At 71.8% G+C, this 55,591-nt stretch carries 55 protein-coding genes (2 of these 55 cut by a window edge); 32 read left to right on the top strand and 23 right to left on the bottom strand.

Features of this window, described 5'->3' with window-relative positions:
• Nucleotides 1-178, top strand: partial view of a TetR/AcrR family transcriptional regulator gene (locus QRX50_RS39510; RefSeq protein ID WP_285968178.1) — the 3' portion only. The gene continues 353 nt to the left of window position 1, outside the view; the window shows 178 of its 531 coding nt (coding positions 354-531); its start codon lies beyond the left edge, outside the window; its stop codon occupies nucleotides 176-178.
• 3 nt (nucleotides 179-181) lie between these two features.
• Here QRX50_RS39510 and QRX50_RS39505 read toward each other — a convergent pair whose 3' ends face one another.
• On the bottom strand, nucleotides 182-1,084 hold the full coding sequence (locus QRX50_RS39505) for a serine hydrolase (protein ID WP_285968177.1): 903 nt from the start codon (nucleotides 1,082-1,084) through the stop codon (nucleotides 182-184).
• The gene (locus QRX50_RS39500) at nucleotides 1,081-1,974 is read right to left on the bottom strand and encodes a LysR family transcriptional regulator (protein ID WP_285968176.1); all 894 of its coding nucleotides are present in this window, start codon (nucleotides 1,972-1,974) and stop codon (nucleotides 1,081-1,083) included. Before QRX50_RS39500 ends, QRX50_RS39505 begins: the two co-directional genes overlap by 4 nt.
• A 102-nt stretch (nucleotides 1,975-2,076) precedes the next feature.
• On the opposite strand from QRX50_RS39500, the gene bla (QRX50_RS39495) reads away from it, so the two are divergent.
• Genes bla (QRX50_RS39495) through bla (QRX50_RS39485) form a run of 3 tightly spaced genes read left to right on the top strand, consistent with a single transcriptional unit; the run spans nucleotide 2,077 to nucleotide 4,462 of the window.
• Complete coding sequence (gene bla / locus QRX50_RS39495) at nucleotides 2,077-2,973, top strand: class A beta-lactamase (RefSeq protein ID WP_285968175.1); 897 nt, start codon at nucleotides 2,077-2,079, stop codon at nucleotides 2,971-2,973.
• A 20-nt stretch (nucleotides 2,974-2,993) separates the two neighbouring features.
• Nucleotides 2,994-3,542: a D-alanyl-D-alanine carboxypeptidase family protein gene (locus QRX50_RS39490; protein WP_285968174.1), complete on the top strand. Its 549-nt coding sequence runs from the start codon at nucleotides 2,994-2,996 to the stop codon at nucleotides 3,540-3,542.
• Between the two features lie 56 nt (nucleotides 3,543-3,598).
• Nucleotides 3,599-4,462 carry a class A beta-lactamase gene (gene bla / locus QRX50_RS39485; protein WP_434533379.1) on the top strand — a complete coding sequence of 288 codons (864 nt, stop codon included), beginning with the start codon at nucleotides 3,599-3,601 and terminating at the stop codon, nucleotides 4,460-4,462.
• Between the two features lies 1 nt (nucleotide 4,463).
• Here the strand turns inward: bla (QRX50_RS39485) and QRX50_RS39480 are convergent, their stop codons facing one another.
• The 4 genes from QRX50_RS39480 to QRX50_RS39465 are packed head-to-tail and all read right to left on the bottom strand — an operon-like array spanning nucleotide 4,464 to nucleotide 7,121.
• Nucleotides 4,464-4,829, bottom strand: coding sequence for an RNA-binding S4 domain-containing protein (locus QRX50_RS39480; protein WP_285968172.1), 366 nt, complete (start codon nucleotides 4,827-4,829; stop codon nucleotides 4,464-4,466).
• 25 nt (nucleotides 4,830-4,854) lie between these two features.
• Nucleotides 4,855-5,484 (bottom strand): TetR/AcrR family transcriptional regulator, encoded by a 630-nt coding sequence (locus QRX50_RS39475; protein WP_285968171.1) that lies wholly within the window; start codon nucleotides 5,482-5,484, stop codon nucleotides 4,855-4,857.
• A 45-nt stretch (nucleotides 5,485-5,529) separates the two neighbouring features.
• Nucleotides 5,530-5,721 carry a ferredoxin gene (locus QRX50_RS39470; RefSeq protein WP_285968170.1) on the bottom strand — a complete coding sequence of 64 codons (192 nt, stop codon included), beginning with the start codon at nucleotides 5,719-5,721 and terminating at the stop codon, nucleotides 5,530-5,532.
• Nucleotides 5,721-7,121, bottom strand: a complete 1,401-nt coding sequence (locus QRX50_RS39465) for a fatty acid desaturase (protein ID WP_285968169.1) — start codon at nucleotides 7,119-7,121, stop codon at nucleotides 5,721-5,723. Before QRX50_RS39465 ends, QRX50_RS39470 begins: the two co-directional genes overlap by 1 nt.
• Nucleotides 7,122-7,533: 412 nt before the next feature.
• On the opposite strand from QRX50_RS39465, the gene QRX50_RS39460 reads away from it, so the two are divergent.
• The 15 genes from QRX50_RS39460 to QRX50_RS39390 all read left to right on the top strand — a co-directional run bounded on the left by QRX50_RS39460 (nucleotide 7,534) and on the right by QRX50_RS39390 (nucleotide 24,897).
• The gene (locus QRX50_RS39460; protein ID WP_285968168.1) at nucleotides 7,534-8,271 is read left to right on the top strand and encodes a GON domain-containing protein; all 738 of its coding nucleotides are present in this window, start codon (nucleotides 7,534-7,536) and stop codon (nucleotides 8,269-8,271) included.
• 77 nt (nucleotides 8,272-8,348) lie between these two features.
• The gene (locus tag QRX50_RS39455) at nucleotides 8,349-9,140 is read left to right on the top strand and encodes a class I SAM-dependent methyltransferase (RefSeq protein ID WP_285968167.1); all 792 of its coding nucleotides are present in this window, start codon (nucleotides 8,349-8,351) and stop codon (nucleotides 9,138-9,140) included.
• Between the two features lie 40 nt (nucleotides 9,141-9,180).
• Complete coding sequence (locus QRX50_RS39450; protein WP_285968166.1) at nucleotides 9,181-9,999, top strand: TetR family transcriptional regulator; 819 nt, start codon at nucleotides 9,181-9,183, stop codon at nucleotides 9,997-9,999.
• A 181-nt stretch (nucleotides 10,000-10,180) separates the two neighbouring features.
• Complete coding sequence (locus QRX50_RS39445) at nucleotides 10,181-10,636, top strand: Fur family transcriptional regulator (protein ID WP_285968165.1); 456 nt, start codon at nucleotides 10,181-10,183, stop codon at nucleotides 10,634-10,636.
• A complete protein-coding gene (katG, locus tag QRX50_RS39440) occupies nucleotides 10,629-12,863 on the top strand; it encodes a catalase/peroxidase HPI (RefSeq protein WP_285968164.1) in 2,235 nt (744 codons plus the stop codon). The genes QRX50_RS39445 and katG overlap by 8 nt, the downstream gene beginning before the upstream one ends.
• A gap of 234 nt (nucleotides 12,864-13,097) precedes the next feature.
• Nucleotides 13,098-14,138, top strand: coding sequence for a LacI family DNA-binding transcriptional regulator (locus tag QRX50_RS39435; protein WP_285968163.1), 1,041 nt, complete (start codon nucleotides 13,098-13,100; stop codon nucleotides 14,136-14,138).
• Between the two features lie 145 nt (nucleotides 14,139-14,283).
• On the top strand, nucleotides 14,284-15,255 hold the full coding sequence (locus tag QRX50_RS39430; protein WP_285968162.1) for a carbohydrate ABC transporter permease: 972 nt from the start codon (nucleotides 14,284-14,286) through the stop codon (nucleotides 15,253-15,255).
• Nucleotides 15,256-15,258: 3 nt separating this feature from the next.
• Entirely contained in the window at nucleotides 15,259-16,086 is an 828-nt protein-coding gene (locus QRX50_RS39425) for a carbohydrate ABC transporter permease (RefSeq protein ID WP_285968161.1), read from the top strand.
• A gap of 86 nt (nucleotides 16,087-16,172) precedes the next feature.
• Nucleotides 16,173-17,450, top strand: a complete 1,278-nt coding sequence (locus QRX50_RS39420; protein ID WP_285968160.1) for an ABC transporter substrate-binding protein — start codon at nucleotides 16,173-16,175, stop codon at nucleotides 17,448-17,450.
• Between the two features lie 39 nt (nucleotides 17,451-17,489).
• Complete coding sequence (locus tag QRX50_RS39415; protein ID WP_285968159.1) at nucleotides 17,490-18,671, top strand: ADP-ribosylglycohydrolase family protein; 1,182 nt, start codon at nucleotides 17,490-17,492, stop codon at nucleotides 18,669-18,671.
• Nucleotides 18,668-20,014, top strand: a complete 1,347-nt coding sequence (locus QRX50_RS39410; RefSeq protein WP_285968158.1) for an ADP-ribosylglycohydrolase family protein — start codon at nucleotides 18,668-18,670, stop codon at nucleotides 20,012-20,014. The genes QRX50_RS39415 and QRX50_RS39410 overlap by 4 nt, the downstream gene beginning before the upstream one ends.
• Nucleotides 20,011-20,895 (top strand): ribokinase, encoded by an 885-nt coding sequence (locus QRX50_RS39405; RefSeq protein WP_285968157.1) that lies wholly within the window; start codon nucleotides 20,011-20,013, stop codon nucleotides 20,893-20,895. Before QRX50_RS39410 ends, QRX50_RS39405 begins: the two co-directional genes overlap by 4 nt.
• Nucleotides 20,892-22,853: an SUMF1/EgtB/PvdO family nonheme iron enzyme gene (locus QRX50_RS39400; RefSeq protein ID WP_285968156.1), complete on the top strand. Its 1,962-nt coding sequence runs from the start codon at nucleotides 20,892-20,894 to the stop codon at nucleotides 22,851-22,853. Before QRX50_RS39405 ends, QRX50_RS39400 begins: the two co-directional genes overlap by 4 nt.
• On the top strand, nucleotides 22,850-24,058 hold the full coding sequence (locus QRX50_RS39395; RefSeq protein ID WP_285968155.1) for a CaiB/BaiF CoA transferase family protein: 1,209 nt from the start codon (nucleotides 22,850-22,852) through the stop codon (nucleotides 24,056-24,058). Before QRX50_RS39400 ends, QRX50_RS39395 begins: the two co-directional genes overlap by 4 nt.
• Nucleotides 24,055-24,897: an HpcH/HpaI aldolase/citrate lyase family protein gene (locus QRX50_RS39390; protein ID WP_285968154.1), complete on the top strand. Its 843-nt coding sequence runs from the start codon at nucleotides 24,055-24,057 to the stop codon at nucleotides 24,895-24,897. Before QRX50_RS39395 ends, QRX50_RS39390 begins: the two co-directional genes overlap by 4 nt.
• Here the strand turns inward: QRX50_RS39390 and QRX50_RS39385 are convergent.
• Nucleotides 24,894-26,264, bottom strand: a complete 1,371-nt coding sequence (locus QRX50_RS39385; protein ID WP_285968153.1) for an MFS transporter — start codon at nucleotides 26,262-26,264, stop codon at nucleotides 24,894-24,896. The two genes, QRX50_RS39390 and QRX50_RS39385, sit on opposite strands and share 4 nt — an antisense overlap.
• Nucleotides 26,265-26,514: 250 nt before the next feature.
• Between QRX50_RS39385 and QRX50_RS39380 the strand changes: the two genes are divergently transcribed.
• Nucleotides 26,515-26,745 (top strand): hypothetical protein, encoded by a 231-nt coding sequence (locus QRX50_RS39380; RefSeq protein ID WP_285968152.1) that lies wholly within the window; start codon nucleotides 26,515-26,517, stop codon nucleotides 26,743-26,745.
• On the opposite strand, the gene QRX50_RS39375 is transcribed toward QRX50_RS39380, so the two are convergent.
• The 3 genes from QRX50_RS39375 to QRX50_RS39365 all read right to left on the bottom strand — a co-directional run bounded on the left by QRX50_RS39375 (nucleotide 26,742) and on the right by QRX50_RS39365 (nucleotide 29,376).
• Nucleotides 26,742-27,152 carry a DUF6010 family protein gene (locus QRX50_RS39375; protein ID WP_285968151.1) on the bottom strand — a complete coding sequence of 137 codons (411 nt, stop codon included), beginning with the start codon at nucleotides 27,150-27,152 and terminating at the stop codon, nucleotides 26,742-26,744. The genes QRX50_RS39380 and QRX50_RS39375 overlap by 4 nt on opposite strands.
• 101 nt (nucleotides 27,153-27,253) lie before the next feature.
• Complete coding sequence (locus QRX50_RS39370) at nucleotides 27,254-27,418, bottom strand: hypothetical protein (protein WP_285968150.1); 165 nt, start codon at nucleotides 27,416-27,418, stop codon at nucleotides 27,254-27,256.
• Nucleotides 27,419-27,465: 47 nt separating this feature from the next.
• Nucleotides 27,466-29,376 carry a Na+/H+ antiporter NhaA gene (locus tag QRX50_RS39365; protein ID WP_285968149.1) on the bottom strand — a complete coding sequence of 637 codons (1,911 nt, stop codon included), beginning with the start codon at nucleotides 29,374-29,376 and terminating at the stop codon, nucleotides 27,466-27,468.
• A 185-nt stretch (nucleotides 29,377-29,561) separates the two neighbouring features.
• Between QRX50_RS39365 and QRX50_RS39360 the strand changes: the two genes are divergently transcribed.
• A complete protein-coding gene (locus tag QRX50_RS39360; RefSeq protein ID WP_285968148.1) occupies nucleotides 29,562-30,062 on the top strand; it encodes a CGNR zinc finger domain-containing protein in 501 nt (166 codons plus the stop codon).
• Between the two features lie 40 nt (nucleotides 30,063-30,102).
• Here QRX50_RS39360 and QRX50_RS39355 read toward each other — a convergent pair whose 3' ends face one another.
• Together QRX50_RS39355 and QRX50_RS39350 are read right to left on the bottom strand one after the other, a co-directional pair.
• Nucleotides 30,103-32,436 (bottom strand): ABC transporter permease, encoded by a 2,334-nt coding sequence (locus QRX50_RS39355; protein ID WP_285968147.1) that lies wholly within the window; start codon nucleotides 32,434-32,436, stop codon nucleotides 30,103-30,105.
• Entirely contained in the window at nucleotides 32,433-33,140 is a 708-nt protein-coding gene (locus QRX50_RS39350; protein WP_285968146.1) for an ABC transporter ATP-binding protein, read from the bottom strand. Before QRX50_RS39350 ends, QRX50_RS39355 begins: the two co-directional genes overlap by 4 nt.
• Nucleotides 33,141-33,269: 129 nt before the next feature.
• On the opposite strand from QRX50_RS39350, the gene QRX50_RS39345 reads away from it, so the two are divergent.
• Nucleotides 33,270-34,067: a sensor histidine kinase gene (locus tag QRX50_RS39345; protein ID WP_285968145.1), complete on the top strand. Its 798-nt coding sequence runs from the start codon at nucleotides 33,270-33,272 to the stop codon at nucleotides 34,065-34,067.
• Nucleotides 34,064-34,747 carry a response regulator transcription factor gene (locus QRX50_RS39340; RefSeq protein WP_285968144.1) on the top strand — a complete coding sequence of 228 codons (684 nt, stop codon included), beginning with the start codon at nucleotides 34,064-34,066 and terminating at the stop codon, nucleotides 34,745-34,747. Before QRX50_RS39345 ends, QRX50_RS39340 begins: the two co-directional genes overlap by 4 nt.
• Here QRX50_RS39340 and QRX50_RS39335 read toward each other — a convergent pair.
• The 3 genes from QRX50_RS39335 to QRX50_RS39325 form a co-directional block, all read right to left on the bottom strand.
• Entirely contained in the window at nucleotides 34,744-35,640 is an 897-nt protein-coding gene (locus QRX50_RS39335; RefSeq protein WP_285968143.1) for an LLM class flavin-dependent oxidoreductase, read from the bottom strand. The genes QRX50_RS39340 and QRX50_RS39335 overlap by 4 nt on opposite strands.
• A 91-nt stretch (nucleotides 35,641-35,731) precedes the next feature.
• Nucleotides 35,732-36,418 carry a GntR family transcriptional regulator gene (locus tag QRX50_RS39330; protein ID WP_285968142.1) on the bottom strand — a complete coding sequence of 229 codons (687 nt, stop codon included), beginning with the start codon at nucleotides 36,416-36,418 and terminating at the stop codon, nucleotides 35,732-35,734.
• 91 nt (nucleotides 36,419-36,509) lie between these two features.
• Nucleotides 36,510-37,010, bottom strand: a complete 501-nt coding sequence (locus QRX50_RS39325; RefSeq protein WP_285968141.1) for a VOC family protein — start codon at nucleotides 37,008-37,010, stop codon at nucleotides 36,510-36,512.
• Nucleotides 37,011-37,115: 105 nt separating this feature from the next.
• Here QRX50_RS39325 and QRX50_RS39320 point away from each other — a divergent pair, with 105 nt between their 5' ends.
• From QRX50_RS39320 to QRX50_RS39310, 3 genes are all read left to right on the top strand, one after another.
• Nucleotides 37,116-39,278, top strand: a complete 2,163-nt coding sequence (locus QRX50_RS39320) for an alpha-ketoacid dehydrogenase subunit alpha/beta (protein WP_285968140.1) — start codon at nucleotides 37,116-37,118, stop codon at nucleotides 39,276-39,278.
• Between the two features lie 34 nt (nucleotides 39,279-39,312).
• Complete coding sequence (locus QRX50_RS39315) at nucleotides 39,313-40,611, top strand: dihydrolipoamide acetyltransferase family protein (RefSeq protein WP_285968139.1); 1,299 nt, start codon at nucleotides 39,313-39,315, stop codon at nucleotides 40,609-40,611.
• Nucleotides 40,612-41,397: 786 nt separating this feature from the next.
• Complete coding sequence (locus tag QRX50_RS39310; RefSeq protein ID WP_285968138.1) at nucleotides 41,398-42,246, top strand: metallophosphoesterase family protein; 849 nt, start codon at nucleotides 41,398-41,400, stop codon at nucleotides 42,244-42,246.
• A gap of 60 nt (nucleotides 42,247-42,306) precedes the next feature.
• On the opposite strand, the gene QRX50_RS39305 is transcribed toward QRX50_RS39310, so the two are convergent.
• From QRX50_RS39305 to QRX50_RS39295, 3 genes are all read right to left on the bottom strand, one after another.
• The gene (locus QRX50_RS39305) at nucleotides 42,307-42,639 is read right to left on the bottom strand and encodes a hypothetical protein (protein WP_285968137.1); all 333 of its coding nucleotides are present in this window, start codon (nucleotides 42,637-42,639) and stop codon (nucleotides 42,307-42,309) included.
• A 116-nt stretch (nucleotides 42,640-42,755) separates the two neighbouring features.
• Nucleotides 42,756-43,838 (bottom strand): winged helix DNA-binding domain-containing protein, encoded by a 1,083-nt coding sequence (locus QRX50_RS39300; protein ID WP_285968136.1) that lies wholly within the window; start codon nucleotides 43,836-43,838, stop codon nucleotides 42,756-42,758.
• Nucleotides 43,835-44,371 (bottom strand): DinB family protein, encoded by a 537-nt coding sequence (locus QRX50_RS39295; protein ID WP_285968135.1) that lies wholly within the window; start codon nucleotides 44,369-44,371, stop codon nucleotides 43,835-43,837. Before QRX50_RS39295 ends, QRX50_RS39300 begins: the two co-directional genes overlap by 4 nt.
• 61 nt (nucleotides 44,372-44,432) lie before the next feature.
• Between QRX50_RS39295 and QRX50_RS39290 the strand changes: the two genes are divergently transcribed.
• Entirely contained in the window at nucleotides 44,433-45,395 is a 963-nt protein-coding gene (locus tag QRX50_RS39290; protein ID WP_285968134.1) for a helix-turn-helix transcriptional regulator, read from the top strand.
• On the opposite strand, the gene QRX50_RS39285 is transcribed toward QRX50_RS39290, so the two are convergent.
• Nucleotides 45,349-46,203 carry a lysozyme gene (locus QRX50_RS39285; protein WP_434533185.1) on the bottom strand — a complete coding sequence of 285 codons (855 nt, stop codon included), beginning with the start codon at nucleotides 46,201-46,203 and terminating at the stop codon, nucleotides 45,349-45,351. The genes QRX50_RS39290 and QRX50_RS39285 overlap by 47 nt on opposite strands.
• 234 nt (nucleotides 46,204-46,437) lie before the next feature.
• Between QRX50_RS39285 and QRX50_RS39280 the strand changes: the two genes are divergently transcribed.
• Nucleotides 46,438-47,325 carry an RNA polymerase sigma-70 factor gene (locus QRX50_RS39280; protein ID WP_285968133.1) on the top strand — a complete coding sequence of 296 codons (888 nt, stop codon included), beginning with the start codon at nucleotides 46,438-46,440 and terminating at the stop codon, nucleotides 47,323-47,325.
• Nucleotides 47,326-47,447: 122 nt separating this feature from the next.
• Here QRX50_RS39280 and QRX50_RS39275 read toward each other — a convergent pair whose 3' ends face one another.
• Entirely contained in the window at nucleotides 47,448-49,838 is a 2,391-nt protein-coding gene (locus QRX50_RS39275; RefSeq protein ID WP_285968132.1) for an excinuclease ABC subunit UvrA, read from the bottom strand.
• A 137-nt stretch (nucleotides 49,839-49,975) separates the two neighbouring features.
• Nucleotides 49,976-50,326 carry a VOC family protein gene (locus tag QRX50_RS39270; protein WP_285968131.1) on the bottom strand — a complete coding sequence of 117 codons (351 nt, stop codon included), beginning with the start codon at nucleotides 50,324-50,326 and terminating at the stop codon, nucleotides 49,976-49,978.
• Between the two features lie 284 nt (nucleotides 50,327-50,610).
• On the opposite strand from QRX50_RS39270, the gene QRX50_RS39265 reads away from it, so the two are divergent.
• Nucleotides 50,611-51,381: an SDR family NAD(P)-dependent oxidoreductase gene (locus QRX50_RS39265; RefSeq protein WP_285968130.1), complete on the top strand. Its 771-nt coding sequence runs from the start codon at nucleotides 50,611-50,613 to the stop codon at nucleotides 51,379-51,381.
• Here QRX50_RS39265 and QRX50_RS39260 read toward each other — a convergent pair.
• Nucleotides 51,356-51,895, bottom strand: coding sequence for a GNAT family N-acetyltransferase (locus QRX50_RS39260; protein WP_285968129.1), 540 nt, complete (start codon nucleotides 51,893-51,895; stop codon nucleotides 51,356-51,358). The genes QRX50_RS39265 and QRX50_RS39260 overlap by 26 nt on opposite strands.
• Nucleotides 51,896-52,005: 110 nt before the next feature.
• Here QRX50_RS39260 and QRX50_RS39255 point away from each other — a divergent pair, with 110 nt between their 5' ends.
• Genes QRX50_RS39255 through QRX50_RS39245 form a run of 3 tightly spaced genes read left to right on the top strand, consistent with a single transcriptional unit; the run spans nucleotide 52,006 to nucleotide 54,854 of the window.
• On the top strand, nucleotides 52,006-52,647 hold the full coding sequence (locus QRX50_RS39255; RefSeq protein WP_285968128.1) for a GntR family transcriptional regulator: 642 nt from the start codon (nucleotides 52,006-52,008) through the stop codon (nucleotides 52,645-52,647).
• A 15-nt stretch (nucleotides 52,648-52,662) separates the two neighbouring features.
• On the top strand, nucleotides 52,663-53,565 hold the full coding sequence (locus QRX50_RS39250) for an isocitrate lyase/PEP mutase family protein (protein WP_285968127.1): 903 nt from the start codon (nucleotides 52,663-52,665) through the stop codon (nucleotides 53,563-53,565).
• Complete coding sequence (locus QRX50_RS39245) at nucleotides 53,562-54,854, top strand: amidohydrolase family protein (protein ID WP_285968126.1); 1,293 nt, start codon at nucleotides 53,562-53,564, stop codon at nucleotides 54,852-54,854. Before QRX50_RS39250 ends, QRX50_RS39245 begins: the two co-directional genes overlap by 4 nt.
• A 100-nt stretch (nucleotides 54,855-54,954) precedes the next feature.
• Here QRX50_RS39245 and QRX50_RS39240 read toward each other — a convergent pair whose 3' ends face one another.
• Nucleotides 54,955-55,591 carry the end of a class I adenylate-forming enzyme family protein gene (locus QRX50_RS39240; protein ID WP_285968125.1) on the bottom strand. 986 nt of this gene lie beyond the right edge of the window, so the window shows 637 of its 1,623 coding nt (coding positions 987-1,623); the start codon falls outside the window, past its right edge; its stop codon occupies nucleotides 54,955-54,957.

Here is a 55,591-nt window from a genome sequence, read left to right as displayed (position 1 = left end):
CGCGGAACGCGAGCTGGGCCGGGAGCTGCGGACGGCGTTCGAGTCCACAGGGGACGATCGTGTCGGCTACGAGTCGCTGCTGATGTTGTTGCGGGGCCTCGCGCTCACCAGCATCCTGCGCGACGACACCACGGTCGCCGACGCGGTCGTGGACCGGTGGTTCGACCGCCTGGGCTGAGGTTCACCGCGACCGCAGGTGGTCCCGCATCGTGCGGGCGACCCGCGCCATCAGGATCTCCGCCTCGGGCTGGATCGCCGCCGGTACCCGCGACTCGGTGAGCGCGGCCACCGCGAACACCTGCCCGTCGGCGTGCTCGGCGACCCCGACCTCGTGCCGCAGGTTCAGCAGCGTGCCGGTCTTGGACGACCACTTCGTCGCGTCGGACCCGAAATCCGGCGTGAGCCGCTGGCGCAGCAGGTTGTGGGCCATGAGGTCGCGCGTGCGCGCCGCCACCTCGGCGTCCACTTCGGACGGTCGCCACAACGCCTCCAGCAGCGCCACATACGCCCGCGCCGACCCGGCGCTGGCCCGGCTGACGTCCAGTTGCGACACCGGGTGCCCCCGCCCGGCAGTGCCCGCGCGAATGGCGAGCGCGTGGGCGAGGTGCACCTCGCCGGGCTCGAACCGTTCGGCGGGGGTGTCGGCGAGCTCCGCCGTCGCGTGCCGCACGGAAACGCCGTCGATGCCCCACTCGCGCAGCATCCGCGTGACCTCGGCCGGCGGCGTGAGCTCGAACAACGCGTCGGCCGCGGTGCCGTCGCTGACCGCCACGCTCAGGTAGAGCAGATCGTCGATCGCCACGCGCGCCGGGTGGCGGAACCGCGCGAGCCCGGCCGGCCCGGCCGTGGTGACCCGCCCGGGCTCGACCTCCAGCTGCGTCGCGCCGTCGAGCTCGCCCCGCCGGATGCGCTCCAACGTCGCCGCCGCGAGCGGCACCTTGACCAGCGACGCGCTGGGGAACTCCAGGTCCGCGTCGAGGCCGATCTCCTGGCCGGTGTGCAGGTCGCGGACGAGGAACGAGCCGCGCAGGCCGCCGTCGTCGAGTTCTTCGCGGAGGTCGCGGAGCAGGGATTCGGTGTTCACACGTTCTCCTCGTCGGGGGCGCCGAGGCAGCGGGCGATGCCGGACCGCAGCCGGGTGCGCAGGTGGTGGGCGTCTTCGCCGAGGGTGGCGGCGATGTCGAAGCCGCGGGCGAGCGGGGCGTCGCCGAGGGGGCGCCAGCCCAGGCCGAGCTCGGTGGCCTGGGCGGGGGAGCACAGGAGCAGATCGGCGGAGCCGTAGACGGCGGCCGCGGCCGCGGTGAGGGAATCGGCGACGGAGACCTGCGCGGGTTGCAGGCCCACGGCGTCGCGGACGCGGAACACGCGGTCGCGGAGGTGGGGCACGTCGTCCTCGGGCTGGATCCACACGCGGCGGCGCTCGGCTTTCGTGGCGCGGCCGGCGCGCAGCGTCTCGAGGTGGACCACGGGCGGGAGCTGCTGGCGTTCTGTGGCGGCGACGCCGAGCGGCACCGTCCACACGGCATCGGTCTCGGGCACGGCCACCAGGGCGGCGCGCACGTCCTGGGTGCGCACGAGCTCGGCGCGCTCGCCGGGCGGCGCGGGGCGGAACTCGAGGAAGATGCCGAGCGCGCGGGCCTCGGCGTCGAGCTCGGCGAGGTCGCGCGTCGGGCAGGTGCCGGGCACGGCGAGGCGCAGGGGCCGCAGCTTGGCGCGCTTCGCGTCGTGCTCCATGGCGTCGGCCAGGTGGACGAGGCGCCGCGCGGACGGCAGCAGATCGCGGCCGAAGGGCGTGAGCTGGGCCCGGCGGGTCGCGCGGTCGAAGAGGCGCTCGCCGAGGTGGCGCTCCAGCGCCGCGATCCGGCGGCTCGCCACCGGCTGGGGGATGCCGGCCACCGCCGCCCCCGCCGTGAAGCTCCCGGTCTCGCTCACACCGACGAACGCGCGGCAGCTTCCGATCAGGTCCACGACCACACTGTATGCCCATTCCGCATGGAAGGGGCCACTTCTGTCTTGGACAGCATGAGCGGCCTTGGTGAGACTGCGGATGTCGATCACTTCCGAAGGGGGAACCCGGTGTTCAGCAAGTCTGTGGTGGCGGCGGTGGCGGCGGTGGCAGTGGTGGCGCTGGCGGGATGCGGCGCCCCGCCGGCCCCGCAAGCTCTACCGCCCGCCACCTCCGCTTCGCCGACGGTCTCGAACCACGACTTCGAAGACCTCGAGCGGTCTTTCGGCGCCCGGCTCGGCGTATACGTCGTGGACACCGACTCGGGCCACGAAGTCGCCTACCGCGCCGACGAGCGCTTCGCCTACGCGTCGACGCACAAGGTGTTCAGCGCCGGGGCCGTGCTGCAGAAGGTGGGGACGGCGGGGCTCGACCGCGTGATCGAGTACGGCCCGGGCGACGTCGTCGCGAACTCGCCGATCACCCAGAAACGCGCCGGCACCGGCATGACGCTCAGCGCGATCATGGACGCCGCCCTGCGCTACAGCGACAACACCGGCGGGAACCTGCTTTTCCGCGAGCTCGGCGGGCCGGCCGCATTGAGCACGTGGCTGCGCTCGATCGGCGACACCACCACCCACGTCGACCGCATCGAACCCACCCTGAACGAGACCGCGCCCGGCGACCTCCGCGACACGACCACCCCGCGCGCCTGGGCCCGGTCCCTGCGCACGGTGGCCCTCGGCGACACCCTGCCCGCGCCGCTGCGCACCGTCCTGACGAACACCATGCGCGCCAGCACCACCGGCACCAACCTGGTCCGCGCGGGTGTCCCTTCGGGGTGGCAGGTCGCCGACAAGTCCGGCACCGCCGACCACGGCACCCGCAACGACATCGCGATCGCCTGGCCCCCGGGCCGCGCGCCGATCGTGTTCGTGGTGTTCTCCGACCGCCCCGCCGCCGACGCCCCCACGGATGACGCCCTCGTCGCCCGTGCCACGGCGGCCGCGGTGAAGGCGCTGGGCTGAGACGTTCTCCTGGGGGAGTCATGAAACTGTCCACTTCGGGCCGGCGTCGCGACGCCGGCTACCGGGTGATCACCCGGCTGCTCGCCTTCGTGTCGTGGCCACTGGCGTCCCTGGTGGCGCCGGGCCTCGGACGATCCGTTGCCTGCTCCTGGGCGCTGCGGATCCGCTTCCCGTCCGAGGACCTCACCGGCTTGTCACCCGGCACTCACGCCGCTTTCGTCGCGGCGCGCACCGCCGCCCTCTGGCACCACGGCACCCTCCTGGGCCTCACCTCCGGCCACCGCGACGCCGACACGCAGGACCGCCTTTTCACCGCGGAGGTCCGCCGCACCGGCTCGGTCGCTTCGGCCCGCCGGCGCGCCCTGCCCCCGGCGAACTCCCGCCACGTGACCGGCACGGCCCTCGACATCCGCCCCCGCGACGGCGCCCGCTGGCTCGAGCGCCACGGCGCGGCCCACCACCTGTACCGCGTCTACGACAACGAGTGGTGGCACTTCGAATACCACCCCGAAGGCCGCCCACCGCGCGTCCCGCACCCGGGCTTCTCCCTGGCGGACGCGGAAACCTGAGAGGAAATCCCGTGGCGGACCGACGTCGCATCACCCGGCGGGCCCTGCTCGCCGGAATGCTCGCCGCACCGATCGCCGGGTGCGTGAGCCCCGCACCACCCCCGACCCCCACACCGCCCCCGAAAACGACAACACCCCCACCGTCGACTGCGCCACTCGCAGCACTCGAACGCAAGTACCACGCCCGCCTCGGCGTCCACGCACTCGCCACCGGCAGCGGAGCCACTCTGGACTACCGGGCCGACGAAAGATTCGCCTTCTGCTCCACCTTCAAAACCTTCGCCGTCGCGGCCGTACTGCGAACCCACCCGCTGTCCTACCTGGACACTCAAATCCCCTACACCAAGGCCGAAGTCAACTCCTTCTCCCCGATCACCGAGAACCACGCCGGCACCGGGATGAGCGTGCGCCGGCTGTGCGACGCCGCCATCCGCTACAGCGACGGCACAGCCGGCAACCTGCTCATGCGGGACGCCGGCGGCCCGCCCGGGCTCACCGCGTACCTGCGCGGCCTGGGCGACGCCACCAGCCGGATGGATCAGTACGAGCCCGATCTCAACCGCGATCCCCTCGACGACCCGCGCGACACCACCACCCCGCGGGCGCTGGCCGCCGACCACCGGACGATCGTGCTCGGCAACGCGCTACCCCCCGACAAACGCGCTCTCGTCGAAGACTGGCTCAGCCGCAGCACCACGGGCGCGCAGACCATCCGCGCGGGCGTGCCCGCTGACTGGGGCGTGATCGGCAAAACCGGCCACGGCGACTACGGCCGCGTCAACGACGTCGCCGTCCTCCGTCCACCGAACGCACCCCCGCTGGTCTTCGCGATCATGTCCGACCGCACCGCCTACGACGACGAACCCCGGTACGCCCTGATCGCCGAAGTCGCGAAGTACGTCGCCCAGGTGCTGCGCTGACTCAGTCCCAGCGCGAGCGGAACTCGTCGAGCACCCGGCGTTCCCGCTTCGTCGGACGGCCCGCGCCGCGCTCGCGCCGCGCCACCGGGATCGCCGCTTCCGGCGGCGGTTTCGGGGTGCGGTCGATGATGCACTTCGCCGCCTCGGGCGCGCCGACGCGTTTCTGGATGACCTGGACGACCTCGACGACGCGGGTGGTCTGACCGATGCGGGCGCGGACCTCGTCGCCGGCGACGACGGTGGTGGCGGGTTTGGCCGGGCGGTCGTTCACGCGCACGTGCCCGCCCCGGCAAGCGGCGGCCGCGTCCGAGCGCGTTTTCGCCAGCCGTACGGCCCACAGCCAGCGGTCCACCCTGGTCGACTCCACGGGTCCATCATGCCCCAGCCGCCGGTCAGCCGCGGCGCATAGGCCGCGCCGCCGAGGTGCCCAGCACGCGCCCGACCACCCAGGCCAGCGCGTCGGCCGTGCGGGCGGGGGTGTCGGACGGCTGCATCACGTGACTGAGCACCGTGCGCACGACGAGGTCGATCACCACGGCGATCTGCTCGTCGTCCAGCGGCGGCTCGTAGGTGCGCATGCGCTCGACCAGCATGGTCTTCGCCTCGGTGAGCAACGAGCCCGCGCGCGTGGTCAGCAGCGGCAGCAGTTCGGTGTCCGTGCCGTGCGTCGCCGACGCGATGGCGCGCAGCAGCGTGTTGTCGTCGGCGAGGTCGAGCACCGCGCGGATGGCCTCGTAGATCGCCTCGACCAGGTCGTCGGGGTGCCGGTCGAACGCGGTGCGCACCACGGCGAGGAAGCGGGCCAGCTCGTGGGAGATCATCACCTCGGCCAGCGCGGCCTTGGAGCCGATCTCGTTGTACACGGTCTGGCGGCTCACGCCCGCGGCCTCGGCCAGCCGCGCCATGGTGACCGCCGACCAGCCCTCGCTCGCGGTCAGTTCGATGGCCGCGGTGACGATCGGCTGCCGGTGCTGGCCGCCCTCGGGCGGTGTGGCCCGGAGTGCCCCGCTCATGATCGTCATCCTAGGCCGCCTCCTGTGTGGTCCCGGCGAACTGGCGAACGCACGTCAGTCGCGCACCTTCAACGCCAGCACCGGGCACGCGTCGGCCGCGGCCGTCACGTCCGGCCGGTGTTGCTCGGCGGGGCTCTCCTCCAGGAGCACCACCGTGCCGTCGTCGCCGACCTCGAAGAAGTCCGGCGCCATCGCCTCGCACATGCCGAGCCCCGCGCACAGCTCGCGGTTCGCCTCGATCCGCATCACGCATCCACCCTTCCGGGAGCCACGAAGTCGACCTTCTCGCGCACGCCGCAGTCCGGGCAGCACCACGAGTCCGGGATCGCCGACCACGTCGTGCCGGCCTGGAAACCCTCGCGCGGATCGCCGCGCCGTTCGTCGTAGACGTAGCCGCAACCGGGGCACATGCCGCCCTCGGTGGCGTCGCCGCGGGTGTCGGCGGTGACCGGCTCAGCGGCCGTCACCCGGGTGCCGTACCGCGCCAGGACCTTGCCCCGCTTGCGCGGCTGGATGTTGGCGCGGCGGACGTCGCCGTCGAAGTGGGCGAGTACGCGCGGGTCCATCACCCGCCGCCACAGCGGCGGCACGAGCGCCAGCACGATCATCCCGGCGTACCCGGTGGGCAGCACCGGCGACTCGGCGAAGTCCCGCAGCGTCTGGTAGCGGCGCGTGGGGTTGGCGTGGTGGTCGCTGTGGCGCTGCAGGTGGTAGAGCAGCACGTTGGTGGCGATGTTGTTGGAGTTCCAGCTGTGGCTCGGATCCACGCGCTCGTAGCGGCGCCGATCCGGCGCCCCCACGCGCTGGCGCAGCATCCCGTAGTGCTCCATGTAGTTCACGACTTCCAGCAACGAGAAGCCCACCACAGCCTGGATCAGCAGGTAGGGCAGAATCCCCACCCCGAGCCACACCAGCATCGCCGCCCACAGCACGGCCGACATCAGCCACGCGTTGAGCACGTCGTTGCCGATGCGGAACGGGTGCTTCTCCCGCCGGGCGTAGCGCTTGCGCTCCAGCCGCCACGCCGAGGCCAGCGAGCCGCCGACAGTTCGCGGCCAGAAGCGGTAGAAGCTCTCGCCGAGGCGGCTCGAAGCCGGGTCCTCGGGCGTGGCCACGCGCACGTGGTGGCCGCGGTTGTGCTCGATGTAGAAATGGCCGTAGAAGCTCTGGGCCAGCGCGATCTTCGACAGCCAGCGCTCGTGGCTCTCCTTCTTGTGGCCGAGCTCGTGGGCGGTGTTGATGCCGATCCCGCCGATGCACCCGATGGACGCGGCCAGCCCGATCTTGTCCACCACCGTGAGGTCGCCGCGCCCGATCAGCCAGAAGGCCGCCACGAACCCGACGTACTGGATCGGCAGGAAGAGGTAGGTGATCCAGCGGTAGTACCGGTCGTTCTCCAGCTGTTCGAGCACGTCGTCGGGCGGGTTGCTGCGATCGAGCCCCGCGACCAGGTCGATCACGGGCACGATCACGAGGATCACGATCGGCCCGATCCAGAACCACACCCCCCAGCCGGTGGCCGCGTGCAGCCCGATCGCCAGGAACGCGAGCGAGGGGACCACGAGCCCGATCAGCCACAGGTACCGCTTGCGGTCGGTCCACGACTCGGTCGAGCCGGCGGGCACCGTCCCCGCGACTTCGCTCATCTCGTCCTCCTCCGTCAACGACGCTGTCCGACGTGGTTGACAAGAAGGTAGGTGATGTACACCCAGCTTGACAAGTCGAAACGAAATGTAAAGAGCGGCTCGTCCGACGGATGCCGGGTTGTGACTACCCTGTCCACCCCGGGGTCCACCACGTCCACTGTGGACCATCATCCGTTCGAGGTGAAAATCTCCGCGGGCTGTTCCGGCGCACCTGGGCTGAGTGTGCATTCACGAGTATTTCGCCGCACGGGGCCGGTGAATTGCCTCCGAATGCGTTAATCCGGTTCTCGAATGTCGTAATTCATTATCGGTGTCGGCGCAGCCTCTTCGCAGGTGACCCGCATGGCCTATCGCCCGGTTCGAGTTTTCGCCGTCTAATCATTCAGCCACATCGTCGAGGGAATGAGGTTTCATGTTCCGAAGAATTGTTGTCGCGGCTGCAGTTCTGGTCCTCACCGGGCTCGCCGTGACGCCTGCGTCCGCGTCCGCGCAGCCGGCGGCTCAACCGCCGGTGGCTGCCGGCACGAGCAGTTGTGCCGCGATCCGTGCCCTGCTGCCGATCGCGGGCGACGGGAACTATGTGCTGAACACCGGCTCCCACCTCGTCCCCGTTTATTGTCACGACATGGCCGGCACGCCGCGGGAATACATCACGCTCACCGCCCCCAACTTCTCGCAATACACGGCCGGTGGCGCGACACAGGGCACGAATGTCCGCACCACGTTCACCCGGGTGCGGATCGACCCGGCGACCCTGCTGGTCGACATCAACGACGTCACGTTCGCCACCAGCACCGGATCGGCCCTGCAGTCGGGGAACTTCGCCATCGGGTCCATGCCTTACGGCGTGGCCGCGTCGTGTGACTTCGCCGCCAGCGGTGTCGGCCGGGTCGACCTCGGCGGCACGGCCTTCGTGCTGGCCGCCTCGTGGGTCCTCGGCGGGTTCGAGTCGCGGGGCGGCGCCACCCTCAGCGCCGACGGCCGCAGCGCCGACCTCGCGGGTGGCGGCTACTGCGGCTCGCTGACCCCGGCGCCCGCGATCTACAACCCCGTCAACCCCACCGTTCCCGACTTCCACCTCCAGCTCGCGTGCGGCCCCCACACGCTGGTCGACGTGCTGCTCGGCCGGGCGTGCGTGAACCTCACCTGAGCCCCGTCGTCCCGGGCGAGCCGTGGCACGCGGTTCGCCCGGGCGCCGACGCCCGGCCGGAGGCGTAGGTTCGGGCGATGAGCGACTGGTCGTCGGGCGAGGCCTACGAGCGGTACGTCGGCCGGTGGAGCCGCCGCGTCGCCGCGGCCTTCCTCGACGGCACGGTCGTGCCGCCCGGGGCGCGCTGGCTCGACGTCGGCTGCGGCACTGGCGCGCTCACGTCGGCGGTGCTGGCCACGGCTGATCCCGCCGGCGTCCTCGGTGTCGACCAGGCGGCGCCGTTCGTCGCCCATGCCCGCCGGCTGGCCGCCGACCCGCGGGCGGCCTTCGTGGTCGCCGACGCGCAAGCCCTGCCCGTGCGCGACGCCGCGTTCGACGCCGCCGTGAGCGGGCTGGCGCTCAACTTCGTGCCCGACCCGCACCGGGCGGTCGCCGAGTGGGTCCGAGCCGTGAAGCCCGGGGGAGCGGTGACCGCGTACGTGTGGGACTACGCCGAGGGCATGGAGCTGATGCGCTGGTTCTGGGACGCCGCTGCCGAGCTTGACCCGGTGGTCGCGGACCTCGACGAAGGCCGCCGCTTTCCCTTGTGCCACCCGGATCCGCTGAGTCGACTGTGGACGGACGCGGGCCTGACCGGCGTGGTGGTGCGCGCGATCGGCGTGCGCACCGCGTTCGCCGGCTTCGACGACTACTGGCTGCCGTTCCTCGGCGGGCAGGGCCCGGCACCCGCCTACGCCGTGCGGCTGCCCGAAGAGCACCGCCGCGCTCTGCGCGACCTCCTGCGCGCCCGGCTGCCGATCGCCGCCGACGGCACGATCACCCTCACGGCGCGGGCGTGGGCCGTGCGGGGCAGCGTGCCGCACCGCTGACCCGCCGGAAATCCCGTGGACTCAAGCTATTCTCGGTTTCGTGGGCGGACGGCGGGTCGACTGGGCGGCGTTGCGGACCCCGCGGGACGAGGTTCCCGCGGAGGGCCTGCGCGAGCGCAAGAAGCGCGAGACCCGGCGCCTGCTCGTCAACACCGCCACGGAGCTCTTCCTGGCGCGCGGCTTCGACGCCGTGCGTGTTGCCGACGTCGCGCGGGCCGCTGCCGTGTCGGAGAAGACCGTCTTCAACTACTTCCCCGCCAAGGAGTCCCTCGTCCTCGGCCAGCCCGACGCGACCCTCGCCGGGCTGCGCGTCGAGCTCGGCGACCCGGCCCGCACGCCCGTCGAAGCCGTGCTGCGCATCCTCGCCGGCGAGCTGGCCGCGGTCACGGGCTGGCTGGAGGACCAGCGCGACCGCCGCGCCGCGGGGGCGGGGTTGCGCCGCTACGGTGAGCTGATCCGCTCCACGCCGACGCTGGCCGCCTACCAGCGCGACCTGTTCGACGAGCTCGCCGACGGCGCCGCGCGGCTGCTGGCCGCGCGCGCGGGCCTGGCCACCGCCGACCCGGAGCCGCAGCTCGCCGCGACCGCGCTCGCCGGACTGTGGCGCGTGCAGTTCGCCAGCCTCGCCAAGCACGTGGACGCGGGCCGCACCCCGGCCCGGATCCGCGGCGCCGTGACCACCGACGTGCTCCGCGCCGCCCGGCTGCTGGAGTCGGGCCTGGGCAGCTTCGCGCGCACCCGGCGTCCGGCGGTGAAGGACACCGCACCCCAGACCACAGGAGTGAAAAACGCGGCCGTGAAAAGCCCGGTGGGTACGAAACCGGCACGGACTTCGCGCCGCCCGAGCACCGGTACCTGAACGTCCGGAGTGGCCGCCGACGGCGGAAACCTCCGCCCGCACTCGGGGTTCGCGCGAAGTTTCCGTGACTGTAAGTTTACGGCGGCCCCGCAGCGTGTGACGGTGGGAGCGGGTCATCCGGCAGGCTCACGACGGCGGGTCATTCTTGATTGATTCCAGAAGCTGCGGCACACTGCCAGGCGTGCCAACGACTTCGGACTTCGAGCGCATGCTACGCGGAGCGGCTCTGCGGGTGACGCGTCCTCGGATGGCGGTGCTGTCCGCGGTGCACGATCATCCCCACGCCGACACCGCGTCGCTCATCGGTGCCGTGCGCGCCGATCTCGGCGAGGTGTCCCACCAGGCCGTCTACGACGTCCTCAACGCCCTGACCTCCGCGGGTCTCGTGCGGCGGATCGAGCCCGAGGGCTCGGTCGCGCGGTACGAGGCACGGGTGGGCGACAACCACCACCACGTCGTCTGCCGGTCGTGCGGTGCGATCGCCGATGTCGACTGCGCGGTCGGTGCCGCGCCCTGCCTGACCGCGTCGGACGACCACGGTTTCGTCATCGACGAAGCCGAGGTCATCTACTGGGGCCTGTGCCCCGACTGCAACACCGTTACCCACACTGATTCCCGGAAGGATTCCCGTGTCTGACACCCCCAACGCCGAAGTCGGCGAGATGAACGTGGAGAGCGCGGGCGGGTGCCCCGTCCACACGGGGCGCTTCGCGCACCCCACCGAGGGCGGCAGCAACCGTGACTGGTGGCCCAACCAGCTCAACCTCTCGATCCTCCGGAAGCATTCCGCCGTGGCCAACCCCATGGACGAGGACTTCGACTACGCCAAGGAGTTCCAGACCGTCGATCTCGACGAGCTGGCGCGCGACGTCGACGCGGTCCTGACCACCTCGCAGGACTGGTGGCCCGCGGACTTCGGCCACTACGGCGGCTTCATGATCCGCATGGCGTGGCACAGCGCCGGCACCTACCGCATCGAAGACGGCCGCGGCGGCGCGGGCGCCGGCATGCAGCGCTTCGCGCCGCTGAACAGCTGGCCGGACAACGGCAACCTGGACAAGGCCCGCCGTCTGCTGTGGCCGGTGAAGAAGAAGTACGGCAAGAAGATCTCGTGGGCCGACCTGATGATCTTCACGGGCAACCGCGCCCTGGAGACCATGGGCTTCAAGACTTTCGGCTTCGCCGGTGGCCGCGCCGACGTGTACGAGCCCGACCAGGACGTGTACTGGGGCCCGGAGCGCACCTGGCTGGGCGACGAGCGCTACACCGGTGACCGCGAGCTCGAGGCGCCGCTGGCCGCCGTGCAGATGGGCCTGATCTACGTCAACCCCGAGGGCCCGAACGGGAACCCGGACCCGGTGGCCTCGGGCCGCGACATCCGCGAGACGTTCCGCCGCATGGCGATGAACGACGAGGAGACCGTCGCCCTGATCGCCGGTGGCCACACCTTCGGCAAGACCCACGGTGCCGCCGACGCCGACGAGTTCGTCAGCGCCGAGCCCGAGGGCGCGCCGCTCGAGGAGCAGGGCCTGGGCTGGCGCAACAGCTTCGGCTCCGGCAAGGGCCGAGACGCGATCACCAGCGGCATCGAGGTCACCTGGACCCCGACTCCGACCAAGTGGAGCAACTGGTTCTTCCACAACCTGTTCACCTACGAGTGGGAGCTGGAAACCGGCCCCGGTGGTGCGAACCAGTGGAAGCCGGCGAACAACGCGGCCGCGAACACCGTGCCGGACCCCGAGACCGGTGAGCTCAACCGTGCGCCGGGCATGCTGACCGCGGACCTCGCGCTGCGCTTCGACCCGATCTACGAGCCGATCTCGCGCCGCTTCTACGAGAACCCGCAGGAGTTCGCGGACACCTTCGCCCGCGCCTGGTACAAGCTGACCCACCGTGACATGGGCCCGGTCCAGCGCTACCTCGGCGCGCTGGTCCCGGACGAGGCCCTCATCTGGCAGGACCGCGTGCCGGCCGTGGACCACGAGCTGGTCACCGACGCCGACGTCGCGGACCTCAAGGCCAAGCTGCTCGACTCGGGCCTCACGACGGCTCAGCTCGTGTCCACCGCGTGGGCGTCGGCCTCGACGTTCCGCATCGGTGACAAGCGCGGTGGCGCCAACGGTGCGCGACTGCGCCTCGAGCCGCAGCGCGGCTGGGAGGTCAACAACCCCGACGAGCTGGCGCAGGTGCTGACCACGCTCGAGGGCGTGCAGGAGGCCTTCAACGCAGCCCAGTCGGGCGGCAAGAAGATCTCCCTGGCCGACCTGATCGTGCTGGGTGGCGCCGCGGGTGTCGAGAAGGCCGCGAAGGACGCGGGCGTCACCATCACGGTGCCGTTCACCCCGGGCCGCACCGACGCGACGGCGGAGCAGACCGACGCCGAGTCGTTCGTGCCGCTCGAGCCGAAGGCCGACGGCTTCCGCAACTACCGCGGCAAGGGCAACCGCCTGCCGAGCGAGTACCTGCTCATCGACCGCGCCAACCTGCTCGACCTGAGCGCGCCCGAGATGACCGTGCTCGTGGGTGGCCTGCGCGTGCTGGACGCCAACTACCAGGGGTCGAAGCAGGGCGTGTTCACCTCGACGCCGGGCGCGCTGACCAACGACTTCTTCGCCAACCTGCTCGACATGGACGTGGAGTGGAAGACGGTGTCGGAGGACGGCGAGGCCTTCGAGGGCCGCGACCGCGCCACCGGCGAGGTCAAGTGGACCGGCAGCCGAGTCGACCTGCTCTTCGGGTCGAACTCGGAGCTGCGGGCCGTGGCCGAGGTCTACGCCGCGGACGACGCGAAGGAGAAGTTCGTGAAGGACTTCGTCGCCGCGTGGGACAAGGTCATGATGCTGGACCGCTACGACCTGGTCTGAGCGTGACGTGATATCCGGGCCGGGCCCGGGCTGAGAGGGGCGGGGACCTGCGGGTCTCCGCCCCTCTCTCATACCCGGATCACGATGTGGTGTACCGCTGGTTGACACGGTGGCTCCGAGGGGTGCACTATCGTGATTAATCCCGTTGGAAACGTTTCCAACACAGGGATCGCGATCTTGGAAACGTTTCCAAATCGCGACCCGACACAGACCACTACCGAGGTTTGAGCGACGATGACGTCAACACGGGCCACGCTGATCCAGGTGGCCGAGCGCGCCGGGGTGTCCCTGGCCTCGACCTCCCGTGCGCTGCACGGGGTGGGTGCGAGCAAGGCGATGGTCGAGCGTGTCCGGGCCGCCGCCGAGGAGCTCGGGTACAGCGCCGACGCGATCGGCCGGTCGCTGCGGATGAAGAAGACGTTCCAGGTCGCGTTCGCGGTGGCGGACATCGGCAACCCGGTCTACGTGGAGATGATGCGGGCGATCCACGAGGTGCTGGCGCCCCACGGCTACCGCGTGGTCGTCATGTCGACAGGGGACACCTCCGACTCGACTATCGAGCTGGTGCGCAGCCTGGGCAGCGGCTTCGTGGACGGCATGATCGTGAGCCCGCTGCGTACCGACGACGGCCTGATCACCGAGATCCAGCAGGCCCCGGTGCCCGTTGTGGTGATCGGGCGCGCGATGGACGACCGCGGCATCAGCTCCGTGTCCACCGACTCGGCGGGCGGGATCGGCGAGGCGGTGCGCCACCTGCACGCCATCGGCCGCCGCCGCATCGGTTTCCTCAACGGTCCCGTCGACACCACACCGGGTGCTTCGCGCCAGCGTGGTTTCGACGCCGCGGTCAACGCCGGCGACCTCACGGCCGAGCGCATCGAGCGCGAGACCGCCGAGGACTTCACCGTCGGCGCCGGCCTCGAGGCCGCCCGCCGGATCCTGGCGCGCGGGCCCGAGGGCGCACCGCGGCTGGACGCCCTCGTCGCGGCCAACGACCTGCTCGCCATCGGCGCCATCCGCGCCGTGCGCGAGCTGGGCCTGTCCGTGCCCGAGGACGTCGCCGTGACCGGCATGGACGACACCGAGATCGGCCGCGTCTTCCAGCCCAGCCTCACCAGCGTGTCCCTCGGCTCGACCGAGCGCGGGCGCGCCGCTGCCCGGCTGATGCTGCAGCTCGCCGACGACCCCGACCAGCCGGCCCAGCAGGTGTCGGTGGGCGCGGAGCTCGTGGTGCGCGAATCCACCACCACGGCCACCGAACGGGGTGAGCGATGACAGTGCGGCTTGTGAACATGCGAAAACGCCCGGCCGACGGCGGGTGCTCAGCGGGCGAACGGCCCTCACGGCCGGCGCCCGAGCCAACCGACCCGAGCGTGCCCACCGTGCCCACGGTGATCACCGGGACCGAGCGAGGTGACCGATGACGACCCCGTCCCTGACCGAGCCGAAGCGCCGTACCGCGCAGCCCCCGGCTCCGCGCCCCAACAAGCGCGTGAAGCCGATGGCGCGCACACGCCGGCGCGAGGCGATCGCGCTGGTGCTGCCGTCGCTGATCCCGATCCTGGTGCTGAGCGTGGCTCCGCTCGTGGTCGGCGTGTTCCTCGCGTTCACCAACGCCCGGCTCGTGCGCCACCCCGACTACAGCTTCGCCGGCCTCGACAACTTCGCGCGCCTCGGCGGCAACGCGTTGTTCTGGGACTCGCTGCGGATCGGCATGATCTGGACCGTCGGCGTGACGCTGCTGCAGCTCGCGGCGGCGATGGGCCTGGCACTGCTGCTCAACTCGGGCCTGAAACTGCAGGGGCTGACCCGGGTGCTCGCGCTCGTGCCGTGGGCGATGCCGCCCGTGGTCGTCGCGATCATGTGGCAGATGATCTACTCCGCGAACGGCGGGCCGCTCAACGCGTTCCTCGGCGCGGTGGGGCTGCCGAGCGACATCAACTGGCTCGGCGACTTCTCCACGGCGCTGCCGGCGGTGATCGTCGTCGGCGTGTGGGTCGGGATGCCGCAGACCACGGTGACGCTCCTGGCTGGGCTGCAGCAGATCCCCGGCGAGCTGCTGGAGGCCGCGGCGGTCGACGGCGCGGGCGCGTGGCGGAAGTTCACGGCCGTGACGTGGCCGGCGATGCGCCCGATCGTCACGTCGATCACCTCGCTCAACTTCATCTGGAACTTCAACTCGTTCTCGCTGGTCTACGTGCTCACCGCCGGTGGGCCGGGCGGCAAGACGATGGTCCCGGTGCTGTTCATCTACCTGGAAGCCTTCAAGAACCGCGAGATCGGCTACGCCGCGGCGATGGGACTCGTCGTCGTGATCGTGGTGGTGCTGATCCTCGCCGTGTACCTGCGGTCGCAGTTCCGCACCGAAGACCGCGCGGAAAAGGGGCGCTGAGCCATGCGCTTGCTCGTTCGTCCGGCCCAGTACGTGGCCCTGGCGCTGTACATCCTGTTCCTCGGGTTCCCCCTGCTGTGGCTGATGTCGGCCTCGGTGAAGTCCTCGGGTGAGCTCAACTCGCTCACGGTCAACCTGCTGCCGCAGGAGTGGCACTGGGAGAACTACACCGAAGCCCTGACGCGCCAAGGACTTCTGCACTCGGCGTGGAACAGCCTGCTCGTGGCGCTGGCCTCGACCGTGCTGTCGATCATCATCTCCGTGCCGGCGTCCTACGTGCTGGCCCGGCTCAAGGGCAAGGTCCGCGCCGCCGGCGTCGGCTGGATCCTGGTGAGCCAGGTCTTCCCGGTGGTGCTGATCATCCTGCCGCTGTTCCTGATCCTGCGGACGCTCGGGCTGGCCGACAACCTCGTCGGGCTCACGCTCGTGCACACCACGTACATGCTGCCGTTCGCGTTGTGGATGCTGCAGGGGTACGTGGCCGCGATCCCCACGGAGCTCGAAGAAGCGGGCGCGATGGACGGTGCGAGCCGGTTCACCGTGCTGCGCACGATCGTCTTTCCGCTGCTGGCCCCCGGCGTGGTCGCGACGGCGATGTTCAGCTTCGTGTCGTCGTGGAACGAATTCTTCTTCGCGCTGGTGCTGCTGCAGTCGCCGGAGAACTACACCCTGCCCATCACCTTGAACACGTTCGTGGGCGGCGAGGGCAGAACCGCCCTCGGGCCGCTCGCCGCCGGGGCCGTGCTCGCCGCGATCCCCAGCATCGTCTTCTTCAGCATCCTGCGGAAGAAGCTCACCGGCGGGCTCATGGCCGGGGCGGTGAAGGGATGATCCCGCACGGTCCCAGCTCCGAAACGCCCGGCTCCGAGACTCCCAACCCCTTGAACCCCCAACAGAAATCCCCGAAAGGTCGGTCGATGAAGACACGACGCCTGCTGGCCGCGGCCAGCCTGATGGCCACCGCCCTGCTCGTCGCCGCGTGCGGCGGCGGCAGTGGTGACGCGAGTGGTCCCGTCACCCTCACGTTCCAGTCCCTGTCCGACCAGCCGGCCGCGATCGCCCAGACGCAGAAGATCGTCGGCGCCTGGAACACCGCGCACCCCGAGGTGCAGGTCAAGATCGTGCAGGCCGGCTGGGACAGCGTCTACGACAAGCTGATCACCCAGTTCAACGCCGGTACCGCACCGGACATCGTGCACTACGAGGCGGCGGGCATCGAGCCGTTCGCGGAGGACGACTACCTCGCCGACCTCACGCCGTACCTGTCGCAAGCCAAGCGCGCCGACTTCCAGAAGGGCGTGCTGGACTCGGTGACGTTCGGCGGCAAGGTCGTCGCGTTCCCGACCGAGGTCCAGTCCTATGTGGTCTTCGCGAACAAGAAGCTGCTGCAACAGGCCGGCGTCGCCGTGCCGACCGGCAAGACCATGACGTGGGACCAGCTGCGCCAGATCTCCAAGGCCACGACCAAGGGCTCCACCTACGGTCTGGGCTGGGGCCTGTCGAGCCCGACGGCGGCGTTCGTCGCGCTGGCCCCCGGCTTCGGCGGCAAGTACTTCCAGGGCACCGGTGACCAGGCGAACCTGACGGTGGGCGAGGGCGAGACGGCGCTGCCGAAGCTCGTCGACGAGATGGCGTACCAGGACCACTCGATCCTGCCGGTCACGCTCACGCAGTCGGGTTCGAAGGCGCTCGCGCCGTTCTACGCGGGCCAGACCGCGATGACCGTGCAGGGTTCCTACCAGGCGGCCAACATCGCGAAGGACGCGCCGAAGGGCTTCGACTGGGTCGTGCTGCCGCCGCTGGCCGGCCCCGCCGGTCCCGCGCAGGCCGCGAGCCCGCAGACGCTGTCGGTGAACAAGGACTCGGCGCACGTCAAGGAAGCCGCCGAGTTCATCGACTACTTCACCAACACCGACAACCTGGCGGCCATGAACGAGGCCGACGCGCTGATCCCGCCCACGAACTCCGCGCGCCAGGCGCTGGCCACGAAGCTCGCCGGCAAGACCGGCTGGGACCAGATCCTCTCCTCGGGCCAGTACATCACCTCCGCGCCGTACCTGTTCGCGAGCAAGTACCCGCAGTGGAAGGACACCATCGCCACCCCGGCGTACCAGCAGTTCCTGGCCCAGAAGATCGACGCCAACGGCTTGACGACCCAGCTGCAGAACGGCTGGAAGAGCGTCACCACCAACTGACCTCAACCACAACACTGAGTGGGACTGGAGCGGATTCTCTTGACCTGGCTGGAAGACCGGGCGGTCGCGGTGATCACCGGCTCGGCCGTGGGCGACGCCCTCGGCGGTGCTGTCGAAGGGTGGACCCCCGAGCAGATCGAAGAACGCCACGGCGGCCGTGTGACCGGCATCGTCGGGCCCTGGTACCCGAACTGGCGCGACGCGCGTCCCATCGCGCCGTACCACAAGGGCGACGGGCACATCACCGACGACACCCTCATGACGCAAGCGCTCGTGGAGGTGTACGCGAAGCGCCGCGACCACCTCGACGCGTTCGCGGTGGCCGAGGACCTCGTGCCGCTGATGATCGGCGAGCCGCGGTGGGTGCCGGAGCTCGAATCCGCGGCACTGCTGCTGCAACGCGTGTTCCTGGCGGAGAAGTGGATCGTCGCGCGGCTGCACTACGGACACGTCGACCCGCGTGAAGCGGGCGTGGGCAACGTCGTCAACTGCGGTGCGGCGATGTACATCGCGCCCGTCGGCGTGGTCAACGCGGGTGATCCCCGCGCCGCCTACGCCGAGGCGATCGACCTCACCGGCGCGCACCAGGCGAGTTACGGGCGCGAGGCGGCCGGCGTGCTGGCGGCCATGGTCGCGGCCGCGGCCGCCCCGGGCGCAACCCTCGACGACGTCACGGCGGCGGCGCTGGACCTCGCGCACGACGGCACCGCGGAAGCGCTTCGCGCGGTCGTGGCCGCCTTCGGTTCGACGGCCGCAGCGCCGAAGACCGACGACGAGGAACGCGCGCTGGCCCGTCGAGTGCGGGAAGTCGTGGCGCCGTTCGACTCGGTCGGCCCGGAGTACCGGCAGATGTCGATGGACGCGCGGCGCCCGTCGCGTACCAAGTCCATCGAGGAGCTGCCCGCGGCGCTGGCCTTCGTGCTCGCACACCGCGGCGACTTCCGCGGCGCCGTGCTCGCGGCCGTGAACTACGGCCGAGACGCGGACTCGATCGCCGCCATGGCCGGGGCGATCTGCGCGGCGCTCCGCGGCGCCGACGTGGTGCCCGCGGAGTGGCTCGATCCGATCAGCGAGGCCAGCAAGATGGACATCGTGGCGACCGGCCGGGTGCTGGCGTCGGCCGCGGCGGACATCATGCGGGCCGACCGCGAGCGGGCGCAGGCCCGGGTCAAGGCGCTCGACGGGACCCTCTCGGCACTCGTTTCGCCAGGTGTGCGGTGAGGCTGACCTGGGCCCAGCCCGAGGACCTGCTCGCGCACGAGCTCGTGCAGTCCTCTGTGGAGGGCCGTGACACCGCGGACGTGCGGAAACGCTGGGTGGCGGCGGGCGGCGACCCCGTTCCCGCCGTGAGCGGCGCCGGGCCGAACCCGGCGCCGCCCGCCCTGCGGGCGCTGGCGCGCACACTGCTCGGCGAGCTCGCCGCGGTCCCGGCCTCGCCGGCGCCCGACGAGCCGGACGAGTGGGAAGCGATCCTCGCCACGCTGCCGGCCGCGCCGGACCTGCCCCTGGGCCTGCGCGACGGGCGGGTGCTCGGCGCGTGGACCGGGCGGGCCGCCGGGTGCCTGCTGGGCAAGCCGGTGGAGAAGATCCCGCGCGAGGGCATCGAGGAGATCCTGCGCGCCACGGGCCGGTGGCCGCTCGAGAAGTGGTTCACCGCCGTCGGGCTGCCCGCCGACGTCGCCGCGCGCTGGCCGTGGAACAAGCGCTCGGCGCCGACGTCGCTCGAGGAGAACATCCACGGCATGCCCGAGGACGACGACCTCAATTACCCGATGCTGGCGCTCACCCTGCTCGAGACGCGCGGGCGCGGCTTCACCACCGAGGACGTCGCCCAGCTGTGGCTCGACAACCTCCCGGCCGGGCGCGTGTTCACGGCCGAGCGGGCGGCCTACCGCAACATCCTCGACGCCCGCCCGGTGCCCGAGACCGCGACGCACCTCAACCCGTTCCGCGAGTGGATCGGCGCGCTGATCCGCACGGACGTCTTCGGCTGGGTCTCCCCGGGCGACCTGCGCACGGCCGCGCACCTGGCGTGGACCGACGCCCGCCTGAGCCACACCCGCAACGGCGTCTACGGCGCCATGTGGGCGGCGGCCCTGGCGTCGGCGGCGATGGTGTGCGACACCGTGGATGAGGTGCTCGACGCCGCGTTCACGGTCATCCCGCCGGGCAGCCGGTTGGCGGAGGCGGTGCGGCTCGGTCGCGCGGCCGCGTCTTCGGGCGACATCCGCATCGGCCTCGACCGCCTCCACGCCGCCTACGGTGAGCTGCACTGGGTCCACGTGCTCGGCAACGCGGCCGTGATCGCCTACGCGCTGGCCAAGGGCGCCGGCGAGTTCGGCCCGAGCGTCTCCATCGCCGTCACGGCGGGCTGGGACACCGACTCCGCCGCGGCGACGGTCGGCGGCGTGGTCGGCGCTTTGCGCGGCGTGGCCGGGATCGGCGACCAGTGGGTCAAGCCCCTGGACGGCCGCATCGCGACGTCATTGCCGGGCGGCGAACAGAAGATCACCGACCTGGCGGCCCGGACGATCGCGCTGGCGCCCGCGGAGCGTGGGGCGTGACCGGGACGGTGGTCGTGGTCGGGTCGGCGAACGTCGACCTGGTCGTCGACGCGCCGCGCCCGCCACGGGCCGGGGAGACGATCCTCGGCGGGCGGCTGCGGCGCAGCCCCGGCGGCAAGGGCGCGAACCAGGCGGTGGGTGCCGCCCTGGCCGGGGGAGCGCACACGACGTTCGTGGGCGCCCTCGGCGAGGACGAAGCCGGGGACCTGATCCTGCTGTCGCTGGGTGGCGCCGGCGTGCGGACCGACCTCGTCGCACGGACGAAAGCGGCAACGGGCACGGCGTTCATCACCGTGTCGCCGGACGGCGAGAACGCGATTGTCGTCGCGCCCGGTGCCAACGAGCGCGTGCGGATCGGCGAGGTGGAAGCCGCGCGGATCGCGGCGGCCGACGTGGTGCTGGCGCAGCTGGAGATCCCGCTCGCGGTGGTGCGCGCCGCCGCGGCCGCGCGCAAGCCGGGTGCGCTGTTGGTGCTCAACGCCGCGCCGTCGCGGGAGCTGCCGGGTGATTTCTGGGCCGCGCTCGACGTGCTCGTGGTCAACGAGCACGAAGCCGCCGACCTCGGCGGTACCGAGGAGCTGCTCGAACGTGTGCCCGCCGTGGTGGTCACCCTCGGCGGCGACGGTTGCCTCGTGGCCGAGCGTGGCCAGGAACCCGTGACCGTGCCCGGGATCCGGGTGGACACTGTGGACACCACCGGCGCCGGCGACACCTTCTGCGGTGTGCTCGCCGCGGGTCTCGCTCAAGGCCGATCGCTCGCCGAAGCCGCGCGGGTCGCGTGCGTGGCCGGCGCGCTCGCCGTTACGCGGCCCGGTGCGCAGGCCGCCGTTCCCACCGCTGAAGAGGTCGCGGCTTTCGCGGCCGGAGAAAAGGTGCGATGACCGCCCCGTTCGACCCCCTCGTGCCGCGTCCGATCGACCGGCCGGCGGACGTTCCGCTCACCCCGCTCACCGACGAGCAGCTCGTCGCCCTCGACGAGGCCAAGATCTTCGCCGCACCCGCGGACCCGGCCGACCGGCCGGCGTGGCGGGAAAACCTGCGGCGCTGGCGCGAGGATTCCCGCCGCCGCCACGGCTACACCGGTGAGGCCTACGAGCGTCCCGGCGCCGCGTGGGCCGCCCGCTGCCACACCGTGGCGCAGGTCTGGCTGTGGGACGAGCTGCTGTACTCCTTCGCCGAGCACAAGTTCACGCCCGAGGTGTTCCTCGCCGACGCCCGCGAGCGCTTCGGCGGCCTCGACGCCGTCGTGCTGTGGCACGCCTACCCCGTGATCGGGCTCGACGACCGCAACCAGTGGGACTACTACCGCGACGTCCCCGGCCTGGCCGAGCTCGTCAAGGCGCTGCACGACGCCGGCCTGCACGTGTTCGTGGACTACAACCCGTGGGACGTCGGCACCCGCCGCGGCGCCGACGACCTCAGCGAGCTGGCCGCCCTCGTCGAGGACTTCGAGGCCGACGGTGTTTTCCTCGACACGCTCAAGAAAGCCGAACCGGGTTTCGTCGAACGGCTCGAAGCCGCGCGGCCCGGGATCGTGCTGGAGGGCGAGTCGAAGCTGCCGGTCGAGCGCATCGCCGACCACACGGCGTCGTGGGCCCAGTTCTTCGCCGACTCGCCCGTGCCCGGTGTGCTGCGCGCGCACTGGTACGAGCGGCGCCACATGCAGCACCACGTGCGCCGCTGGCACCGCGACCACTCCGAGGAACTGCAGTCGGCGTGGCTCAACGGCGTCGGCGTGATGGTGTGGGAAGTCGTGTTCGGCGTGTGGGTCGGCTGGTCGGCCCGCGACGCCGCGACCGTGCGGCGCATGGTGACCGTGCAGCGCGCGGCCGGTGACCTGCTGCTGGGCGGCGAGTGGACCCCGCTCGCCGAGCTGACCGACGGGGCCGAGGCCGCCGGCGTCTACGCGTCCAGCTGGGAGCTCGACGGGGTGACACTGTGGACACTCGTCAACCGCGGCGACACGGACTACACCGGCGAGGTACTGCCCGCCGGCCCCGGAAAGGTCCTCGACCTGCTCGGCGGTGTGCCCGCTCGTGGCATCGGCGCGGTGCTGCACCTCGCCGACGGCACTCCCGAACCCGCGTGGCTTCCGGAGCTGGCTGACGCGTTGACGTCCGCGCCGCACGACGCCCACTCCCGGTTCCCGCACCGGATCGCGCAACGAGTGAGTCCACAAAGGACTAATGGCACGCCTGCCGCCGATGCCGTCACGGTGCCGGCCGGGCCGTACGTGCTGACCGTGCGCTACCAGGCCCGCGAAACCGGGATGTACCAGGGCGCGCCCTACGTCGACGAGTGGAAACCCCTCCCGCCGCGGCTGCACGACGCCCGCACCCTCCAGCGTGACGGCTCGCTCGCGACCTCGGTCGCGGTGGCGGCCACTGAGGTCACCAACGCGCAGTTCGCCGAGTTCCTCACCGCCACCGGCTACCGGCCCGCCTGTGCACACCGATTCCTCGCGCACTGGATCGACGGTGTGCCAGGGAATCCGGACGAGCCCGTGACCTTTGTGGACCTCGACGACGCCCGCGCCTACTGTGCGTGGCGCGGCGGCCGGCTGCCCACCGAGGACGAGTGGCAGCTGGTGGGGGAGACCGGCGGCCTGCGCCGCGGCGCGCCGGCCGTGTGGAACTGGACCGAGAGCGAGCACTCCGACGGGCGGACGCGGTTCGTGATGCTCAAAGGCGGCAGTGACTACCGGGCCGAGGGCTCCGAGTGGTACGTCGAGGGCGGCCGCCACGCCCCGGACGTCAGTGTGAAGCTGCTGCTGCCCGGGCTGGGCCTCGCGCGCGCCGCGACGGTCGGGTTCCGCTGCGCTTGGGAGGTGACGGCATGACGACTTCGCGGGATTCCGCCGGTGGCGCGCTGGCCGGGTTGCGGGTGGTGGACGCGTCCACGCTCTTCGCCGGGCCGATGGCCGCGATGCACCTGGGTGACATGGGCGCCGAGGTGATCAAGGTCGAGCACCCGCGCCGGCCCGACCCGTCGCGCACGCACGGCGTCGCCAAAGACGGGGTGAACCTGTGGTGGAAAACGCTCGGGCGCAACAAGCGCACCATCACCGCGGACCTCGGCAGCGAAGGCGGGCGTGAGGTGTTCCTGGCGTTGGCCGCCGAGGCCGACGTGGTGATCGAGAACTTCCGCCCCGGCACCCTCGAACGCTGGCGCCTCGGCTACGACGAGCTTTCGGCCCGCAACCCGCAGCTCGTGCTCGCTCGCGTCACCGGGTTCGGCCAGTTCGGCCCGTACCGCTCGCGCCCCGGCTTCGGCACCCTCGCCGAGGCGATGAGCGGGTTCGCCGCCACCACGGGCGAGCCGGACGGCCCGCCGACGCTCCCGCCGTTCGGCCTCGCCGACGGCGTCGCGTCCCTGGCCACCGCCTACGCGATCATGGTCGCGCTTGCGGCCCGCGCCACGAGCGGGCGCGGGCAGGTCGTGGACACCGCGATCATCGAGCCGATCCTCGCGATGCTCGGCCCGCAGATCACGCGGTGGGACCAGCTTCGGACCGTGCAGCCGCGCACGGGCAACCGGTCCATCAACAACGCGCCGCGCAACACCTACCGCACCGCCGACGGCCAGTGGGTCGCCGTGTCCACCTCGGCGCAGTCGGTGGCCGAGCGCGTGGTGCGGCTCGTCGGCCGGCCCGACCTGGCCGACCAGCCGTGGTTCGCCCGCGGCGCCGACCGGGCCCAGCACGCCGACGAGCTCGACGAAGCCGTCGGCGGCTGGATCGCCCAGCGCAGCCGCGCGGAGGTCGTCGCCGCGTTCGAGGAGGCGCAGGCCGCGGTCGCCCCCATCTACGACGCCGCCGACATCGTCGCCGACCCCCAGTTCCGCGCCCTCGGCACCATCCACGAGATCGACGACCCCGAGCTCGGCCCGATCCTCATGCAGGGCCCGCTCTTCCGCCTCTCCGGCAACGACGGCGTCATCGGCTTCACCGGCCGCCCCCACGGCGCCGACACCGACACCGTGCTGAAGGAACTGGGCTTCTCGGCGGAACGCATCGCCGAACTTCGCGAAGGGGGTGCGGTATGAGCACCACTCCGCCGTTGACCTTCCTCTACGCCCCGGCCGACCGGCCCGATCGGGTGCAGAAGGCGCTGGCGTCGGAGGCCGACGTGGTGCTCGTGGACCTCGAGGACGCCGTGGCGCCGGCGCACAAGGGGGAGGCGCGCGGGAACGTCGTGCGGATGCTGGCGGATCTGCCCGAGGGGCGCCGGGTGCAGGTGCGCGTGAATCACCCCAGCACGCCGTGGCACGAGGCGGACGTCGCGGCGCTGGCCGGGCTGCCGGTGGCGGTCGGGGTGCGGATGCCGAAGGTGGAGGCGGCCGAGGAGGTGCTGGCGTTCGCGGCGGCGTTGCCGGGGCGGGAGCTGCACCCGTTGATCGAGTCGGCGCTGGGGGTGGAGCGGGCGTTGCAGATCGCGACCGCGTCGCCGCGGGTGGCGTCGATCGGGCTGGGTGAGGCGGATCTGCGGTCGGACCTGGGGGTGGACGACGAAGCCGGGCTGACGTGGGCGCGCAGTCGCGTGATCGTGGCGGCGCGGGCCGCGCGGCTCGCGCCGCCGGCGATGTCGGCTTACACCAACGTGCGCGACCTCGCCGGGCTGGCGGCGTCGTGCCGGGCCGGGCGGGCGCTCGGGTTCCGCGGGCGCACGGCGATCCACCCGGCCCAGCTCGCCACGATCCGAGCCGCGTTCCTGCCGAGCGCGGAGGAGGTGGCGCGGGCCAGCGAGGTCGTCGCGCGCGTCGCCGACGCCACGGCGGCCGGGGTCGGGGCGATCGCACTGGCCGACGGGACGTTCCTCGACGTCGCGATGGTCGAGCGCGCTCGCACCGTGCTGGCCCTGGCGAACGCGGACCCCGTGTCTTAACCCGCCGTGGCCGGACGCGGGTCGGCTTGCGGAACCGGGACTTCCGCGGGCCGGCTCACGCGGCTCAGCACGGCGACCGTGCCGCTGGCGAGCAGGAACACGGCCGCCATCACGAGGAACACCACCCGCGCACCGGCGCCCGCGCCGAGGGCGGCCCCGACGAGCAGGGGGCCGACGATGCCGCCGGCGCGCCCGATGCCGAGCGCCCAGCCGACACCCGTCGAGCGGACCCGCGGCGGGTAGAGCACCGCGGCGAGGGCGATCACGCTCATCTGGCCACCGGTCACGCACGTGCCGGCGAGGAAGGCGGCCGCGAGCAGCAGTCCGCTCGAGCCGGTGAGCGCGAAACCCAGCACGGCGATGAGGGCCGAGCCGATCAGGTAAACGGTGCCGAGCGTGACGAACGCACCGCGCTTGTCCATGGCCGGGCCGATGACCAGCGCCGCGGCGATGCCGCCGACGGTGACGAGCGCGGTGGCCGTGACCGCCGTCGACGTCGGGTGACCGAGGCGGAGCAGCACCGTCGGCAGCCAGCTGAGCACGGCGTAGAACACCCCGAGGTTCAGGGCGAACGCGAGCCACAGCAGCAGGGTGGCCGCGAGGCGGTGCCGGCCCAGGACGTCGCGCCGGGTGGCTTTCGCGGCCGCCGGCTCGTCGCGGACGAAGGTGGTGTGGGGGCTGAGGTCGGGGACGAGGCGGCGCAGCGTCGCGTGGAGTTCGGCGTGCTCACCGCGCTGGAGGAGGTGCACAGGGGACCGGGGCAGCCAGACCGCGAGCACGACCGACACCGCGAGGGGCAGCACTCCGCCGATGAGGAAGATCGAGCGCCAGCCCCAAGCCGGGATGAGGACGCCGGACAGCAGGCTCGCCGCGACGAATCCCAGCGCCAGCCAGCAGTAGCTGAACATCACGAACGTCGAGCGCCGGCGGGCGGGTGCGAACTCGCTGGCGAGCGCGACGGCACTCGGGATCGCTCCGCCGAGCCCCACCCCCGTGAAGAAGCGGAACACGATCAGCTGCGTCTCGTCCGTCGCGAACACGCACAGCAGCGTGAAGACGCCGAACAGTGCGACCGACAGCGCGATCAGTCGCCGATGCTCGATCCGCGCCGCCAGCGGTGCCAGCAGCAGGTACCCCACCATCAGCCCGACGATCGACGCGGAGAACAGCGGCCCCAGCGCCGCGACCGGCAGGTGCCACTCCTTCGCCACGACCGGGGCGACGAAGCTGATCGCCTGCGTGTCGAGGCCGTCGAGGAACATGACCGAGCCGGTCAGCGCGAGCAGCAGCACGTGGAACCGGCCGACCCGCCGGTCGCCGATGAGTGTCTCGAGCCGCACCGCGGCGGGCGGAACTCCTGCGGACATGGTCGTCTCCCTTTCCGGCGGGTGTCCGGTTCGCGTGACCGGTTCGGGGAAACGTAAACGCGAGATAAGTTACAGTCAAGGGCTGTAACTAAACTGGTTCGGCCGAGTTTTCGCAGGTGCGGCCGGTGCCCGGCCGTGCAGCGTTTCCGGCAAGATCGTCGGCGGGCGTGGGGATGCCGCGACCACGGACACGTCGGCAGGCCGTCCGAAGTGGCCTATTCTGGACGAGGGAGATCCACGAGGAGGGGCCATGACCGACGAAGAGCTCGTCGTCGAGTTCGCGCTGCGGCGCCTGGACAACCCCGACCTCGAGCTGGAGGAGGTTGCGGCGCTGGTCGTCCGGCGGCTGGGGCCCGACCGCATGCTGGAGTTCGCGTCGCAGAACCTCGCCACGCGCGGTGAGCTGCGCGCGGCGGTCTTCCCCTCAGCCGTCGAGCACGTGCTCCGCGTCGTGCTCACCCTGCGTGGCCGCAGCGACTAGCCGTCCACCGCGGCCGGGGTCTTCCGGCGCAGCCACGCCCACGGACTGCGCCCGCCCGCGAACGCCCACAGCGCGATCACCGGGTCCGTCAGCGCGCACCCGAACGACGAGTCCGCCGCGAACGGCAGGATCGGCGCGCCCTTGAGGTGGTGGACGACGTCCCACGCCGTGTGCAGCAGCCAGCCGATCCCGATGAACGTCCACGAGTCCAGTCCGCGGAAGGCGGCCAGCGTCATCACGGCGCAGAACACCAGCTCCCACACCCCCAGCTCGCCGCCCGAGAGATAGGCGGCGCCCGCGCCGGCGACCATGAGGGCGTTGAATTTCCGGCGATGCGGCTCGGGGATCAGGGACGAGAGCAGCACGTACACCAGGCCGATCGCGATCGGCAGCAGCACTTCGGTCATGGCCGTCACGCTAGGAAACCCGAGGCGTGCCCACTACCGGCCTGGATGCCAGACAGCAGCGGATTCCCGCCAACCGGGAATCCGCTGCTGCGTACCGGAACTCAGCGCGACTTCGGCGCCGCGTGCCGGCGTCGTGGCCAGATCGGCAGCCGGGCGCCTTGCCGGGTGACGTAGATGCCCGGGACGAGGCCGAGGGCCGGGCTCAGTGCGCCGGTGGTGTCGATCTCGGCCGGGACGGTGGTCTTGGTGGTGGTGTGAGCAGACATGACTTCCTCCGGGTGTCCCGAGTGGACAGGTCTCTTGTGGACGGTGCTCAGGCCGCGGTGGCCTCGATCGCCGCCGCGGGGCCGAAAGCGGCCACGCGGGTGCGGGCGCCGGTGATCACGGTGGTGAGGGTCGCGAGGTCCTGCGGGCCGTCGTGGCGCCGGTCGTTGACGAAGAACGTCGGGGTCCCGGCCACACCGCTGAGGTCGGCCGACTCGACGTCACGCTCGACGTGACCGGCGAACCTGCGGCGCAGCAGGTCCTCACGGAACCGGTCGACGTCGAGGCCCAGCTGCTCGGCGTACCCGACGAGGGCGTCGAAGTGCAGGTCGGTCTGGTTGCCCAGCAGCAGGTCGTGCATCGGCCAGAACGCGCCCTGCGCGCCCGCCGCCTCGGCGGCCTCGGCCGCCAGCTGCGCGTGGGGGTGGATGTCGTGCAGCGGCAGGTGGCGCCACACGTAGCGGATGTCGCTGTTCTCGGCCAGCAGCTCGCGCGCGGTCGGCGCGGCCATGCCGGTCCAGGGGCACTCGAAGTCGCCGTACTCGACCACGGTCACCGCGGCGTCCTCCGGCCCGCGCACGTGGTCGCGGCTCAGATCGACCGGAGCGATGAGGTCGGTCAGCAGGGGAGCGTCGCCGAGCAGTGCGCGAGTCCGCACCTCTTCCGGCAGCTCGGCCGTGATCTTCTGCACGAGGAAGGTCAGCAGCGCCGCACCCGCCGCCGCGGCGAGGACACCCAGCTTCGCCTCCTCCAACTCCCGCCCGGTGAAGGCGAGGTCGGCGATCAGCAACGACACGGTGAACCCGACGCCCGCCATCGCGCCGCCGCTCAGCACGCCGGCCCAGCCGACCTGCGGCTGCAGCGCGCCGCCGGTCAACCGGGTGAGCAGCCACGAGGAGCCGAACACCGCGACCGGCTTGCCCAGCACGTAGGCGAGGAAGATCCCGACGGTGATCGGCGCGGTCACCGCGCTCGCCAGCACCTCGGTGTTCACGGTGATGCCGGCGTTGGCCAGCGCGAACAGCGGGACGACGACGTAGCTCGTCACGCGGTGGAAGGCGTGGCGCAGCCGGGCGTTGGCCGAGAGTGTGGCGCTCAGCCGCTTGCTCGCCGAGCTGGCCGCCTCCGCGGTGGGCTGCTCGCGGAACAGGCGCACCAGCTGGGTCGTCTCCTCCAGTGAATCGCGCTTCGGCACGTACGCCGAGGTCGCGAGCCCCACCGCCAGACCGGCCACGACCGGGTCGATCCCGCTGGTCAGCAGCGCGCCCCACACCGTGAGCGCCAGTGCGGTGAACACCGGCTTGCGGTAGCGGTAGTCGAGCCGGCGGCTCGCCAGCACCCCGGCGTAGGCGACGGCGGCGATCCCGACCGCCATGAGGTCCACGTGGCCGCTGTACGCCAGCGCGATGACCACCAGGGCCACGATGTCGTCGACCACGAACACGGTGAGCACGAACGTGCGGATCCGCTCGGGCGCACCCTGCCCGACCACGGTGAACACGCCCAGCGCCAGCGCGGTGTCGGTCGACATCGCCGCGCCCCAGCCGTGCGCGCCGGGCCCGCCGCCGTTGAGCGCCAGGTATATCAGCACCGGCACCGCCATGCCGGCCAGCCCGGCGACGGCGGGCAGGATCAGGCGGCGGCGCTCGCGCAGGTCGCCGAGGTCGAACTCGCGCCGCGCCTCCAGCCCCACCACCAGGAAGAACAGTGTCATCAGGCCGCTGTTGACCCAGTCGCGCACCGGCAGCGCGGCGCTCAGCGGCCCGATCCGCACGCTCAGCACCCAGTTCCACACGGCGTCGTACGTGCCCGGCGCCAGGTTCGCCCAGGCCAGGGCCACCACAATCGCCGCGGCGAGGATCCCGGCGCTGCCGGACTCGGTCCGCAGGAACGTCCGCAGCGGGCTCGACGACGGCCCGGACATCGACATCCGGCCCATCGACATCTCGGACGTGGGCATCCGGGACTGACTCATCTCCGACATCGACATGGCTTCGCTGGTCTGCGGGTGCCTCGGCGTCACGTTCATGTCTAACCCTTAAAGTCGCTGGTGATAGTTAGAACTGAAACATGGTAGAACTAACCTGTCAATAGGGAATTTGAAGGTTAGGTCGATCGGAGGGCTGACCGGTGGAGACAACAGCAGTGGCGACAGACGAGGCGCTGGTCCTCGATCTGCTGAACACCACGGCACTCGTCGACGGGGCACCGCACGACGACCTGGCCGACGCGGACGACGCCCTGCGCTGGCTGTCCGCCCACGGCCAGCCGGCGACGGAGGGGGAGTGGCGCACCCTGCTCGACCTGCGCGCGACCCTGCAGGACGTGGTGCGCGGCGACGCGGAACCGTCGTCGGTCGGGCGTTTCGTCGAGGGCGTCGGCTACCTCGCGACCCTCGGTGCGGACGGCATCGGCTGGACCCTCGACGCCCCCGCGGGCCACGCCGCCGCGGCACGCGCGGTCCTCACCTGGGACGGCCTGCGCGAGTCCGGCCGCCTGCGCCCCTGCGCCAACCCGGAGTGCCGCCTGTTCCTCATCGACCACAGCAAGGCCAACACCGCCCGCTGGTGCTCGATGGCCACGTGCGGCAACCGCCTCAAGGCGCGCCGGCACTACCGCCGCACCCGGCAGTCCGAAGTGGACTGAAGCGGGCCCCCTCCCCGGCGACAGGGCCCGCTCCAGGGCTTCATTCGTTGTGCAGCACCGTCGCGATCGGCAGCCGAGCCGCGCGTGCGGCGGGGATGAGCGCGCCCAGCACGGCGATGACCACCCCGGCCAGCCCGAGCGCCACGAGCATCGGCGCGCGGTAGACGTCGATCACGAACCCGAACACGTCCGACTGGGCAGCGCGCAGCATGGCCGGCCCGACCAGCCGGTGCACGAAGAAGCCGAGCGGCAGCCCGAGCAGCCCGCCGGCCACGCCCAGTGCCCCCATCGAGGTGATCATCATGACCGTCACCTGGCGCGGCGTCATTCCGATCGCCTTGAGCATTCCCAGGTCGCGGCGGCGTTCGTGCACGTTGAGCACCACGGTGTTGAACACCCCGAGCGCCGAGACGATCGCGAGCACCAGCGTCAGGACCGACGCGCTGCTGACCAGGAGCACGGCCTGCGAAGACGTGCCGTCACGCGGGGGAACGAGCTCCAGCCCGGGGTCGCGGGCGTGCACCGCGCTCGCGAGCGCCGGACGGTCGGCGCCGGGCGCCAGCTGCACGTCGTAGGTCTCCGCACGGGTGTCCGGCGCGAGGACGTCGAGGGTCGACCAGTCGGCGTAGATCGCCTGGTCGTTGTTGGTCAGCGTGACCCCGACGAGCGTGAGCTGCGTGCGATTCCCGCCCAGCTCCACCGTGATCGTGTCGCCGAGGGCGAGCCCGCGCTGGTTGAGGAACCGGGACGGCGCGGCCGCCTCCCCGGCGCGCGCCGCCCACCGGCCGTCGAGGATCTCCGGCCCCAGCGCTGCCGAGTCCCCGCGGGAGAAGGTGACCGAGGGGTTCTCCTGGCTGCCGAGCAGGTGCACGGTGCGCTCGGCCGAGGCGGTGACCCGGGTGGAACCGGGCAGCGAACGCAGCATCGCCTCGTCGGCGGAGTCGCCGAGCGCCGGAGCCGGACGCGGACCGGGCAGCCCGGCCGGAATGGTGAGCCCGTCGGGCAAGCCGGCGAGGAACTCGACGCGGTCGGGGTGGGCGGGGCGCATCGCGTTGTTGTACGCGTTCACCGACAGCGTGACGCCGATCGACAGCGTCACCGTCATGACGCCGAGCACGATCGCCGCCAGCGTCAGCGCGCTGCGCGCCGGGCGGGCGAACGGGACGCCCAGGCCGAGGCTGACCGACCGCGGCAGCCGGGTGCCCGCGAGCCGGCGCTGGACGGCGAGCGCGCGCCCGAACCGGGGTCCGCTGCCCGCGCTGATCGCCGCGGTCGCCGGCAGCCGGCGGGCCCGCAGCGCGGAAACCAGCGCGGCCGGCACGACGACCAGCGGCAAGCCCACCAGTGCGACGACGTCGACCCACGCGTCGATTCCGACGCCGCCCGCGCCGAACGCGCTGAACGCGTCCGTGAGCACCGGCTTGGCGACGAGATTGCCGCCGATCGTCCCGACGACGCAGCCGAGAGCGGCGGGGACGAGCACCATCACCAGGTACACGGCCAGCACCTGGTTCGGCGTGAACCCGAGCGACTTGAGCACCCCGATGTCGCGGAACCCGGACACCACCGCGCCGCTCACCACGTTGGCGACGATCAGCACAGCCACCGCGAGCCCGAGGATCCCGAACGGGACCAGGAACGGCACGTACGGGCCGACGTCGGAGTTGAGCCGTTCCTCGACGGTCAGGTAGGACTGCTCGCCGAGCACGGACCTCGCCGGCAACCCTGTCGTGACCGCGGCCTGGCCCGCGTCGACCTCCGCCGCCGTGGCGGCGTGGGTGAAGCGGTAGAGCACCTGCGCGGTGGTGGGCCGCAGCGCCGTCAGCTGCGCCGGCGTCACCCATGCGTCGGCGGACGCGCTCACCGAATACGCGAACCCGACGACGGTGAGCACGGGCTTGCCCGGGATCTCGATCCGCGAACCGACGGGAACCAGGTCGCCGGAGCCGCGCGGGAAGTTCAGCACGATCTCCCCGGGCGCCGTCGCCCACCGGCCCGCCCACACGTCCAGCCGGTCGACGGCGCCTTCGGGGTCCGCGCGCCCGACCGTGGTCAGGCTGCCCGCCCGCGCCGCGACGCTCTTCGCCGTGTCCAGCGTGACCTGCCCGAACGGCCCGGTCGACGCCTCGACGCCCGGCCGGGTGGAGGTGGTGGCGAGCTGCTCGCCCGACACCCGCGTGGTGTCGTAGGCGACGACGAGGTGCGCGCCGTTCTGCTCCGCGTGCGCGCGTTGGAACGGCCCCGACGCCGACACCAGCAGCCCGAGCGCGAGCACGATCGTGCCCGTCGACACCGCGACCACGACGCTGATCACGGCCGTCTGCACCCGCCGGCGCCGCACCGCGGCGCGCGCGACCCGCCACACGGCGCTCACGAGCTGCGCTCCAGACCCGAGGTCGCGGCGATCCGGCCGTCGACGACCTGGACCACGCGCGTGGCGCACTGCTTCGCGAGCCGCTCGTCGTGCGTGACGAGCAGCAGCGTCTGCCCGATCTGGTTGAGGTCGAGCAGCAGGTCCATCACCTGCTCGCCGGAGCGGCTGTCCAGCGCACCGGTGGGTTCGTCGGCCAGCAGCAGCGCGGGCCGGTTCATCAGCGCCCGGGCCACGGCCACGCGCTGGCGTTCGCCGCCGCTGAGCTGCGCGGGGTGGATGTTGCGCCGTCCAGCGATGCCGAGCTCGTCGAGCAGCTCCAGCGCCCGGGCTCGGGCCTGCGCGGCCGAAGTGCCGGTCAGCTGCGCGGCGAGGGCGACGTTGTCGAGCGCCGGGAGGTCGTCGAGCAGGTTGAAGAACTGGAAGATCATGCCGATGCGCCGGCGGCGGAACAGTGCGAGCCCCGTCTCGCCGAGCTTGCCGAGGTCTTCGCCGTTGACCACGACGGACCCGGACGTCGGCCGGTCCAGCCCGGCAACCATGTTGAGCAGCGTCGACTTCCCGCTGCCCGACGGCCCCATCACCGCGACCGCCTCGCCGGCGCGGATCCCCAGCGAGACCCCGTCCAGGGCCACCGAGTCGCTGTACTCCTTGCGCACGGCGGTCAGCTGCACCACCGGGTTCGCTCTGCTCTCGTCACTGGTCACAGCACACAATCCTGAAGCAGCCGCGTCGTCGGGACATCAGTCCGGGGAGGTAACCACCGGACCTCGTCATCCTGGGGATGTAGGCACCGGGTTGATGCGGCGGGCGCGGCGGCCTGGGAGAGTCGGGGTGTGTGGGAACTCGGGGTCGCGGCCGTGGCGTGCCTGGTCGCGGTGGTGCTGGCCGTGCGGCTGGTTCGCGCGCGGCGCGCGGCCGTCCGTGCGCTGGAGGAGCGCGGGTGGCTGCTGGAGCGCGAGCGGGAAAGCGCCGCGCAGCAGGCGGTCGACGCCGAACGCGCGCGGATCGCCCGCGAGCTGCACGACATCGTGAGCCACAACGTGAGCGTGATGCTCGTGCAGGCCGGTGCCGCGCGGCTGGTGGTCGAGACCGAGCCCGCGCAGGCGGCCGAGGCGTTGCGGGAGGTCGAGACCGCCGGGCGCGACACGATGACCGAGCTGCGGAACCTGCTCGGCCTGCTCGCGCCGCCCGCCGACGGCGAGGAGCCGCACGACCTCGCGCCACAGCCCAGCCTCGCGCGGCTGAGCCCGCTCGTCGACCGGATCGCCTTCGCCGGGCTGCCGGTGGAGGTGCGCGTGTCGGGTGAGCCGCGGTCGTTGCCGTCCGGAGTGGACTTGACGGCGTACCGGATCATCCAGGAGGCGCTGACCAACGCGCTCAAGCACGGCGACGGGGGGAAAGCCGAGGTGACGGTGCGCTACACCGACCACTACCTGCGGGTCGAGGTGGTGAACAGCGGGCCGAGCGTGCTCACGGGCGGTTCGGCCGCCGCGTCCTCCTCGCGCGGCGAGGGTCGTGGCCTGCTCGGGTTGCGCGAACGCGTCGCGGCCTTCGGCGGGGACCTCGACGCGCGGCGTCGCCTCGGGGGCGGGTTCCGCGTGCGCGCCCGGATCCCGATGGAGCGCCCGTGACCGCCCCGCGCGTGGTCATCGCCGACGACCAGGGCCTGGTCCGCACGGGCTTCCGCATGATCCTCACGGCCGGCGGCATCGACGTGGTCGGTGAGGCGGCCGACGGGCTGGCGGCGGTGGAGCTGGTGCGGGAACTGCACCCGGACGTCGTGCTCATGGACATCCGCATGCCCGCCATGGACGGCCTCGAAGCCGCGCGTCGCGTCCTGGCCGACGACCCGCGCTGCAAGGTGCTGATGCTGACGACGTTCGACCTCGACAGCTACGTCTACCAAGCCCTCGCCGCCGGCGCGAGCGGCTTCCTGCTCAAGGACGTGACGCCGGAACACCTCGTGGCCGCGGTCCGGCTCGTCGACACCGGCGACGCGCTGCTGGCGCCCTCGATCACCCGCCGGATGGTGGAACGGTTTGCCGCGGCTGCCGCTCCGGCTCCGGCCGCGGCAGTTCCGGTGCCGCACCGCGACCTGTCCGCGCTGACCCCGCGAGAGCTCGAAGTTCTGACGCTGCTGGGCCGGGGCCGGTCCAACACCGAGCTCGCGGCCGACCTCACCCTCAGCGAGGCGACGATCAAGACCCACGTCGCGCGCATCTTCGCGAAGCTGTCCCTGCGCGACCGCGCCCAAGCGGTGGTGCTGGCCTACGAAACCGGCCTGGTGTCACCCGGGGACCCGCCGGCTTAGCCCCTGACCGCCTGCCGGACGGCTGGGACGACGTCTCGCGCGAAGCGCAGCACCTGGTCGATCGTCTGGTGCTCCGGCCAGAAGACGAACGTCGTGAACGGCAGGTCGGTGGCCGAGCGCGTCAGGAACGCGGTCCACTGGGCCGCGTCGCCGCGCACGGGCTCGGCGCCGGTGGTGACCTCAAGGGTGCCGGGCGCGTCGGTGATCGTGCCGACGACCTGGCAGATCCGGCGCACGTCCGACGGCTGCCGGCCGGCGGCGGTCGCGGCCTCGTCCAGGATCGTGTGGGCCGGACCCCACTGCTCGTAAGGCAGGTAGGAGGGGATCGGCGCGGCCCAGCCGTCGGCGATGCGGCCGGTCAGGGCCAGTGCCTTCGGTCCCTGCGCGCCGGTCCACAGCTCGATCGGATGCGCGGGCGCGGGCCCGGGCGTGAGACCGTCCACTGTGTAGTGAACGCCGCGGTGGTGGAGAGGCCGGCGGTCGGCGCGCCAGATCGCCCGCATGAGCTCGAAGGCCTCCTCGAGCGCGGCGTTGGCCTCGGCCCGCGAGCGCCGTTCGACGCCGAGGCGCTCGATGGCGTCCCAGTAGCCGCCCGCGCCGACGGCGAGCTCGAACCGCCCACCGGAGGTGAGGTCGAGCGAGGCGGCGGCCTTGGCGAGCATCGCGGGCGGGCGCAGCGGCAGATTCGTCACGTCGGGGAACACGTGGATGCGGCGGGTGGCGGCCAGCAGGGCGCCCGCGAGCACGAAGGTGTCGAGGAACTCCGGGACGTACGGGTGGTCCTGGATGCCCAGGAACTCCAGTCCGTGCTCGTCGGCGGCCACCGCCAGCTCGCGATGCGCGCCGACGTCGAGCGTCGGCGCGAGCGAGAACCCGAAAGCCAGTCGAGTCATGGCATCCTTTCGATCGAGGTGGTCATCCCGGACCCGCCGTGGTCCGACGACAGGGGCTGCCGTCGGCCTTCGACTCGGCAGGGCCGGGTGTTCAGTGACCGTTGAGCTCGCTTCGGGGCGGGACGGGAACCGCGAACACCTCCGGGTGCTTCACCAGCTCCACCCGCGTCCGGCGGATGTGCAGCTCCAGGATGCGCTCGGCCGACGCGTGGTCGCGCTGGCGCAGCGCCTCGATGAGCAGCCGGTGCTCGGCGCGGATGATCCAGCCGCGGCGTTCGCCGGCCAGGCGCGTGAACGCCCGGCGGTAGTGCTGCGTGGTGTCCCACAGGCGGTTGAGGATGGCCGCGAGGTCGTGGGCGTCGTGGTGGCGGTAGACCGTCCAGTGCAGCTGCCGGTCGAGGACGAGGAACTCCTCGACGTCGTCGGTCCGCTCGATTCGGTCCTCGAGGGCTTCCAGCTCGTCGATGTCCTCATCGGACAGTCGTGGCGCGGATTCGGCCAGCAGCAGTGGTTCCAGCCGTTCGCGCATCTTGTACGACAGCTCGCACTCGCGCACGTCCATGGACGTGACCCACGCGCCGGAGTTGGCGCGCAGGGTCACCAGCCCTCGGGACTCCAGAATGCGCAGTGCTTCGCGCACCGGCAGGCGGCTGGTGCGCAGCTCCTCGGCCAGCTCGTCCTGGATGATGCGCGTGCCCGGGGCGAGGCGGCCGTCGAGGATCCGCTCTCGCAGCTCGTCGGCGACGCGCTGGCTCGCCACGCCCGCGGGTACGGCCACGCCGGTTTCCTCTCGATCGAACGCCTCGCGGCGGTGGTCCCGGACTCCAGCGACCAAGACTCAGCCGGACAAGACCCAGTCGAACAAAGACTCAGTCGAACGCCTTCGGGTTGTGGTCGAAGGCTTTTCCGTTCGGATAGGACACTAGCTCACACTGCAGGCCCCAGGGTGAGAGGAAGTACACCCACCGCTGCCCCTCGCTCGCGCCGCTGCTGGTGGTCGGCTCGCCGAGCACACGCAGGCCGCGGCGGTGCAGGTCGGCGACGGCGGCGTCGAGATCCTCCACGTACAGCGCGATGTGGTGCCCGCCGACGTCGGAGTTGCGCGGCGGTGTCGGGTTCTGCTCGGGTGCCTCGTACTGGAACACCTCGAAGATCGCCTTGCCGCCGAGCCGGTAGAAGTGCAGGCGCCGCATCACCGCCTTGTCGTCGACGCCCAGGTGTTCGCTCATCCAGCTGTCGTCGTGCTCGTACGGCCCGAGCCGGTACAGGTATTCGCAGCCCAGCACCTCCGTGAAGAACTCGTGGGCCTGGTCGAGGTCCGGCACCGTGAGGCCGAAGTGGTCGACGCCCGTCACCCCGGGGATCGGCATGAGTGCACCTCCAATGGATCCATTCGCTTGCTTTTCATGGCTACTTGACGGCATAGTCTCCGTCAAGCCTTTCGCAATGGATCCATTCGAAGATGAGGAGCCCTGATGGCCACTCACGAGTCACTGGTCGCCGGCGCGCCCTGGATCCGCCTGCGCGCCACGCCGGAGGACTGGGACGAAGCCGCGCCCGACCTGCTGCTGAGCCTGCTCGGGCGCGCGCAGTGGATCCGGTCGTTCGAGGAGTACGTGCTGGAGCTCGCGGGCCAGGGCCTCGTACACGGCCCGGCGCACTCGAGCATCGGCCAGGAGGGCGGCGCCGTCGGCTCGATCTCCCCGCTGCGCAGCGATGACTTCGTGAACGGCTCGCACCGCGGCCACCACCAGTTCCTCGCCAAGGCCTTCGGCCACGTCGCCCCGAAGCCCACCGGGCTGCCGGTGATCGACGACGAGGTGCGCACGGTGCTGCGCCGCACGCTCGCCGAGATCTGCGGCCTGGCCGAGGGCTACGGCAGCGGGCGCGGCGGGTCGATGCACCTGCAGTGGCGCGAGGCCGGCGCGATGGGCACCAACGCGATCGTCGGCGGGGGAGTGCCGCAGGCCGCGGGCTTCGCCTGGAACCAGCGCCACGCCGGCACCGACGCCGTCACCGTCACGTACTTCGGCGACGGCGCCGTGAACATCGGCTCGGTGCTGGAGACGTTCAACCTCGCCGCCGCGTGGAAGCTGCCCGTCTGCTTCTTCATCGAGAACAACCAGTACGCGGTGTCCACACCCGTCGGCACCGCCACGGCCGAGCCCCGGCTCTCCGCGCGCGGCCTCGGGTTCCACATCCCGAGCTGGCAGGTGGACGGAATGGATCCGCTCGCCGTGCACCTGGCGATGAGCGAGGCCGTGGCCCACATGCGCGCGGGCAACGGCCCGACCATCGTCGAGGCCGAGGTCTACCGCTACTTCCACCAGAACGGCCCGTACCCCGGCAGCGCCTTCGGCTATCGCACGAAGGAAGAGGAGAAGTCCTGGCGCGACCGCGACCCGATCGACCTGCTGCGCGGCCACGTCGTGCGCCGCGGCCTCGCCGACGACGACCAGCTCAAGGCGTTCGACGAAGAGATCGTCCGGACGCTGCACGAGCTCGGTGACAGCTTCCTCGAAGACGGCCCGGACGGCAAGCGCCGCATCAAGGACTCCGCGTGGCCGGACCCGGCGTTCGTCGACGTCGGTGTGCGCGGTGATCTGTCCGAACTGGACGGCAGCCGCTACGAGGAAGCCGAGTCCTTCAGCGGTGCGCTCAAGGAACGGCGCTTCATCGACGCGGTCAGCGACGTGCTCGCCCGCCGGCTGGAGACCGACGAGCGCGTGGTCGTGCTCGGCGAGGACGTCGACCGGCTCAAGGGCGGCACCAACGGCGCCACCAAGAAGGCCATCGAAACGGCGCCCGAGCGCGTGCTGGGCACGCCGATCAGCGAGAACGCGTTCGCCGGCCTCGCGGGCGGCATGGCCATCGACGGCCGGACCCGTCCGATCGTCGAGTTCATGTACGCCGACTTCATGTGGGTCGCGGCCGACCAGCTGTTCAACCAGGTCGCCAAGGCCCGACACATGTTCGGCGGGACCGGCAGCGTGCCGTTCGTGCTGCGCAGCAAGCTCGCCGCGGGCACCGGCTACGGCTCGCAGCACTCGATGGACCCGGCCGGCGTCCTCACCACCGCGCCCGGGCTGCGAGTCGTGGCCCCGTCGAACCCGTTCGACTACGTGGGCCTGCTGAACACCGCGCTGGCCTGCGACGACCCGGTCGTGGTGCTGGAGCACGTGGACCTCTACGCCACCACGGGCACCGCGCCGGTCGACGATTTCGACTACCGGCTGCCCGTCGGCAGGGCCGCGGTGCGCCGCACCGGCGACGACCTCACCGTGATCAGCTACCTGTCCATGGTCGGGCACTGCCTTGAGGCCCTCGACGAGACCGGCGTCAGCGCCGACCTGATCGACCTGCGCTGGCTCGACCGCGCGAGCCTCGACTGGGACACGATCGAACGCAGCGTCCGCAAGACCAACCGGGTGCTGATCGTCGAGCAGGGCGCCATCGGCACCTCCTACGGCGGCCGGCTCGCCGACGAGATCCAGCGCCGCCTGTTCGACTGGCTCGACGCGCCGATCGAGCGCGTCACCGGCGGCGAGGCGTCGCCCAGCATCAGCAAGGTCCTCGAACGCGCGGCGATCGCGCGGACCGAGGAAGTGACCGCGGCGCTGCGGCGCCTGTCCGACTGAGCGCAACTGCGACTGGCAGCGAGGAGTTCCAACGATGGCAACGCTGTTGCGGGTGCCCGAAGTCGCCACGGGGTCGACCGAGGCCGTGCTGAGCGAGTGGCTGGTGCCCGAGAACGAGGCGTTCGACGCCGGCACGGCACTGGCCGTGCTGGAGACGGACAAGGCGGCCGTGGAGGTCGAGGCCGAGGACGGCGCGACCGTGCTGCGGCAGCTGGTGGACCGCGGGACGACGGTGGAGGTCGGCACGCCGATCGCCGTGCTGGGCGCCGTGGGCGAGGACGTGAGCGGGCTGCTGGCGGAGCTGGGTGCCTCGGTTTCGGCTTCGGCTTCGCAGAACGGCTCGGCCCAGCCCGAGTCGGCCCCATCTGAGCCGGCGCCGCCTGAACCGGCGCCGGCCGCGTCGAACGGGTCCCGTGAGCGGATTTTCGCGAGCCCCCTGGCGCGCAAGATGCTGAAGGAAGCCGGGATCGGGCTCGAGGCGGTGGCCGGGACCGGGCCGAACGGGCGGATCGTGCGCAAGGACGTGGAGGCCGCGATCGCGCGAGCGGACCGGCCGGCGCCGGTAGCGGCACAGCTTGAAGCGACGTCGGAACCGGCACGCGAAAAGCCCGTGGCCGAACCTGCTCCCGTCCGCCGTGAACCGGCGGCAGGCGCGTCGGTCACCGAGATCCCGCACACCCGGATCCGCCGCGCCATCGCGAGCCGGCTGACGATGAGCAAGCAGACCGTGCCGCACTTCTCCGTGCGGCGCACCGCGCGGATCGACGCGCTGCTGGCTCTGCGCAAGCAGCTCAACGAGGTGTCGCCGGCGCGGATCTCGGTCAACGACCTGATCATCCGGGCCGTGGCCGTCGCGCACACCGAGGTGCCCGACGCCAACGTCATCTGGACCGAGGACGCGCTGCGCAAGTACGACTCGGTCGACGTCGGTGTCGCCATCGCGTCCGGACGGGGCCTGGTCACACCGGTCGTGCGCGGGGTCGAGAAGCTGGCGCCGAGCGCGATTTCGGACCAGGTCAAGGGGTTCGCGACCCAGGCCGACGAGGGCAAGCTCAAGCAGCAGGACCTCGAAGGCGGCTCGATCGCGGTGAGCAACCTCGGCATGTACGGCTTGGACGAGTTCACCGCCATCATCAACCCGCCACAGTCGTCGATCCTCGCGGTGGGCGCCGGGAAACCCGGTGCCGTGGTGGTGGACGGCGAGCTGACCGTGGCGACGCAGCTGGCGCTCACGCTGGCGGTCGACCACCGCGCGATCGACGGGGCGCTGGCGGCTTCGTGGCTGGGCGTGCTGGTCGACGCGCTCGAGCAGCCGCTGCGGCTCGTCGCCTGACCCGGCCCGGTTCCGCCCGCCCCACGTTCCGGCGGGCGGAACCGGACCCGGTCGATCACTCCGGATGCGGCCGACTTCCGAGTGTCGACACTTGGGCTTCTCCGGAGTGCGGTGTTCCGTTCAACGAGCGGCTTTGGCTTGCAGCGCATGCCTGCTTGCGATTTCACCCGCCGAGACCTGTTGCGCTGGACCGCGTACGCCGCCGCTGCGGCGGGTTCGACGACGTTGCTCGACCCCGCCCGCGCGCTGGCCGCGACCGACTCCCGCGGCTCGGGCCCGGTGACGCCCGTCAACCTCGAACTCGTGACGCTCGCCGAAGACCGGGCCGTGATCACGTGGTACACCGGCCGCGCCGGCACCGACGACGGGCTCGGCCGCATGGTCCCGGCCGACTCCGACGGCGAAGTCCGCTACGGCACCAACCCCATCGCCTCAACCGAGTCGCGCACGACATCACCGGCCACACCCCGTACCACTACGTCGAGCTCAACGACCTCGAGCCGGGCCAGACGTACTACTACCAGGCCCGCTCCAACGGCAAGCTCGCCGCGCCCACCGCGTTCACGCTCGTCGCCGGCAACGCCGTGGGCACCACGGACCGCGGCCTCGGCACGACGGGACCGTTCGAGTTCAAAACGCCGCAGCCGCCCGAGGGCAGCCACCTGTTCTCGGTCGTGCTGTGCAACGACCTACACATGGGCGAGACACAGGCCGGGCTCGTCGGCGGGCAGCCGCAGTACATCGGGATCTCGCAGGTGCCCGGGCTGCCGCCGTACCCCCGAGGTGATGCTGGAATCGCTGGTGCAGGACGTGAAGCGCTTCGACCCGCGCTACCTGCTCGCCGCCCGCGACATCTCCGCCGAGGCCGTGCCGACCGACCTCAGCCGCGCCGGGCACCTGCTCTCGCGTTTCGGCCGCTACCAGGAGGACTACTTCGTCACGCGCGGCAACCACGACCGCGCGCACATCGGCGACGCGTACTCGACCTGCCGCGTCGGGCAGTGGCAGGGCAACGACTGCTTCCACGACGCGTACTTCCCGCACACCGAGCGCACGTACTTCTCGCGCGACCTGTCCGGCCTGCACGTGATCGGCCTCGACACCTACGACAAGGTCGGCAACGGCGGCGACGCCGGCGGCCTGTCGCCCGAGCAGCTCGACTGGTTCCGCACCGACCTGCGCAAGCATCGTGACCAGCCGACGCTCGTGTTCGGCCACCACCCGCTCGTGATGCAGGACTCGGCCTTCCCGATCACCGCGAGCAGCTCCGTCGACGCCGGCCAGGCCGCGCAGATCCTCGACTGGTACTCGCAGACGCCGGGTGTGTTCCTGCACCACGCGGGCCACACCCACCGCAACCACCGCACGATCAGCCCGACGGTGCCGCGCGTGACACTGCAGGAAGTGGCCGCTGCCAAGGAATACCCGGGTGGGTTCTCCATCCTGCGCCTGCACACCCACGGCTACGCGCTGAACTTCTCCAAGTCCCGCAGCGCGCTCGCCCGCCAGTGGAGCGAGCGCAGCCGCCAGGAGATCATGGGCTACTGGCCGCAGTTCGCCTTCGGCAACACCGTGGGCGACCGCAACACCGTCGTCAAGCGCGACCTGACCGGCCTGAAGCGGCCGCACCACTGATGCGGACCGGTGCCACTGCCCGGGTTTCCGGCGGTGGCACCGTCCTGTGTGGATTATCCGTTAGTGCCGGCCGTGGTCGTCGCCGGGTTCGACGTGGTTGTGGTGCGTTTCCGGGTGGGTGGTGGAGGTCGGCGGAGCGCAGGTGGTCGGCCGCGTTGCCCGGCCATCGATCGCCTGCGTCCGGGCATCCCGATCGTCGCCCGGCTCGGTCCCCGTGCCCCCGCGCCGATCACCGGGCACCGCGGTCGTCGTGGTCCGGTCCCCGGGATGCGGAGTGTCCTCAGTGGACACGAACGCGGCCGGCCTCGGCGCGGGGTCCGGCGACCCCGCGGTCGCCCCGCCCCACACGACCGCCGTCACGATCCCGGCGGCCGCCACCGTCGCCCCGGCCACCCCGATGACGCGGCGCCGGTCCGCTGCGTGCTGTTCTGCGGTGAGTTCGTCACGCCCTCGTCGTCACGCGGGCCCGGGGCCGGTCACGATCGTCCGGTGGTCCTAGCCCCGCGGAGTCAGCTCTCGACCCGGATGCCGCGGTGCTCCCCGTCGGACAAGAACAACGCCACCGCCTCACCTTCTTCGCAGACCGCCCCACGCTCCGCCCGCGCGAGCCGTCGCAGTGGCGACACCACCACCGTGCCCGCCTCGAGTGTCCACGTCGCCGTGACGCGGCCGTCGGCGAGGAGGACGCGGGAGCCCGCGACGGAGAGGTGACGGTGGGCGTCGTCGACGATGCGGGTGCGGTCGGCGTAGCCGAGGAGGGCGTTGTCGAAGGCGGGGAGGTAGCGGACGGGCGCCGGGGTGTCCTGGTCGGGGCGCGGGGCGTCGGGCAGGTCCAGCAGTTCGCGGCCGCGCTCGTCGCGGAAGGACACCAGTTCGTCGCGCACCGAGGCGACGGCGGCAGGCAGCCCGGCGAGGCCGGACCACGCGCGCAGGTCGGCGGTGGCGGCGGGGCCGTAGGCGGCGAGGTAGCGGCGGACCAGCTCGGCGCCCACGACGACGTCCGGGGGAGCCGGGACGTCGAGGCCCAGCCAGGCGGACAGCGGCAGGTATCGCACGCCCGCCTTCTCGCGCCACATCCCGCGCGGTGGCAGCTGCACCACGGGCACGAGCGCGGCGACCAGCATCTCGCCCAGCGCACGCGGACCCGGCGCCGGCCAGCGGTCCGCGACCGCCCGGGCGAGCTCGGGCATGGATCGCGGTTCGCCGTCGGCCAGGACGGCGCGGCCCGCCGCGGCGAGCTCGGTGAGGTCGACGCCGTCGAGCTCACGCCGGTAGACGCCGAGCACACGCTGGCGCAGCATCGCGTCGTGGCGGGTGCGCCAGGCCAGGGCGTCGTCGGCGGTGACGAGGTGCACGGTGCGGCGCATGAGATGGGTCCGGACCACCTGCCGCCCGACGAGAAGCTCCGACAGTTCCGCCGGCTCGAACGCCCGCAACCGCGACCACAGGCCCGTGAACGGTTCCTGCGGTTCCTGCGCCTGCAGCCCGCACAGGTGCGCGACGGCGTCGAGCGCGGGCAGGTCGGTGCGCTCCAGCAGCAGCTGGCGGGCGAGCGTCGCGCGGTTGAGCGCGCGGCTGTCCAGCACGGTCACGACGCCTCGAGCGTCTCGCGCAGCAGGTCGGCGTGGCCCGCGTGCTGCGCGGTCTCGACGATCACGTGCAGCAGGACCCCGCGCACGCTGCGCTCGGCTCCGGCCTCGTGCCACGGCGCCTCCGGCAGCGGGTGCGCCGTCGCCAGGTCGGGCACGGCGGCGACGATCTCCTCGGTCCGCGCCGCGACCTCGTCGTAGCGCTTCAGGATCGCCGCGAGCGTGTCACCGGGTTGCATGGCGAACTCGGCCTGGTGCTCGATCGCCCACTTCGGGTACTCGCGCGCGGTCCCGGCCGCGAAATCGGCCCAAGTCACGCCCTCGGGCAGCTCGTAGCTCATCGCCGACGCGCCTTCGACGGCGAAGCGCAACCACTGCTCTTCCATCGACGCGACGTGCTTGACCAGCCCGCCGAGGCACAGCTCGCTGACGGTGGGGCGCTCGCCGAGCTGCTCGTCGGTGAGGTCGCGGACGCTCGCCTTCAGTGTCTCCCGGGCGTGGGCCAGCTGGGCGAGGAGTTCGGTCTTCTCGGTCATGCCGCCATCGTGACAGGGGTAGCGGACAGGATGTGGCCGCATCGTCGGCCAGGATGAAACCGTGCCGAAGACTTCCGCCCGCCTCCTGGCGTTGCTCTCGCTGCTGCAGGCGCGCCGCGACTGGCCGGGCGCGGCGCTGGCCGAGCGGCTCGCCATCAGCCCGCGCACCGTCCGCCGCGACGTCGATCGCCTGCGGGAGCTGGGATATCCGATCGTCGCGACCAAGGGACCCGATGGCGGTTACCGCCTCGACGCCGGCGCGCAGCTGCCGCCGCTGCTGTTCGACGACGAGCAGGCCGTCGCGCTCGCCGTCGCCCTGCGGCTCGCGACCACCGCCGGCGCGGGCATCGAGGAAGCGGCCGCGCGGGCGTTGACGACCGTGCGCCAGGTCATGCCCGCCCGGCTGCGCCACCGGATCGACAGCGTCCGCGTGACCGCGCTGGCCCGGCCGGGGCCGCAGGTCGGCAGCGACGTGCTCGCCGCGCTGGGCGCCGCCGTCCACGCGAGTGAGGTGCTGCGCTTCGACTACCCGCCGGGCCCCGCGCCGCGGCGCGTCGAACCGCACCACCTCGTCGCCCGCGGCGGCCTCTGGTACCTCGTGGCCTGGGACCTCGATCGCGAGGACTGGCGCGTCTTCCGCGCCGATCGGCTCACGCCGCGCACGCCGACCGGCCCGCGGTTCACCCCACGCGAACTGCCCGGCGGCAGCGTCGCCGCCTTCGTGACCAGCCGGTTCCAAGGCTCGGGCAGCGGCTGGCCCTGCCGCGGCTCGGTGCTCCTCCACCTGCCCGCCGCCGCGGTGTCGCGCTACGCCGGGGACGCCGTCGTCGAGGAGGCCGGCCCGGACCGGTGCCGTCTGGAGCTGGGCTCGTGGTCGTGGGTTTCGCTGGCCGCCGCGTTCGGGCGGTTCGACGCGGACCTGGAGGTCGTCGGCCCGCCCGAGCTGGCGGAGGCGTTCGCCGTGCTGGCGCGCCGGTTTACGCAGCGGCGGACGGCCCGCTCGCCAGCGCCTGAACCCGGTTGAACGGCCCGTTGTAGTAGTTCTGGTCGCCCGGCAGGCCGCCGGTGCGCGAGAACTGCCAGATGCTCTGCTTGTCCCAGCCCGCCGGCAGCTCGCCGATCTGCGGGGCGTAGCGCGCGAGCCACAGCGGATCCGTGTCGCCGAAGCGGTTCGTGTTGCCGGTGCAGCGTTTCCACCACGTGGTGGAGGTGTAGATCAGTGCGCTGCGGCCTTCTTTCGCGAGGTAGGTGCGGGTGAAGTCGGCGATCCAGTTGGTCATGTCGGCCGGGCTCTTGCCGTAACAGGCGTCGCCGTACGGGTTGTACTCGATGTCGAGCGCGCCGGGCAGCGTTTTGCCGTCCCCGCGCCAGGCGCCGCCGTGCGCGATGAAGTACTCCGCCTGCTCCGCACCGCCGGACACGTCGGGCCGCGCGAAGTGGTAGGCGCCGCGGATGATCCCGGCGGCGTGCGCGCCGTCGTACTGCCCGCCGAACTGCGGGTTGACGAACCCGGTGCCCTCCGTCGCCTTGACGTAGGCGAACCGCGCGCCCGACCCGCTCGCGGCCGTCCAGTCGACGGCGCCCGTGTGCCCGCTCACGTCGTGGCCGAGCGTCTGGTCGACGTCGGCCCGGGCCAGGTCAGGGCCCCCGTGCACCCCTTCGTGCGCCGCGATCTGCGCGCCCGCGTACGTGTCCCCGGCGAGCGAGTAGTCGGCTGCCGGAGCAGCCGAGGCGGGCGCCGTCAGCAGTCCTCCCGGCACCAGCATCCCGGCGACGATCAGCAAAGACCGCCGCCACCGGCCGCCACGGTCGTTTCCCGGCACTGTTCGCATTCCGGCTCCGATCCTGTCATGGGCAGGTCCGGTGATCATCGTGCCTCCGGAGTGGACACCTCGCGAGCCTTCTGTCACTCGATCGTGGAATGCTCCACTGTGGACAGACGAGCGGACCGGCAAAGTAGCACCACGTCACAGCGGCTAGCGCGGTGGATGATCACCGGCGGATTCCGCGGCGGGCGTAAGCTGGCCGGGTCGGTCGGACACGTCGTCGGAAGGGTTGCCGGGGGTATGGAAGAGAGCGGAAGCGCCACTCTCGACGACGCGGCCGAGGCCTTCGCGCAGGTGCGCCCGCGGCTGTTCGGCATCGCGTATCGCATGCTCGGCAGCGCGGCCGACGCGGAGGACGTGCTGCAGGAGGTGTGGCTGCGCTGGCAGAAGGCCGACCGCTCGGTGGTCGAGAACCCGGCCGCCTACCTCGCGACCACGACCACGCGCCTGGCCATCAACGCCACGCGCACCGCGTACGCGCGGCGTGAGACCTACGTCGGGCCGTGGCTGCCCGAGCCCGTCGACACGACGGCCGACCCGCAGCTCGGCGCCGAGCGCGCCGCCGCGCTGGAGGTCGCCGTGCTGATGCTGCTGGAGAAGCTCACGCCGACCGAGCGCGCCGCGTACGTGCTGCGCGAGGCGTTCGACTACCCGTACTCGCAGATCGCCGAGATCATCCAGACCACCGAGGTCACGGCGCGCCAGTACGTGAGCCGCGCCCGCAAACACCTCGCCGCGGAGAAGCGCAAGCCCGTGAGCGAGGAGGAGCGCAAGAAGCTGCTCACCGCCTTCCTCGCCGCCGCACAGGCCGGCGACCTGCCGGCGCTGGAGCAGCTCTTCGCCGCCGACGTGGTGAGCTACTCCGACGGCGGCGGCGTCGCCCGCGCCGCGCGCTCGGCGATCTTCGGCCCGGCCACGCTCGCGAAGGTCGTCCGCGCGTTCCAGCCGTTCTTCTGGACCGACGCCGAAATCGTCTTCACGCAGGTCAACGGCGAACTCGCCGCGGTACTGAGCCGCAACGGCGCCGTGTACGGCGTCCTCAGCTTCACCTCGACCGAAGACGGCATCGACAAGATCCTCTGGATGCTCAACCCCGGCAAGCTCACCGCCGCCCTGCCCGCGGACTGACTCACGGACTGGCGCGCTGCCGTGCGGCGCGTCGTCCTCGGTCGCTCAGCCGGATGGATCTGGCCCGTGCAACGCTGACCGCCCGAGCCCGAGCGACCCCCAGGAGACAGACGCCACGTGGGTCAGGCGCCGACGTAGTCCGCCAAGTGCTCTCCGGTCAGCGTCGCGCGCTTCGCGACGAGGTCGGCCGGCGTGCCCTCGAACACCACGCGCCCGCCGTCGTGGCCGGCGCCGGGGCCGAGGTCGATGATCCAGTCGGCGTGGGCCATCACGGCTTGGTGGTGCTCGATGACGATCACCGACTTGCCGGCCTCGACCAGTCGGTCCAGCAGGCCCAGCAGCTGGTCGACGTCGGCCAGATGCAGGCCGGCGGTCGGCTCGTCGAGCACGTAGACGCCGCCGTCGGTGCCCATGTTCGTGGCCAGCTTGACGCGCTGGCGCTCGCCGCCCGACAGGGTGGTGAGTGGCTGGCCGAGTGTGAGGTAGCCGAGCCCGACGTCGGCCAGGCGTTGAAGGATCTTGTGCGCGGCCGGGATCTTCGCCTCGCCGTCGGCGAAGAACTCCAGGGCCTCGGCCACCGGCATCGTGAGCACTTCGCTGATGTCGCGCCCGCCCAGGTGGTACTCCAGCACCTCGGCCTGGAACCGCTTGCCCTCGCACACCTCGCACGGGGTGGCTACGCCGGCCATCATCGCGAGGTCGGTGTAGACGACGCCCGCGCCGTTGCAGTTCGGGCACGCGCCCTCGGAGTTGGCGCTGAACAGGGCCGGCTTCACGCCGTTGGCCTTCGCGAAAGCCTTGCGGATCGGCTCCAGCAGGCCGGTGTAGGTGGCCGGGTTGCTGCGCCGCGACCCGCGGATCGCGCCCTGGTCCACGGTCACCACGTCTTCGCCGCCGGACACCGAGCCGTGGATCAGCGAGGTCTTGCCCGAACCCGCCACCCCGGTGACGACCACGAGCACGCCGAGCGGGATGTCGACGTCCACGTCCCGCAGGTTGTGCGTGCTCGCGCCGCGCACCTCGAACGCGCCCGTCGGCGTCCGCACCGACGGCTTCAGCTTGGCGCGGTCGTCGAGGTGGCGCCCGGTGCGGGTGCCCGACTTGCGCAGGCCCTCGACGCTGCCCTCGTACACGACCTCGCCGCCGCCGCTGCCCGCGTCGGGGCCGAGGTCGACGACGTGGTCGCCGATCGCGATCGTCTCCGGCTTGTGTTCCACGACGAGCACGGTGTTGCCCTTGTCGCGCAGCTGCCGCAGCAGGCCGTTCATGCGCTGGATGTCGTGCGGGTGCAGGCCGATGCTCGGCTCGTCGAACACGTAGGTCACGTCGGTCAGCGACGAGCCGAGGTGGCGGATCATCTTGGTGCGCTGCGCCTCGCCGCCCGAGAGCGTGCCCGACGGCCGGTCGAGCGAGAGGTAGCCGAGCCCGATCTCGACGAACGAGTCGAGCGTGTGCCGCAGCGAAGCCAGCAGGGGAGCGACCGACGGCTCCTTCAGCCCGCTCACCCACTCGGCCAGGTCGCTGATCTGCATCGCACACGCGTCGGCGATGGACAGCTTGCCGATCTTCGCCGAGCGCGCCTCCGCCGACAGGCGCGTGCCTTGGCACTCGGGGCACGTGGTGAAAGTGACGGCCCGCTCGACGAACGCGCGGATGTGCGGCTGCATCGCGTCGACGTCCTTGGACAGGAACGACTTCTGGATCGCGGGCACGAGCCCCGAGTAGGTGAGGTTGATGCCCTCGACCTTGATCTTCGTCGGTTCCTTGTACACCAGGTCGTTCAGCTCTTTTTTCGTGAACTTCCTGATCGGCTTGTTCGGGTCGAAGAAGCCGCTGCCGCGGAAGATGCGGCCGTACCAGCCCTCCATGCTGTAGCCGGGGATGGTGATGGCGCCTTCGTTGAGCGACTTGTTCTCGTCGTAGAGCGCGGTGAGGTCGATGTCGTTGACCTTGCCGCGGCCTTCGCAACGCGGGCACATGCCGCCGGTGATGCTGAAGCTGCGGCGCTCCTTCACCGTCCGCCCGGCGCGTTCGAACGTCACCGCGCCGCCACCGCTGATCGACGCGACGTTGAAGGAAAACGCCTGCGGCGAACCGATGTGCGGCTTGCCGAGGCGGCTGAAGAGGATCCGCAGCATCGCGTTGGCGTCGGTCGCGGTGCCCACAGTGGACCGCGGGTCGGCGCCCATGCGCTCCTGGTCCACGATGATCGCCGTGGTGAGGCCTTCGAGCACGTCGACGTCGGGCCGGGCGAGCGTGGGCATGAAGCCCTGCACGAACGCGCTGTAGGTCTCGTTGATCAGCCGCTGCGACTCCGCCGCGATCGTGCCGAAGACCAGCGAGCTCTTGCCCGAGCCGGACACGCCGGTGAACACGGTCAGGCGGCGTTTCGGGAGCTCGACGCTGACGTCCTTGAGGTTGTTCACGCGTGCGCCGTGCACGCGGATCACGTCGTGGCTGTCGGCGCCCTGCGGCGCGGACGAGGGCTGGGCCTTCGCCGTGGCCTTGGTCATCGGGTCTCCCTTTGCTGGGACGGGGGCCGCGCGAGCGGCGTCGACGGGGTCGGTGGAGTGGCTGGCGTCGATTCAACCAGGTCGGCCGGGGTGCTCGGGGCCGATCGGGCACCCGCTCACCCGGAGCGGGCGGTGGTTCAGCGGTCCTGCAGCAGGCCCAGCACGTTGCCGTCCGGGTCGGTGATGGTGGCGACGAGGCGCCCGCCGCCGACGTTCTTCGGCTCCTCCCGCACCACGGCGCCCGCCGCGGTCACCTCGGCCAGCTTCGCCTCGATGTCGTCGACGTGCCAGTAGGCCACGGGCGACGGCGAGGCCTGCGGTCCGCCGTTCGGCACGAGCCCGATGTGCTGGCCGGCGGTGTCGAACCCGACGTAGTACTCGCTGTCGGCCTGCGGCGCGATCCCGAGCAGCGCGGCGTAGACCTCCTTGGCCTTGCTCAGGTCGGAGACGGAGTGCAGCACGGTCTTGATGCCCTGCGTGGAAGACATGGTGGCTCCTGGGGTTCGAGGCTTCGAGTGCGTGTCTTCGACGCTAACCGCGGCGGTCGCGCGAGCGCTTCTCGATTCCTGCTCGGTTCACCCGGGCACGGTCGGTCCTCGGGTGTGGACGGTGCGTGGACAAGCCACAGTGGACGCGCGTCAGAGGCCCTTCACGAGCACGTCGTGGGTCGCTTCGAGGTGGGCGGCGAGCAGGCCGCGGTGCGCGGCGTCGCCTACCTGCGCCCCGCGGCCCGCTTGACCTGGAGCGCGCACCAGCTCCTAGCGTCGATGCGATGGAGGTCGGTGCGATGGAGACGACAGTGCTCGTGACCGGCGCGACCAGCGGCCTCGGACTGGCGATGGCGGCCGCGCTCGCCGAAGCCGGGGCGCGCGTCGCGGTGAGCGGGCGGTCGGGGGAGCGGGCGCGCGAGGTCGCCGCCGGGCTGCCAGGCGCGTTCGGGGTCGAGCTGGATGTGCGCGACGAGAGGTCGGTGTCGCGCGCCGTAGAGCAGGCGTGGTCGCGGCTCGGCCGGATCGACCTGCTGGTGAACAACGCCGGGCTCGGCATGCGCACGGTCAACCCGCGGTTCATGACCGAACCGCGCGGGTTCTGGGAAGTTCCGGTCGAGGGCTTCCGCCAGGTGGTGGAGACGAACCTGACGGGCTACTTCCTCGTGGCGCGCGAGGTGACGCCGCGGATGCTGGCCGCGGGTGGCGGGCGGATCGTGAACATCGCGGTGAGTGAAGCGACGATGAGCCGGGCCGGGTTCGTGCCCTACGGCCCGTCGCGGGCGGGCAGCGAGTCGCTGTCGCGCGTGATGGCGGCGGATCTGCGCGGCACCGGCGTCACGGTGAACCTGCTGCTGCCCGGCGGTGCGACCGTCACCGGCATGCTGCCGGACGCGCCCGCCGGCCACCGGTTCCTGGAGCCGGAGGTGATGGGCCCGCCCATCGTGTGGCTGGCCTCGCCCGCGGCGGCCGCGGTGCACGACGAGCGCATCGTCGCCGCCGAGTTCGAGCAGTGGCTGCGCGAGCGCGTCAGGCGCGGAACTGCTCCGGAGTGAACGAGAAGACCGTGTACTCCCGCCCCGCGTGCGTGAAGACGCCGAGGTGGTTCATGCCGAGGTGCGTGTGGACGGCCAGCGACTTCTCGTTGGCGCGCTCCACGAACAGCACGCCCGCGGTGTGATCGGCGAGGTGCTCGGCCACGGCGGCGAGCAGCAGCCGAACCACGCCCTGGCCGCGGTGGGCCGGCGCGACCGCGACGGGGCCGTAGAGGAACACACCCTCGGTCAGGCCCGCGGCGCGGGCGACCTCGACGGTGCGGCCGGGCGGGCCGTCGCCGGCGGACTCGGCCGGTGACGTCAGCGCGACGCCGGCCGGTTCGCCGTCGTCCTCGGCGAGATAGGCGCCGGTGGTGGTCTCGAACCGGGCGAGCTTGTCGGCGTCGAAGCTGCCCTGCACGAAGCCCTGCGCGGCGCGTTCTTCGGGAGGCAAATCGAGGCCGCGGGCGCCGTCGAGCAGCGCGAGGATCGCCGGGCGGTCGGCGGGCCCGGACCTGCGTACCAAGATCGTCACACCTCCACTCTAATCAGCGTGACCAGAGCCACGCGACAATAGTGTCACTTGCATTGTTGACAATCCGGGCGACACCTTCGTACCCTGGGTGGCACCACGAAGGGACGGCCATGAAGAGCGAAGAGGTCGAGCTGCACCTGCGGGAGCGGCTGTTGCGCGGGGATTTCACACCGGGCAGCCGGCTGCCGGAGGTGAAGCTGGCCGCCGAGCTCGGCACCACCCGCAACGCCGTGCGGTCGGCTCTGCTGGCGCTCGAGTCGCGCAAGCTGGTGGAGCGGATCCCCAACGTCGGCACGGTCGTGGCGAAGGTCGACTTCGACCGGCTGGAAGAGATCTACGACGTCCTCGAGGTGCTGGAAGGCCTCGCCGCCCGGCTGGCGGCGCAGAACGCGGAGCCGCAGGACTGGGCGCCGCTGCAGGAGCTCTTCGCGCCGAGCCGGCTCGACGCCGCCGCCGCCGGCGGTGACCTCGAGACGTTCCTCGTGGCCATCGACTCCTACCGCGACTCCGTGATCCGCTTGGCGGACCAGGATTTCCTCGCCGAGACCCTCGCCGGCATCCAGGACCAGGCGCACCTGCTGCGGCGCCGGATCCTCATGACCCCCGGCCGGATGGAGGAGAGCCTCGCCCAGCACCGCGACATCATCGAAGCACTCGTGCGCGGTGACGCCGACCGGGCCGAAGAGCTCAAGCGCCACAACATGAAAACCGCCCGCACGCGGTTGCGCCGCTACCGCGATTTCCTCGTCTGAGGAGAAGGAAGTTCGATGCCGAACACACCGCACGAGCGTAGGAAAGCGTTCAAAGCACTCCTGGCCGGACCTGGGCCGCTGGTGCTGCCCGGAGCGTATGACGCCTTCAGCGCCCGCCTCGTCGAAAAGGCCGGTTACCCCGCGACCTACCTGGGCAGTTTCGCCGCCGCCGCGTCGGCGTTCGGGCTGCCGGACGTCGGGCTCCTGACGCTGAACGAGATCGCCGAGCAGGCGCGCCGCGTCGTCGACGCGGTCGGTATCCCCGTGCTCGCCGACGCGGAGAACGGCTTCTACGACGCCCCGAACGTCTGGCGTGCCGTGAAGGTCTTCGAAGACGCGGGCGTCGCCGGCGTGCACATCGAGGACAATCTGGGTGGCAAGCACACGTCGATGCCCGCCGGGCTGCTTTCGGTGGAGCAGATGGCGAACAAGGTGCGCGCGGCGGTCGACGCCCGCACCGACCCCGACTTCCTCGTGATCGCCCGCTCGGACGCGGCGTGGGTCGAGCACGACCTCGAAGGCTGCGTCCGCCGGCTCGAGGCCTACGCCGCGGCCGGTGCGGACCTGGTGTTCGCGCCCGCGATCCCGGCGATCGACCTCAAACGCGTGCGGGCCAGGATCCCAGTGCCGGTCATGGTGCCCGGGGATCTGCTGGACGTGCCGGGTTCGGACGAGCCGTCCAGCACGATCACGCAGTACGGCGAGGCCGGTGCCGACGTGGTTCTGCTGTGGTACACGGTGATCGGCGCCGCGTCGAAGAACGTCACGGCGGTGCTCGGCGCGCTGCGGGAAGGTGCAGACGTGGCCGCGGTGAAGCACCTCGTCACCGAGCAGCACGCGTTCGAAGCCACCATGGGCTACGACGAATACGAAAAGCGCAGTGCCCGCTACGCGAGCGGGCAGGAGGGGTCGGCGTGAGCCACGAGACCGTCTACACGGGAGCGCGCCTGCTCACCGGCGAGCAGGTGCTCGACGACGCGACGCTGGTCGTCCGCGACGGGGTGATCCGGCAGGTCGGCCCGGCGTCGGACATTGTCGCGGACGGCGCCATGGCAGACGCCACCGTGGTTTCCCTGCGGGGCAAGACGGTGATCCCCGCGATCGTCAACCCTCACGGCCACATCGGGTACATGCGCGGCACCACGTCGGACGCGAGCTTCTACTCGCGTGCCAACGTCGTCGACCACCTGCATCGGCTCGCGTACTACGGCGTCAGCACGTTCCAGTCGCTCGGCACCGACCGCGACGACACCGAGCTCGCCGTCCGTGACGACCAACGGGCCGGCACGCTCGGCGAGCGCGACGTCGCGCAGCTGTTCACGGCCGGCGCCGGGATCGTCGCGCCGACGCCGGGCGACACCAACGGCGGGCCGTTCTTCGCCGCCGACGCCGTGCACGAGGCGACCGGCCCCGACGAGGTGCGCGCGTTCGTGCGCGGGCTGGCCGCGAAGCGGGTCGACGCCGTGAAGTTCTGGCTCGACAGCCGCCACGGCACCAAGGAGAAGCTCGGGCCGGAGATCTACGAGGCCGTGATCGACGAGGCGCACACCCACGGCATCACGGTCGCCGCCCACATCTACACGCTCGAAGAGGCGAAAGCCGTCATCCGCGCGGGCGCCGACATCATCGCGCACCTGCCGCGCACGGGCACCGACGACGAGCTCATCGCACTGCTGAAGGACAACAACGTCGCGGTGTTCACCTCGATGGCCATCCAGCGCCCGCCGGGCGAGGACTGGCTGGACGAGCCGGCGTTCGCGGACATCCTCCCGATCGACGCGGTGGAGAGCCTGCGCGCGACGATCCGCGAGAAGGCGCCGGAACCGCTGTTCGACACCGGCGAGGCCTACCGCGGCATGGAGCGGACGCTCGTCGCCCTGGCCGACGCGGGCGTGCGGCTGGTGTTCTCCGCCGACACGGGCCTGCTCGCGCAGATCATCGGCTTCGCCGAGCACCGTGAGCTGGAGGCCCTGGTGGCGGCCGGGATGTCGCCGCTGGTGGCGCTGCGGCTGGCCACGGAGGTGTCGGCCGAGCTGCTGGGGCTGGCCGACCGCGGTTCGCTCACGGTGGGCAAGCGCGCGGACTTCGTTGTCCTGGACGAGGATCCGTTGCAGGACATCACCGCGACGCGCCGGATCACCGACGTGTACTTCGAAGGTATTCGCGTCGACCGGGAAGGGCTGCGGGCGGGCTGGCAGAACGCCTGAGCCACTTCGTACGCGGAAGGCCGGTGCCCCGAGGGGTACCGGCCTTCCGTCGTGGACTGTCCGGTGTGGACGGCGTGGGCGCGCCACGCCGTCCACCTGGTCAGCCGCCGACCTTGCGGGCGCTGTCCGCCCAGTAGCGGTCCCTGAGACGCCGCCGCATGATCTTGCCCGAGCCGGTCTTGGGCAGCTCGTCGACGAACTCGACCGAGCGCGGCTTCTTGTAGCCGGCCAGGTGTGCCGCGCACACGGCGATCACTTCGTCGGCCGTCACGGTGAACCCGGTGCGCATCACCACGATCGCCTTCAACGCCTCGCCCCACGTCTCGTCGGGGACGCCGACCACGGCGACCTCCGAGACCCCCGCGACGGTCGACACGACGTTCTCGACCTCCGTCGGATAGACGTTGAACCCGCCGGTGACCACCATGTCCTTCTTGCGGTCCACCAGGTACAGGTACCCCTCGTCGTCGAACCGGCCGAGGTCGCCGGTGCCGGCCCAGCCGTCGGGTCCGAGGATCGCGGCCGTCGCGTCGGGCCGGTGCCAGTAGCCCATCATCGTCTGGTCGCCGCGCACGGTGATCTCGCCGATCTCGCCGGGGCCGACCTCGGCGCCGGTGTCGTCGACGAGCTTGACCTCCACGAACGGGCTGACCCGGCCCGCCGACGCCAGCCGCGGTGGGATGCCGGCTCCCGGGTCGAACGCGTGGTGGCGCGCCGAGAGGCACGCGATCGGGATC

This window comes from Amycolatopsis sp. 2-15, assembly GCF_030285625.1.
In the GTDB taxonomy this organism is placed as follows: domain Bacteria; phylum Actinomycetota; class Actinomycetes; order Mycobacteriales; family Pseudonocardiaceae; genus Amycolatopsis; species Amycolatopsis carbonis.
The sequence above is the reverse complement of the archived record's forward strand: the minus strand, read 5'-3'. Positions and strand labels throughout refer to the sequence as shown.

Excerpts from the sequence above, each read along its gene's own strand:
- QRX50_RS39490 (WP_285968174.1), top strand. The coding sequence starts at position 2,994 with ATGAAACTGTCCACTTCGGGCCGGCGTCGCGACGCCGGCTACCGGGTG.
- bla (WP_434533379.1), top strand. The coding sequence starts at position 3,599 with ATGCTCGCCGCACCGATCGCCGGGTGCGTGAGCCCCGCACCACCCCCG.
- QRX50_RS39475 (WP_285968171.1), bottom strand. The coding sequence starts at position 5,484 with ATGACGATCATGAGCGGGGCACTCCGGGCCACACCGCCCGAGGGCGGC.
- QRX50_RS39470 (WP_285968170.1), bottom strand. The coding sequence starts at position 5,721 with ATGCGGATCGAGGCGAACCGCGAGCTGTGCGCGGGGCTCGGCATGTGC.
- QRX50_RS39465 (WP_285968169.1), bottom strand. The coding sequence starts at position 7,121 with ATGAGCGAAGTCGCGGGGACGGTGCCCGCCGGCTCGACCGAGTCGTGG.
- QRX50_RS39460 (WP_285968168.1), top strand. The coding sequence starts at position 7,534 with ATGTTCCGAAGAATTGTTGTCGCGGCTGCAGTTCTGGTCCTCACCGGG.
- QRX50_RS39455 (WP_285968167.1), top strand. The coding sequence starts at position 8,349 with ATGAGCGACTGGTCGTCGGGCGAGGCCTACGAGCGGTACGTCGGCCGG.
- QRX50_RS39435 (WP_285968163.1), top strand. The coding sequence starts at position 13,098 with ATGACGTCAACACGGGCCACGCTGATCCAGGTGGCCGAGCGCGCCGGG.
- QRX50_RS39430 (WP_285968162.1), top strand. The coding sequence starts at position 14,284 with ATGACGACCCCGTCCCTGACCGAGCCGAAGCGCCGTACCGCGCAGCCC.
- QRX50_RS39425 (WP_285968161.1), top strand. The coding sequence starts at position 15,259 with ATGCGCTTGCTCGTTCGTCCGGCCCAGTACGTGGCCCTGGCGCTGTAC.
- QRX50_RS39420 (WP_285968160.1), top strand. The coding sequence starts at position 16,173 with ATGAAGACACGACGCCTGCTGGCCGCGGCCAGCCTGATGGCCACCGCC.
- QRX50_RS39400 (WP_285968156.1), top strand. The coding sequence starts at position 20,892 with ATGACCGCCCCGTTCGACCCCCTCGTGCCGCGTCCGATCGACCGGCCG.
- QRX50_RS39395 (WP_285968155.1), top strand. The coding sequence starts at position 22,850 with ATGACGACTTCGCGGGATTCCGCCGGTGGCGCGCTGGCCGGGTTGCGG.
- QRX50_RS39390 (WP_285968154.1), top strand. The coding sequence starts at position 24,055 with ATGAGCACCACTCCGCCGTTGACCTTCCTCTACGCCCCGGCCGACCGG.
- QRX50_RS39385 (WP_285968153.1), bottom strand. The coding sequence starts at position 26,264 with ATGTCCGCAGGAGTTCCGCCCGCCGCGGTGCGGCTCGAGACACTCATC.
- QRX50_RS39380 (WP_285968152.1), top strand. The coding sequence starts at position 26,515 with ATGACCGACGAAGAGCTCGTCGTCGAGTTCGCGCTGCGGCGCCTGGAC.
- QRX50_RS39375 (WP_285968151.1), bottom strand. The coding sequence starts at position 27,152 with ATGACCGAAGTGCTGCTGCCGATCGCGATCGGCCTGGTGTACGTGCTG.
- QRX50_RS39370 (WP_285968150.1), bottom strand. The coding sequence starts at position 27,418 with ATGTCTGCTCACACCACCACCAAGACCACCGTCCCGGCCGAGATCGAC.
- QRX50_RS39365 (WP_285968149.1), bottom strand. The coding sequence starts at position 29,376 with ATGCCCACGTCCGAGATGTCGATGGGCCGGATGTCGATGTCCGGGCCG.
- QRX50_RS39335 (WP_285968143.1), bottom strand. The coding sequence starts at position 35,640 with ATGACTCGACTGGCTTTCGGGTTCTCGCTCGCGCCGACGCTCGACGTC.
- QRX50_RS39325 (WP_285968141.1), bottom strand. The coding sequence starts at position 37,010 with ATGCCGATCCCCGGGGTGACGGGCGTCGACCACTTCGGCCTCACGGTG.
- QRX50_RS39320 (WP_285968140.1), top strand. The coding sequence starts at position 37,116 with ATGGCCACTCACGAGTCACTGGTCGCCGGCGCGCCCTGGATCCGCCTG.
- QRX50_RS39315 (WP_285968139.1), top strand. The coding sequence starts at position 39,313 with ATGGCAACGCTGTTGCGGGTGCCCGAAGTCGCCACGGGGTCGACCGAG.
- QRX50_RS39310 (WP_285968138.1), top strand. The coding sequence starts at position 41,398 with ATGCTGGAATCGCTGGTGCAGGACGTGAAGCGCTTCGACCCGCGCTAC.
- QRX50_RS39295 (WP_285968135.1), bottom strand. The coding sequence starts at position 44,371 with ATGACCGAGAAGACCGAACTCCTCGCCCAGCTGGCCCACGCCCGGGAG.
- QRX50_RS39285 (WP_434533185.1), bottom strand. The coding sequence starts at position 46,203 with ATGCGAACAGTGCCGGGAAACGACCGTGGCGGCCGGTGGCGGCGGTCT.
- QRX50_RS39280 (WP_285968133.1), top strand. The coding sequence starts at position 46,438 with ATGGAAGAGAGCGGAAGCGCCACTCTCGACGACGCGGCCGAGGCCTTC.
- QRX50_RS39275 (WP_285968132.1), bottom strand. The coding sequence starts at position 49,838 with ATGACCAAGGCCACGGCGAAGGCCCAGCCCTCGTCCGCGCCGCAGGGC.
- QRX50_RS39270 (WP_285968131.1), bottom strand. The coding sequence starts at position 50,326 with ATGTCTTCCACGCAGGGCATCAAGACCGTGCTGCACTCCGTCTCCGAC.
- QRX50_RS39265 (WP_285968130.1), top strand. The coding sequence starts at position 50,611 with ATGGAGGTCGGTGCGATGGAGACGACAGTGCTCGTGACCGGCGCGACC.
- QRX50_RS39255 (WP_285968128.1), top strand. The coding sequence starts at position 52,006 with ATGAAGAGCGAAGAGGTCGAGCTGCACCTGCGGGAGCGGCTGTTGCGC.
- QRX50_RS39250 (WP_285968127.1), top strand. The coding sequence starts at position 52,663 with ATGCCGAACACACCGCACGAGCGTAGGAAAGCGTTCAAAGCACTCCTG.